The sequence below is a fragment of the Candidatus Poriferisocius sp. genome (genome assembly GCF_965204145.1).
Lineage (GTDB): Bacteria > Actinomycetota > Acidimicrobiia > Acidimicrobiales > Bin134 > Poriferisocius.
Genome location: NZ_OZ241977.1, coordinates 2,907,687 through 2,964,190 on the forward strand (window position 1 = coordinate 2,907,687; position 56,504 = coordinate 2,964,190).

The window sequence follows — 56,504 nt, forward strand, 5'->3', positions numbered from 1 at the left end:
GGCCTCCAACAGGGCGGCGGTACTCATGTGGTGCTCCAGCGATCGAGCCAGAGCACCAGGCCGAAGAACGGCGCTCCAACAATGGCGGTCAGAATCCCCACCGCCAACTCATCCGGAGCCAGCAGAGTGCGGGCCCCTATGTCGACGAACGCCAGAAACGCTGCCCCCATCAACGCGGCGAGAGGCACGATCACCCGGTAGCTGTGGCTGACCAGCAAGCGGACGACGTGGGGGACGACCAAGCCCACAAAGGCAATCAACCCGCTCACCGATACTGCGGCCGCGGTCAGCAGCGAGGCGGCCGCGATCACCGTCAGGCGCGAGCGCACCGGATCGAGGCCCAGCGATCGGGCCTCATCATCGCCCACCCGCAGCACGTCGAGGTGGCGCCGGTGGACGAAGAGCACCGCCCCGCACACTGCGACATACGGCAGCAAGAGCCAGATCTCCTTCCAGCCGCTGGTGTTGAGCTGCCCGAACAGCCACGACAGCACCTCACGGGCCCGATTCTCGTCGAGTTGCTGGATGGCATAGGTCTGCGCTGCGGAGAAGAGAGCGGCCATGGCCACCCCGCCGAGCAGCAGCGTGGCCGGCGACGCTCCCCCGCCTCGCGCAATGGCCATCGACGCCAGCACCGCCACCAGCGCCCCTAGGAAGGCCGCAGCCGGCACGGTGTCAAATGGACCCCAACCCAGGTCGAGTCCGAATCCCAACGCCAGCACTGCTCCGAAGCCGGCTCCGGCCGAGACGCCGAGCAGGTAGGGGTCGGCCAGCGGGTTCCGGAACACTCCCTGATAGGCCGCTCCGGCCATGCTGAGCGACCCTCCCACCAGCATGCCCAGCACCAGTCGGGGGAGCCGAATCTGGAACAGGATGCTCTCTTGTTGGTCTGACAGCGTCGAGTCGAACCCAAGCAGCGGAACCCAGTCGAACAGAGCGGCGAACACCCCGCTCACCGGCAACCCGGCCGCCCCGCTGGTGGCGCTGAGCAGCCCCACGGCAATCAGAACCGCCAACCCGATCAGGGTGGCCGTGACCGACAGTCCAAAGGCGCGCCGCACTGCCGGATGAGCGGCATCGCCATCCGCCAGGGCGGTAGTCGGGAAGGATGCTTCAGCCATTGCCGCACCTAGGAAACCGGTGCCACCACCGATTGCAGAGCCTCGGCTACCGCTTCGACGAATTGGGGAAATCTTGGTCCCCATCGAGAGGCGATGTCAGCGTTGACCACCACGATGTTGCCGTTGCGCACTGCGGCCACTTCGCCCCAACCGGGCCTGGCGGCCACATCTTCGGGGGTGTAGCCCACCAGATCGGTGATGACGATCAACTCGGGATCGGCTTCAACCACGTACTCCTCGGTGAGCTGGGGATACCCGTAGCCGTCGGTGTCGGCCTCATCGGCAATGTTGATCGTCCCCATGGCGGCATAGACCGCGCCGATGAAGCTGTTGGAGCTGACCGAGAAGTACGTGTTGTCCAGTTCGTGATAAATCCGCACCGGCACATCCGGAGCGGCGGCCAAGGCGTCATTGATCTGGGCTTGCAAGTCGGCGACCAGGGCCTGGGCCTCATCGATACGACCGACCGCGGCCCCCAATTCGATGGCGGAGACGTACCCGCGCCCTAAATCATTCGGGGCCATGCTCAAGTGCACTTCGACGCCCACCGCCTCCAATCCGGCCACCAAGTCGTTGGCGTCGTTGGCGATCACCACCAAATCGGGCTCATAGGAGAGCACTGCTTCTACGTTGGGATCCCATCCCGACAAGTCGGTTACCGGGGCCTCCGGCGGGTAGTTGGAGAACTCGTCTACCGCCACCACCTGCTCGCCTGCCCCAATGGCAAACAAGACTTCGGTAGCCATCGGCGACAGTGAGACGATCCGCTGGGGTCGCTCTGGCTCCGCTGGTGTGGGTGCCGGCGAGGGAGCAGCTTCAGTGGGCGGCGGGGCTGCCTCCTCGGTGCTGACGGGCTCGGCGTCGTCGTCATCGTTGCCGCAGGCAGTCACCACTAGGGCGAGGGCGAGCAGCATCACAGTCAGTAGACGGAATTTACGTTGGGGCACTGGCACCTCCTGTAGATCGAGGAACGGAAGCTCGATCGGCAGGTGCTCTGCCCTCGAGCCAACCCAACCCTCGGGGCTTATGGCTCGTTTCGGCGCAAAACTCGACCGGACTTACTGGCTCAGGGCCAGTTCACCGTTGCGGGACAGTGCCGGAATCTAACCGGACTTCGCCTCCACGCCGCCCCGCAGCATAGTGGCTCAGCGGAGAGATGATTAGATCAAACCCAGATCGGCCACGGTGTCGCGCTCTTCGACCAACTCGGCCACGGTGGCATCCAGGCGGGATTGGGAGAATTCGTTGAGCTCTAGGCCGCCAACGATGGACCACTGGCCGTTTGCGGTGGTGCAGGGAAACGATGAGATGAGGCCCTCGGGCACGCCATAGGAGCCGTCGGAGGGCACGGCCATGCTCACCCAGTCGCCTGGAGCGGTGCCGTGGACCCAGTCGTGGACGTGGTCGATGGCCGCGTTGGCGGCAGAGGCCGCGCTGGACAGGCCCCGGGCCTCGATGATGGCCGCTCCCCGTTGCTGCACCGCGGGGATGAACTCATCGGCGATCCACGCCTGATCGCCCACCGCGTCGGCGGCCGACCGGCCTCCTACTTGGCAATTGAACAGGTCGGGGTACTGAGTGGCTGAGTGGTTGCCCCAAATGGTCATCCGACTTACCTGGCCCACTGTCACCCCAAGCTTGGCCGAGAGCTGGGCCACCGCCCGGTTATGGTCGAGCCGGGTCATGGCGGTGAACCGCTCAGCGGGAATGCCCTCCGCGTTGTTCATGGCAATGAGACAGTTGGTGTTGGCCGGGTTGCCCACCACCAGCACCCGCACATCGGATACCGCACCGGCGGCCAGCGCCTTGCCCTGGGTGGTGAAGATGGCACCGTTGGCCTCCAGGAGGTCGCGGCGCTCCATCCCCTTGCTCCGGGGTCGCGACCCCACCAGAAGGGCGTAGTCAACCCCGTCGAACGCCTCGTTGGGATCGTCGGTGCAAACAGTGCCGGCCACTAGCGGGAAAGCGCAGTCGTCCAGTTCCATGGCCACTCCACCCAGAGCGTCCATGGCCGGAGGAATCTCCAGCATCTGGAGCACCACGGGCACGTCGGGGCCGAGCATCTGCCCGCTGGCGATGCGGAACAGCAGGCTGTAGCCGATCTGGCCGGCCGCGCCGGTTACCGCCACTCGTTTGGGATCGCTCACCGACAGGTCTCCTTTGGTCTGAGTGCGGCGCTGAGACGTGAGGTTGTGTTCAGGCGGCTAGAGCCGGTCGACGATGGCCGACGCGAACTCCGAGCACTTCACCTCGGTGGCCCCGTCCATCAGGCGGGCGAAGTCGTAGGTCACGATCTTCTCGCCGATGGTGGCCTCCACAGCGTTGATGATGTCGTCGGCGGCGTCGTCCCAGCCCAGGTGCTCGAACATCAAAACGCCCGATAGCAGCACCGACGACGGGTTCACCTTGTCCTGGCCGGCGTACTTGGGGGCGGTGCCGTGGGTGGCCTCAAACACGCCGTGGCCGGTCACGTAGTTGATGTTGGCCCCCGGGGCGATGCCGATGCCCCCCACCTGGGCGGCCAGGGCGTCGGACAGGTAGTCGCCGTTGAGGTTCATGGTGGCGATCACGTCGAACTCGGCCGGACGGGTGAGCACCTGCTGGAGGGCGATGTCGGCGATGGCGTCTTGCACCAGGATCTTGTCACCCGCGTCGCCGCCGCAGTCGTCCCAGCCCACGGCTACGTCGGAGAACTCCTCGCGGACCAGGTCATAGCCCCATCCGCGAAACGCCCCCTCGGTGAACTTCATGATGTTGCCCTTGTGTACCCAGTGGACCCGCTTGCGGTTCCGCCGCACGGCGTAGTTCAGCGCGGCCCGCTGGAGGCGCTGCGAACCGGTCTTGGACACCGGCTTGACGCCGATGCCGGCGTCGTCGGCGATGTTCCATCCCAAAGCGTCGTGGAGCAGGTCGCGCAGCTTGGCCGCCTCAGGCGTGAATGCCTCCACCTCAAGACCGGCATAGATATCCTCGGTGTTCTCACGAAAGATCACCATGTCCACCAGATGGGGGCTCTTCACCGGCGAGGGCACATTGGTAAACCAGCGCACCGGGCGCAGGCACACGTAGAGGTCCATGATCTGGCGGATCGACACGTTGAGGCTGCGGAAACCGCCCCCCACCGGAGTGGTCAGGGGGCCCTTGATGCCGATGAGGTACTCGGTGAACTTCTCGATGGTGTCCTGGGGGAGCCAATCGCCGGTCTCGTTGAACGCCTTCTCCCCGGCCAGCACCTCGATCCACTCGATCTTGCGCCCGTGTTTGCCTGCGGCAGCGTCCAAAACGTGCTTGGCCGCCGGCCAGATGTCCACCCCAGTTCCGTCGCCCTCGATGAACGGGATGATTGGATTGTCAGTTACGTTGAGCTTCCCGCCAGCTCCGATTGTGATCTTGTCGCCCATGTCAGGCGAGCATACCGACGGGCCTTTGCCCTCAACGAAGCCAGGAATTAAGTCCCTGCAAGGACTGGTGGGGCAGCGGGAAACGATGCCGATTTGAGGGGAACCGGGCCATACGCTGCCCTTTGATGACCCGGATTGTCGACCTCTTGGGCGATCAGCCAACGCTATCGTTCGAGTTCTTTCCCCCCGCCGACGAGGTTGCTGCCAAGCAGCTGGATGAGACCCTGAACGAACTCACTGGGCTAGCCCCCTCGTTCGTGTCGGTGACCTGCGGGGTCGGGGGCGACGGCCATGACCGCACCCGCGACATCGTGACCGACATCTGCCGGGATCGGCCCTTCCCGGCCATGGCCCACCTGACCTGCGTCGGCCACACCCGACAGGGGGTGACCGACTTGTTGGACGACTACGCCGCCGCTGGGGTGGTCAACATCTTGGCCCTGGCCGGCGACCCGCCCGACGGATCAGCCATCAGCGGCGACTTCCGCTACGCCTCCGAGTTGGTGGAGGTGGTGCGGGCCCACCCCGCCGAGTTCAGCGTGGGAGTGGCCGCCCACCCCGAAGTCCACCCCCGCTCGGAGAATCGCACAACCGACCGGCGGCATTTGGCCGCCAAGCTGAACGAGGCCGACTTCGCCATCACCCAGTTCTTCTTCGACCCCGCCGACTACACCCGGCTCTGCAACGAACTGGCCGACTTGGGGTGCCATCAGCCCGTGGTCCCCGGCGTCATGCCCGTGATCTGGCCCAAAAGCATCCGCCGCTACGCCAAAATGAACGGCTCCACGGTGCCCGAGGCCCTGTTTGCCCGGCTCGAGTCCTTACCTGGCCCCGACCGCATAAAGGCCGCCGCCGAAGCCGCAACGGAACTGTCCCAGACTCTGCTAGATGCCAGCGCCCCCGGCATCCACCTCTACACGCTTAATCGCCCAGAAGCCTCAACCCTGATAGCCGAGTTGCTCAGCCACTAGTGGCGGAAGTGGCGCTCGCTAGTGAACACCATTGACATGCCGTGCTCGTTGGCGGCGTCGATGACCTCTTGGTCGCGCACTGAGCCGCCGGGTTGGATGACGGTGGCGCAGTCGGCTTCGGCGGCGGCGTCGAGGCCGTCGCGGAAGGGGAAGAAGGCGTCGCTGGCGCAGGCCCCGCCGGCGGCCCGGCCGGCGGCCTTCTCGGCCGCGATGCGCCCGGCGTCGCGGCGGTTCTGCTGGCCAGCGCCGATGCCCACCGCCTGGCGGTCTTTGGCCAACACGATGCAGTTGGAGCCCACCCGGGCCGCCACCCGCCAGGCCAGCTCCAAGTCGGCCCACTGGTCGTCGGTGGGCACCCGCTCGGTGACCACCTGCCAGGTTGAGCGGTCCATGGTCACGGTGTCCGGGGTTTGAACCAGGGCAGCGCCGCCGAGGGTCCGGACTTCTAGCTCCGCGGCCTCGGGTGGCGGGGCGTGGAGTACCCGCAAGTTCTTCTTCTTGCCCAGCAGGGCCAGCGCGGCCTCCTCGTATTCGGGGCCGATGAGCACCTCGGTGAACACGTCGGCCATGGCCTCGGCCATCTCGGCGGTGACCGGGCGGTTCACGGCCACGATCCCCCCGAAGGCGGAAACCGGGTCGCACTCGTGGGCTCGCCGGTAGGCGGTGGCGATGTCGTCGGCCACGGCCGCCCCGCACGGGTTGGCATGCTTTATCACCGCGGCGGCCGGGTCGTCGCCCAGCGAGTGGGCCAAACGCCAGGCGGCATCGGCGTCGAACACGTTGAGGTACGACATGGCTTTGCCCTGAAGCTGGGTTGCCTCATCCCACCAGCTCGACTGGCCGGCGATCCGATACCGGGCCCCGGTTTGGTGGGGGTTCTCGCCGTAGCGCAGCACCTCTTGACGCTCCAGGGTCAGCGACACGGTCGGCGGAAGCGGCTCGTCATCGGCGTCGGTCAGCCAGTCGGTTATGGCCGCGTCATAGGCACTGGTGTGAGTGAACGCGATGCGGGCCAGCCGCCGTCGGGTCGCATCAGAGAGCGTGCCGTTAGTCTCCAATTCGTCGAGCACTGCCAGGTAGTCGTCGGGTCGTACCACTACGCCGACCCGCTCGTGGTTCTTGGCTGCGGCCCGGACCATGGCCGGTCCTCCGATGTCGATCTGCTCAATCGAGGGGTCGGAGCGGAAGGGGTAGAGGTTGCTCACCACGAGATTTATGGGGACAATCCCCCGATTATCCATGTCCTCAACGTGACCGGGATTCGTCATGTCGGCCAACAGGCCCCCGTGGATCGCGGGATGGACGGTCTTGACCCGTCCGTCCATCATCTCGGGAGCCCCGGTCACTTCCTCCACCGGGATGACCGGGATCCCGGCGTCAGCCAGCGCTCGCGCGGTTCCACCGCTGGAGATGATCTCCCACCCCAGGGCCACCAGCCGCTGGGCCAGATCGATCACCCCGGTCTTGTCGTACACCGACACCAGCGCCCTCGGCGAGCGGTCAGCTCCCTGGCTCATAAGACGTGCCCTCGGTCGAGTATTTCTCGGATAGTGCGAATGTACAGGTCGCGTTCCACCGTTTTGATGCGCTCATGCAGCGTGTCCACCGTGTCGTCGGGCTCCACAGCAACGGGTTGCTGGGCCAGGATCGGCCCGGCATCCACCTCCAGGGTGGCCACGTGTACCGTGCAGCCGGTGACCTTCACCCCGTACTCAAGGGCGTCCTCCACCGCGTGCCAACCCGGAAAGGCAGGCAGTAACGACGGATGAGTATTGAGTATGCGCCCCCCATAGGCGTCCTGCATCGGCTGATCCAACACCGTCCCAAACCCCGCCATGGCCACCAACTCGATCCCCTCGGCCTGGAGCCGCTCGGTCACCTGCCGGGTGTACCCCACCCGGTCGAAATCAGGCCCAAAGCTCTCCCGCTCCACCAACACACACATCAGTCCATGATCGGCGGCCACCTTCTCCGCCCCACAAGCCCGATCCACCATCACCAACGAGATTGGCAGCCCCCTGCGGGCCATGGCGTCAAGGATCGTCCCACTGCCCGATGCCAGCACCGCTAGTCGCATCGAGCCGAACCTACCACCCGCCTCGCGGGCTGCTCGGGATGCCTTTTGGCCACTCGTTTCGCCCCCTCGGTCAGAGGGCGGCGACCACCTCGTCCATGATGTCGCCGGCCTCGCTGGGGCTCTGGCCGATGCGGACTCCGGCGGCGGCCAAGGCGTCCATTTTGGCCTGGGCGGTGCCTTTGCCGCCCGACACGATGGCGCCGGCGTGGCCCATCTTCTTGCCCGGCGGAGCGGTGAGACCGGCGATGTAGGCCACCACCGGCTTGGACACGTTGGCCGCGATGAACTCGGCGGCCTCCTCCTCGGCCGAGCCGCCGATCTCGCCGATCATCATGACCGCCTCGGTCTCGGGATCCTCCTCGAAGGCGGCCAGGCAGTCGATGAATGAGGTGCCCGGCACCGGGTCGCCGCCGATGCCCACGCAGGTGGTGCAGCCGATGTCCTTCTGCTTCAGCTCATACAGGGCCTGGTAGGTGAGGGTGCCCGAGCGGCTCACTATCCCCACCGGGCCGCCCTCTTTGGCAATGTGGCCGGCGGTGATGCCGATGTTGGCCTTGCCAGGGCTGATGAGGCCGGGACAGTTGGGGCCGAGCAGCCGCACGCCTGGATAGTCGGTCTTGAGTTTGTTGAAGAAGAAGGCCTCGTCGTGCATGGGCACGCCCTCAGTGATGACCACGATCAGCTCCACCCCGCCCTCGGCGGCCTCGAGTACCGCGCTGCGCACCCCGGCGGCGGGGATGAACACGCACGATACGTTGGCCCCGGTGGCTTCCACGGCGTCGGCCACAGAGGCGAAGATGGGCACGCCCTCCACGTCGGTGCCCGCCTTCTTGGGGTTGGTTCCGGCCACCACCTGGGTGCCGTAGTCCCGGTTCAGCATGCCGTAGTACCGGCCCTGGCTCCCGGTGAGGCCCTGGTACACCACCTTGGTGTTCTCGTCGACGAAGATGCTCACGCCAAGCCTGCTTTCTCATTGACGAAGATGCTCACGATGCGGATCCTTCCGCGAGGGCGACGGCTTCTCGGGCCGCCTCCAGCATGGTGGGCGCCATCATGAGCCGGTCGCTCAGATGGGGCTCCAACAGCGCTCGGCCCTCGTCAGCGTTGGTGCCGTCGAGGCGGATGACGATGGGCGAGGCGATATTCACCCGGTTCATGGCCTCGATGATGCCGTTGGCCACTTCCTCGCCCCGGGTGATGCCCCCGAAGATGTTGATGAAGATGGACTGAACGTCGGGGTCGTTGTTGATCACTTCCAGCGCCCCGGCCATCACATCGGCGTTGGCGCCGCCCCCGATATCCAAGAAGTTGGCCGGTTTGCCCCCCACCTGGTTCACCACGTCCACAGTGCTCATGGCCAGTCCGGCGCCGTTGGCGATCACGCCCACCGAACCCTCTAGGCCCACATATTGCAGCCCTTTGGCGTGGGCCGCGGCCTCCCGCTCGTCGCGGGGCTGGGTGGCGTCGAAGGGGGCCAGGTCGTGGCGGAATCCGGCGTTGCCGTCGAGGGTTACCTTGGCGTCGAGCACATGCACCTTGCCCTCGGGAGTCACGATCAGCGGGTTGATCTCCACCAAGTCGGCGTCGCCAGAGGTGTAGGCCTCGTACAGCTTCAACAGAAGCTCCACCGTTTGGTCGGTGACGTCGGGGTTGAGGTTGGCGGCCAGCACCCACTGGCGGCACTGGTCCTCGGTGAGGCCGTCCACGGGGTCGACCCAGATCTTGGCGATGGCGTCGGGGGTCTCCTCGGCCACGGTCTCGATCTCCACCCCGCCCTCGGCCGACAGCATCCCCAGGTGCTTTTTGGCCGACCGGTCGAGGGTGAAGCTCACGTAGTACTCCTCGGCGATGTCAGACGCCTTCTCGATCCACAGGTTCTCGACGATGTGGCCCCGGATGTCGAGGCCCAAGATGTTCGACGCATGGGTGCGGACGGCATCGATGTCTGCGGCAAACTTCACACCCCCGGCCTTGCCCCGACCGCCGGTGTGTACCTGGGCCTTCACCATCACCGGCGTTCCCAACCGCTCCGAAGCAGCCACCGCGTCGTGAACAGTGGTGACCGCCTCACCGGGCGACACCGGCATGCCGTATGACGCGAAGAACTGTTTTCCCTGATATTCGAATAGATCCACGGGCTCCCCAATGCAGCGCGATGGCCAAGTTTGCGGTGTGATTCGACGATGGTTCGTACCGCCGTTGCTTCGCCGCGATACTAGGAGCAACACCGTCTGTGGGAGCGAACCGAGGAAGGACTCGTGCCTGTCGCATCTGGACCAAAAATCACTCCGCTGCGAGCGATTGTCTACACCGTGGTCAGCATCGGGCTAGGCGTGGGCCTGGTGTTCGCGGTGGTGTCGCTGGCCGGCTCCGATCAGATCGAGGTGAGGCTGGGCGACGACGATTTCAACGCCGGCGACGCCGAGAACCTGGCCGCCGAGATCGCCGAGCGGGGCCCGGTGCCGTGGGCCCCGTTGAGCCGAGGGCGCAGCATCTGGATCAACCACATAGGCGACGACCCCGAGAAGGGATGGTTCGCCTTCGACGTGCAGTCTCCTGGCGCAATCGGCGACTGCGTGGTGGATTGGGACGCCGACCGGAAGCTGTTCATCGACACCTGCGATCCGGGGCTGGTGTACTCAGCCACCGGCGAGGGCTTGACCCAGTTCGGGGTGTGGGTGGACGACGGCGACCTCATCGTGGACGTGAACGCCAACGACGGGCCTTAGCGAGTCTCAACGAAGGCCGCAACTACACCCTGACCTCCACTCTGTCAAGTGTCAAAACATGACAAATACTCGTCATGTTTTGACAGTGATATTCATTGATAGGGGTGTGCATCCATCTTATGGTTATACGCAGATAAAAGCATGAAATCAGTATACGACTCATCAAACCCAACAACACTGAAGCCGGCCAATCGCCGGATTCACCTCCGTCTGCTTCGCGGTCTTGCACTCATCATCGCATCTCTGATCGCGGTTGCCTGTGGTTCCAGTGCCGAGTCCGAGGAGGCATCTCCCTATACCTATGACTCATACTTCCAGTCGTTCCATTTTGACTATAACCCGGCTGCCACCGTCCAGGATCTGGCCGAGCGCTCAACAATCGTCGTTGAAGCCACGCTGATCGATGTAGAAAATGGGCGTTTCTTCGGCGCTTCTGAGGATAAACCCGAAGGTGTAACCCTCAATCTCGTGTTTGAAGACGACGACAGGACAAGATATTACGTTCAGATACCCAGACCAATGGACTCGGATGTCATGCAATTGCGCTCTGTGCTACCCATCGGCGCCCAAAGCGTCATCTATCTACAGCCAAACAACGATCCCCTCGAAGGCGTCTGGTACAATACTCGCAGCGACGGCAACGAATGGTATTTCACTACGCCACAAGGATGGATTCTCGACCATCCACAACGAGGAATCATATTCGCACTCTTGGGCAACGAATTCGAACTGCCATTTCCTGGTGCTCCAACCGCAGTCAACGAAGACCTTGACGACTGGCTGATTGTCGAGAAGAAGGCCTGAACTGGCCCTCAAACTGAGCAAGAAATCCTGACCCGGGACACGTTAACACCAACGACGAATCCTGGCCGAGGCGGGGGTTCAGACCTTTTCGAGGCGGGCGTAAGAGGCGAGCAGCACCTTGGAACCGGCGGTGGTGAAGTTGACGGTGATCTCGGCGTCGCCACCTGCCCCTTTCACGTCGGTTACCACGCCGAGGCCGAACTTGGCGTGATTCACGTCGTCGCCCACCACCAACTGCACCGGGTTGGGGTCGGCCTCCACCGGGGTTCGGGCGGATTGGGCGGCGTCCACCATGCGATCCCGTCCGGGGAAGGAGCCAGCGTCGCGAAGAGCACTCCGGGATGAGCGGGTTCGGCTGCTGCCACGGTCGTCAACCAGTTCCTCGGGGATCTCCTCCAAGAACCTGGACGGCGCGTTGTACATCGAGGCGCCGTGGACGTTTCGAGTCCAGGCATGGGTCAGATACAGGCGCTGCTGGGCCCGAGTGATGCCCACATAGGCCAGTCGGCGCTCTTCCTCTAGCTCGTCGGGCTCGGTAATCGAGCGGATGTGGGGGAATATGCCCTCCTCCATGCCGATCAAGAACACCACGGGATACTCGAGGCCCTTGGCCGAGTGCAGGGTCATCAGGGTCAGCATGGAATCGTCGGTCATCTCATCGGTGTCGGACACCAGGCTTACCAGCTCCAAGAAGTCGCTAACGTTCTCGCTCTCGGCGGCAGCGCTGATCAACTCGTCGAGGTTCTCCAACCGGCCCTGGGCCTGCACGCTGACCTCCGTGTTCCCCGTGGTCTCGCTGGCCGCCTCGGCCTCCAACTGGTCGAGATAGCCGCTTTTCTCCAGCAGGTGCTCCAGCACCGCAGCCGGCTCTCCATCGAGGCGTTCCCGGGCGTTGGCGATCACATTCAAGAACGTCTGAATGCCGCTCAGCGCCCGACCTTTGATCCCGGCCTCGGCGGCGTGTCCCAAGGCATCCATCAGCGTCAGGCCGTGGGATTCTGCCCACGCCTCCAGCTTGGCCACCGACCCGTCGCCCACCCCCCGCTTGGGGGTGTTCAGCACCCGGCGCAGGCTCACTGCGTCGCCGGGGTTGACCGTCACCCGCAGATAGGCCAACGCATCCTTTACCTCCCGGCGGTCGTAGAACCGGGTGCCGCCGATGAGCTGGTAGGGCACCCCGGCCTCCATGAGCAGTTCCTCCACCACCCGGCTCTGGGCGTTGGTGCGGTAGAAGACGGCCATCTCATCCCAGCGATGCTGCTCGTCGTCGTGGAGCCGGAACGCCTCTCGCACCACCCAGCGGGCCTCCTCGTACTCGTCGGAAGCGCAGAAGCGGACGATGCGCTCGCCGTCGGATTGGTCGGACCACAGGTTCTTGGGCTTGCGAGCCAGGTTGTTGGCGATCACCGCGTTGGCCGCGCTGAGGATGCGCTGGGTGGAGCGGTAGTTCTGCTCCAGCAGAACCACGGTGGCGTCTTCGAAGGCCCGCTCGAACTCCAGAATGTTGCGGATGTCGGCTCCCCGGAAGCGGTACACCGACTGGTCGGCGTCGCCCACCACGAACACGTTGCGGTGCTCTCTGCCCAAGAGCAGCACGAGCTGATTCTGCACGCTGTTGGTGTCCTGATATTCGTCCACCAGCACGTGCTCGAAGCGGCGGCGGTAGCGATCGAGCACATCGGGCTGTTGGCGGAACAGGTTCACGGTGGTGCCCAGGAGGTCGTCGAAGTCCATGGCCCCGGCCCGGCGGAGGCGCTGCTGGTATTCGTCGTAGATCTCGCCGATGCGGCGCTCGAACACGTTGGCCGCCCGGTCTTTGTACTGGGCCACGCCAATCATCTCGTTCTTGGCCGCGCTGACGGCGGCGTGAATCGACCGGGGGGGCATCTGCCTGGGGTCGAAGCCGAAATCGTTGAGGATGTAGCGGGTGAGCCGTACCGAGTCGGCCTGGTCGTAAATGGTGAAGCTGGAGGGGAAGTCGATGGCCTCGTGCTCGTAGCGCAGGATGCGGGCGCAAGCCGAGTGGAACGTGCTCACCCACATCTTGTCGGCCACCGGTCCGACGAGGGCGCCCACCCGGTGCTTCATCTCCTGGGCTGCCTTGTTGGTGAAGGTGATGGCCAGGAGGGCAAACGGGGAAATGCCCAGTTCATCGATGAGGTAGGCGATGCGGTGGGTGAGGACGCGGGTCTTGCCCGACCCGGCCCCGGCGACCACCAGGATGGGGCCGCCAGGATGAGTGACCGCGTCGATCTGGGCCGGGTTCAGCCCCTCAGTGAGCGCGGTCGACGGCATTGACTCACACTACTGATGGGTATGTCAGTTTGACGGGTAGTGTCGCCTGGGTGGGCAGGTTTCGGTTTGGGGTGCAGGCTCGGGGGTTTACTGACGCTGAGGGGTGGCGGGAGATGGCTCGACGGGCAGAGGGGCTGGGGTACGACGTCTTCTGCATGCCCGACCATTTCGACCAGGGACCAGCGCCGATGGTGGCGCTGGCCTTCGCCGCGGAAGCCACCACCACGCTGCGGTTGGGCACCATGGTGCTGGCCAACGATTTCCGCCACCCCGCGGCGCTGGCGAAGGAGGCGGCCACGCTGGATGTGCTGTCCGGCGGGCGGTTCGAGTTGGGCATCGGAGCCGGGTGGCAGAACAGCGATTACCACAGCACCGGCATTGCCATGAACCGGCCCGGCGTGCGAATCGAGCGCCTGGGCGAGGCGGTGGCCATCATCAAGGGACTGCTCGCCGGTGAGACGGTCACGTTCTCGGGCCAGCACTACTCCATCGAAGAGCTTGAGGGGCTGCCCGAACCGGTGCGGCCGGGAGGCCCGCCGCTCTTCGTGGCCGGCGGCTCAGAACGGGTACTGCGATTGGCGGCCCGAACGGCTGACATCGTGGGGGTGAACCCCAATATGGCTGCCGGGGTCATCGACAACCGAGTGGGATCGTCGGCCACCGCCGAAGCCACCGCCGCCAAGATCGACTGGATCCGTGAGAGCGCCGGAGAGCGGTTCGAGGGCCTGGAACTGCACTCCCGGGTCCATGTGGCCAGAGTTACCGACGACAAGCAGAGCTTTGCCGGAGCCTTGGCCCCGGCGCTTGGATTGGACACCGACCAGGCGCTGGCGTCGCCTCACAGCATGATCGGAACAGTGGACGAGGTGGTGGACAAGCTGGTTCACCAGCGAGAAGAGCTGGGCATCAGCTACATCGGCCTGTCGATCGAATCCATGGAGGAGATGGCCCCAGTGGTGGCCCGCTTAGCCGGAACCTGACCTTCCCTTGTCGGTATTCCGATCAAGGCCATTAGTGTTAATTCCCCTATGTCTGAGGTAGAAGCGACTGCCGAAGAACAAGAACCCGAACCTGAAGGTGCGGAGGAGCCGAAGCCAGAGGCGCCGCCGGGGGAGGCGGCTTCGCCCACGGTGGATGGGTTGACGGGGGGGACCATCGTGTCAGGGACGGTGAAGACCAAGGCTGCCCATGAAATAGAGCTCGATCTGGGCGGCGGGCGCATCGGGGTCATCAGCCAGCGCTACTGGGGCGATGATCCGGCGGCCGACCTGACCCAGCAGTGCGTGCTGGGCGAGGTGGTCAACGCCGCCGTGCTGGTGCGAGAAGACCACAAGGGGCGCATCGTGCTGTCCCGGCTGTGGGCCATGCAGCAGATTGCCTGGGTGGATATCGCCCGGTCCGCCGCCGCCAACGAGGCCGTTACCGGCACCATCACCGCAGTGGTCAAGGGTGGGCTGTCATGCGACGTGGGGGTGCGGGGGTTCATCCCGTCGTCGCTGATCGACGTGGAGCCGGTGGAGAACCTCCAGGCGCTGGTCGGGCGGGAAGTGCAGTGCAAGGTGGTGGAGGCCGACCAGGTGTCAGGCCGCCTGGTGCTGTCGCGCAAAGCAGTGGTCCGGGCCGAGCAGCGCAAGGCGGCCAAGGCCTTCATGGAGACCATGTCGGCAGGCGACGAGTACACCGGCAAGGTGGTGGATATCCAGGATTTCGGAGCATTTGTCGACATCAACGGCGTGCGGGGCCTGGTCCACACCACTGAATTGGCCTGGAAGCGGGTGCAGCACCCCAACGAGGTGGTGAGCGTGGGCGACGAGGTGCAGGTGAAGGTCAAGTCGATCCAAAAGCCCAAGCAGCGGGTGAACCTCACCATGAAGCTCACCCCCGACCCTCTGACCGAACTCGAGGTCGGCGGTCTGATGACCGGCCGAGTGACCCGATTGGCCGACTTCGGCGCCTTCGTGGCCGTCGGTGACGACATCGAGGGGCTAGTCCACATCACCGAGATGGCCGAGTACCGGGTCTACCACCCCGAAGAGATCGTCCTCCCCGGCGAAGAAGTCTGGGTCAAAGTCCTAGCCGTAGACCGCAAACGCCGCCGAGTAGACCTCTCCATCTCCCAAGCCATCGCCGGCTAAAACCCCAGGGTGATCGGCGAATCGAAAAGATTTCGTTTTTTCGCATAACTTTTGGAGTATCCTGCCGACGCTGGCCACCTAGGGAGGACACCAAACATGTCGGGAGCAGTCGGAGTGCGCCACTGGTCGCATGTGATCATCCATCCGGTGGATGTGGATGCCTCGCTGGAGTTCTACACCAAGCTGTTGGGCTACGAGGTTCTGTCTGACGAGAGGATTTCCGGACCGGGGCTGGATGCCATCGTGGGCCGGGAGGGAGTCCAGGGGCGGGTAGTGGTCGGCCTGGTCGGGGGCCAGAAGGTGGAGTTCGTGTATCTGGGCGACCCAGACCTGGGTGACCCCCAGAACAATGAGCGGGGCTTGCGGGGCTTCACCGTCCGGGTTGCCGATATCAATGAGGCGGCGGAGGCCTGCACCGCTCATGGTGTTCCGATCCTCAGCGGCCCGTCGGAGATCAAGGGATTCTGGCAGTTCATGATCATGGACCCCGACGGCGTTGCGATTGAGATCTCCCAGCCCCCGGATGGTGTTGAACTCTCCGGACCGCTGTCATGAGCGGGCAACAGTCCAGCCCCACAGCATTAGTTACCGGCGCCAGCCGGGGAATCGGCCGAGCCAGCGCTCTCGCCCTGGCCGAATCGGGATTCGACGTGGCCATCACGGCCCGAACGGTGCGGGAAGGTGAGGGAACAGTCGCCCAGCCGACCACGGATGCCGGCGGCGATGTGGCCGTATCTGGAAGCTTGGAAACGACCGCCGCGGAGATTGCCGAGCGAGGACAGCGGGTCCTGCCCATCACCATGGACCTGCTGTCGGCAGATTCAGTACGGGCCGCGGCTGAAACGGCACTCAACGAATGGGGCCGGGTCGACGTGTTGGTCAACAACGCCATCTGGAGCGGCCCGGGCCTCCTCGACCCGGTAGGGGTACTCGATCTCGAAGCCCTGGACACCGCCTTCACTGCCAATGTGCTGCGCCAGGTTCTTCTCACCCAGCTCATCCTGCCCTCGATGATCGAGCGAGGATCGGGCCTCATCTTGAACCTCACTTCGTCGGCAGGCCAGGTTGACGATCCCCCCTATCAGGTGGTCGAGCTGAAGATGCTCGGCTACGCCCACTGCGCCTCCAAGGGGGCGTTCCACCGCATGGCGCCGCTGTTGCAGGCCGAGCACGAGTCCGACGGGATCACCGCCATCAACATCGACCCCGGCTTCACTTGGACCGAGGCCATGGCCGCCCTCGACCTGCACAATTTCGGCGGCGCACCCCCCGAGGCCACCGGAACAGTGGTTGCCTGGCTGGCCGAAGACATTGAACGAACAGTCGAATGGCGGGGCCGCACCTTGAATTCTCTGGAATTGTGTGCCCAACTCGGCTTGGTGCAAGGGTGGCCACCCGCTGATGGATGATTCTCCTCAAGCACCGGAAATCCCCCCCACCGTCCACCTTCGAAGTCTGCTGCCGAGCTTGACGCCGAAGCTGGCCGTGGTAGCCGAAGAGATATTGGCCGACCCTGCGGAGGTGGTCCGGATCTCGGTGGCCGACCTCGCTCAGCGCACCGGAACCTCGATGTCGACCATCGTGCGCCTGTGCCAAGAACTCGGGCTGCGCGGCTTCCAAGACTTGAAGCTCCGCCTGGTCGCCGAGGAAACGGCCACCGGGTTCGACGGCCCGGTGGATGTCGACGACCGGGAATCGGTGCTCTCCAAGGTCCTGTCCTCCACCGTGGATGCCATCAGCCACACCCAGCACACGCTGGACACAGCCAGCTTCAACCAAGTCGCCGAGCTTGTCTTCGACGCCCGCACAATCATCTTTGTGGGCGCGGGGGCCAGCGCAGCGGTGGCCTTCGACGCCGCCTTCCGATTGCGGACGCTTGGCCATCGAGCCGAATTCCACTCCGACTCGCACATGCAGCTCACCGCCGCCCGGTTCCTCCGTCCGGGAGACATCGTGGTGGCCATCAGCCACTCAGGGTCCACCCGCGAAACGCTCACCGCGGTGGAGGCGGCATCCAGCGCGGGGGCGCACACCGCGGCCATAACCACGTTCGCCCGATCTCCTTTGGCCCAGTCGGTTGACCACGCCTTGCTGGCGGGGGGAACTGAATCGGAGTTCCGAATTGCGGCAGTGTCCAGCCGAATCGCCCATCTTGCGGTCGTTGATGCGCTGTTCGTCGCCATCGCCAGCCTGCGGCCGGAACGGGCCCGGGCCGCTCAAGAACTGTGGAGCGACATGATCGACGAGCATCGGCTCAGCCCTCCATGGGCAACTCGGCGCGACGCGAACGATTGACCTAGCCGTCTAACAAGAGCGCCCTCAGCTCATCAATCTCGTCTTGGGTCAACATGAGCTGATTCCGGGCGTAGTCGTCGATCCCCCCGAAATCACGGTCGATGATGTCGAGTGACCGCTCGATGAACGCGGTCTTGGCCAATCCCAATGCCAAGAGCACGTGGCGCGACTCCTCGGGATACTCCGCAAGCCGGAGCTGAAAAGTGCTGGACTGATCGGTCAGCCGATCGTTGGTGAGCATGTAGTCGTCGATAACCTGGTCGCGGTCAACCCCGAGGATCGACAAGATCACTGCCGCGGCCACGCCGGTTCGGTCTTTGCCGCCCGCGCAGTGGAAGAGAACGGGAGGGCGGTTGATGATCGAGCGGATCAATTCGGCCATCACCGGGCCACCGGTTTCGGTGACATGCCGGTAGGAGTCGAGAAGGATCTCGTGGGCAATATCGGTGGTTAGTTCGCCGCCGACCAGAAGCTCCATCACCTCTGCCGCCGTCTTGTCTCCGGGGGGGAACGGCGTGGACACGACCTCGGCACCGCGGGGCAGCCGCGACGGTCGGGCTTCAGCCTCCTCGGGGTTGCGGAAGTCCACCACCGTTCTCACCGAGCGCTCTTCGAGCTCGGCCAAGTCCACCACGCTGAGATCGGCGAGGTCGTCAGAGCGGTAGGCAATGCCATAACGCACCTGCTGGCCTGCTGCCGTGGTAACACCACCCAGATCTCGCACATTGAGGGCACCATCGAAGTGAAGAGTTCGCCGAAAATGAAGGGCGTTGTCATCTGTTGCGGCATCGGTGTTGGCGTGTGCTGGCTGCATAATCCTCGTGATTGCTGTCTCTAGAGGTCGGATCGACCAATTGCCCGTTCATCAGTGCCCAGATAGCTGGCGATGACGAGCGGATCGGCCCGCACCTGCTCGGGGCTTCCTTCAGCGATGACCTGCCCGGCTTCCAAGCAGTAGACGTGATCGCTCACGCTCATGATCAGCGGCATGTCGTGCTCGATTATCAGCATCGACGACTGGAGCTCGCGGTTGATGCTCACCAGCAGCGGACCGAACGCCTCGGCCTCGCGCTGGGCGACACCCGCGGTGGGCTCGTCGAGACACATCAGGTGGGCGTCGAGGGCGAGCAGGCCCCCGACCTCGACGATGCGCCGCGTTCCGGTCGACAGATCGCCCACGTAGGAGTCGCCGTATCGGCCCAAGCCGAGGAAGTCGATGATCTCGTCAGCTGCTGCTCTCTGAGCCCGGGAGATCCTGGTGGAAGGCGGCAACCCCGTCGCAGTTGCCAGCAGTGGCGTGCGCTCCCGGGCTTCAAGGGCAACTTGCACTGTCTCGCGCACGGTGAGCTCGGGAAACAGCGTCGCCCCCTGGAAAGTGCGACCCAAGCCGAGCATGGCCCGGCGGTGGGGAGCAAGGCGGCTGATCTCCGTTCCATTGAGCTGCACCCCACCGCCAGCCGGGACGAACCCCCCGACCGCGTTCATGAACGTCGACTTGCCCGCGCCGTTGGTGCCGATTAGTCCGACGATGCGATTGTGGGGAACCGAGAGCGACGCACCGCTCAAGGCCTGGTTTCCGCCGAACGCCACCGACAGGTCGTTAGTCACAAGAACAGGATGGCCGGCCCCGGCCGGGGGTCTATGCGGCTCAGGCAGCCGCACCGAGCCCTGGACCCCCTTCGGCGGTACCGTCAACCCGTAGTGGTTCTCCGCCCATCTCAGCGCTGATGATCTCCACGAGTACAGAACCTGCACGAAACCGCCGGGGAAGTACATCACCACCAGGAGAAGCCCGATGCTGGAAGCGAATAGGGCTACCACGCTGCTGTCGTTGAACAGGGCGGGAAGGCCCTCGATCCAGATGGCGCCGAGCACCGGTCCGATGATCGTGCCCAGGCCTCCGATCACCACGATGCCGACCAGCCTGATTGAGTCGTCGACGGTGAAGAACTGCTCGGAAAGCGGGATGCTTTGGACCAGTCCGGCGAGCACCGCCCCGCCGAGACCCACGATGCCTCCTGCCATTGCGAACGCCGACAGCTTCATGCGAGTGGAGCTGACGGTGTAGGCCGACGCGGAGTCGACGTTGTCTCGAATGGCAATGGCCCCCCGGCCGACGCCGGACCGGCGAAGCCTGGCCAGCACGAACAGGACGACAGTGAGCAGTACCAGGCAGAAGTAGTAGTAGTTGCGCTGGCTGGCCAGGTCGATGCCGAACAGGTCGCCCCGCAAGAACGGGACGGTGCGAGCGTTGCCGTCGGTAAAAATCGGTCGCCGGAATATGTAGAGCGACGCGGCCAAGGCCAGCACCAGGGTGGTGACGGCCAGCATGAGTCCTTGCACCCGAAGAGCGCCCACTCCCACCACCGCGGCCAGCAAAGCAATGACCAGGGGCGCGATGAACACGGCTAGGGCAAACGGAATGGGGGCGGCGTTGAAATCGATGAACCAGAAGTCCATCTCAAGGCCGCGGGTCAATGCCGCGGCAGTCAGCGCGCCGATACCGGCAAAGCTCATCTGGGCCAGCGAGACCTGGCCCGACCATCCGGTGATGACGGTGAGCGAACTGGCGCACAGCGCAAAGGCCAGAACCGATGCGTAGGCCAGATTCCGGCTCGGCTGGGTGATGATTAGCGGCAGCACAATCAACGCCAAGAGCCCGACTCCGAACCCGATCCGACTCATGTGGCGTATCCACCAGATTTGGCGGAGGTGGTCGGGTATAGGGGGGATCTTTGGGGTGAACGAAAACGATTCGGTGGACACCCGCTGGTGTCGTTGCATGGCCACCGCGCCCAACACGGCCAGCAGCAGCAGGAAATCGAACAACCCCGGCTGCTCAAGGAAGTTGAACCCAATCGTGAACTCGATGATGCCCAGATAAATGCCGGCCGCCATGGCCCGGGGAAACGAGGTCATCCCTGCGATCGCGGCGGCAACCAGGGCCCGAGCCAGAGTGGAGGGGCCAAGCCCCCCGAAGCCAGACACGCTGCCGCTCTGCCCCGACAGCAGAACGATGGCAATCGTGGAGATGAGTCCGGCCATCACCCACACGAACGTTGAGACCACTTTCGGGTTGACGCCCGCGAGCCGGGAAAGGTCGGAGTCTTCGGCCGCGGCGGCCACGTTCTTGCCGAACCATGTGCGGTTGAGCACCAAATAGAGGCCGAGCGCCACAAGCGGGACCGCAACGAGGATGGTGAGCTGGGTACCGGAAACACGGATCCCCTTGGGCTCGCCCCCACCCGATACCAGCGCGAGCACCCCAAAGGTCACCGCCAACCCGACGACCCATGTACTCAGCCAAGTGTTTCGCCGGCTCGAGCGGTCTTTGTGGGTACGGAGTGCCAGTAGCCCCCAGCCGACTGCGGTAATCACCGCCGGGGCAGCAAGCACCGTCCAGAGCTGGACCTCGCTCACCCCCAGCGCTTCGAAGGGCCGCCAATCGGCCGAAGTCACCACTGGATAGCGCCGAATTCCCTTGACGTCGAGCTCGGGGTACGTGAGGGGGATCACCTGGCAGAGCTGGGCGACCCCCACCGTGGCCACCAGCAAGATGACCCTGGGCGATCGGAACAGCCGCCGGATGACGGTGAGCTCGACGATGCCCCCGAACACCGCGCCCATCACCAGAACCAGGGCGACGGCCACCCAGAACGGGAAGTTGTACTGGAGCACGAGCAGCGGCAACAGCACGCCGCCGATCAGGCCCATGTTCCCTACTGCGAAGTTGATCACCTTCGTCGATCGAAACGTGAGCACGATCCCCATCGCCAACAGGCCGATGACGATGCCCGTGACCGCGCCGTTGAACATCACCTGGGGGTTGATTCGGCTGGCGGCGAGAACGGCCGAGAACATCGCTAGCCGCCCTCTTCTCCCAGGAACACCGCCCGGGCAATGTCGTCGCGCTCGGCCAATTCGGCGGTTCGCCCCTCGAACCGCACCTCGCCCTTCTCCAAGAAGACAGCCCGCTCGGCAATGGACAGGGCCACGTTCAAAGACTGCTCGACGATGATCATGGTCTGGCCCGTCTCCTTCAATGTCTCGACCAGCTCGAGAAGCTCAGCCACCACCCCCGGCGCCAGCCCGAGCGACAGCTCGTCGATGAGCAGGATCTCGGGCTGGTGGAGCATCACCCGGGCCAGGGCCAGCATCTGCTGCTGGCCGCCCGACAGGTCGCCGGCCAACTCCTGTTGCCGGTTCTTCAGCATGGGGAACAGCTCGTACACGTAGTCGAGCCTCTGCTCCAGGGCAGCCCGATCATGGCGGTAGTGGCCAGCGCCCACCAGGATGTTGTCGGCGATCGTCATCGACCGAAACACCCCGCCCCCGCCGGGGAGCATCTGGATGCCCATGGCCACTCGCTGCTCTGGAGTGGCGAAGGTGATGGTGCGGCCGTTGAAGCGGACGATGCCCCTCTCCGGCGTGTTCAATCCGGTGACCACCCTGAGAGCGGTCGACTTGCCCGCCCCGTTCGTTCCCAAAAGGGCCAGGGTCTCGCCCTGTTGCACCTCGAAGCTGAGGTCGAACAGCACTTGCACTTGGCCATAGCTGAAGTCGACGTTGTGGAGTTGCAGCGCGGGTATGGTGGCGCCCGGCTCGGCCCGGCGCTGCTGTTCTTCCTCTTCTTCTTTGAGCTCGGACACCACCAGCGACAGGTCGCGCCGCATCCGGCTCGCCCCACGCATGATGTAGAAGGCGCCGAGGGGCATGGCGATCACCGTGATCGTGATGATCGTGGGCCGCTCCCCGATCTCGTCTTGCAAAAGGGAGGCGAGGAGACCACCGCCCACCGCGCCGATGGCGAACATGAAGAACAAGATGATGGCCATCCCCATGCCGCGGAGGCGATAGGGAAGCACCGTTTGCACGGCGGGTCCGATCATCGAGAACGACGCCCCCAGAAGCGTCCCGTTCACCACCGCCCAAGCCACGAACAGATAGACGTTGGGCATGAAGTACTGGATGGGCACCGTTACCGTCAGCGGGAACAGCAGCGAGCCGAGAATGCGCAGAGCCCGGTTGGGATCGCGTTTGAAAGTCTGGTCGAACCGCTTGCCGATGAACGGCAGGAACAGCAGCAGGCCAAAGGCGGTCGGAGATATGGCCAACCCCCGCTCAAAGGCGTCCAAGCCGAACTCCTCCTCCAAGAAGAAGCTCTCAATGGAACTGGCCGGAAAGAGCGCGAAGCCCAGCGCTGCCAGCGCGACGGTCATGTACCGGATGGTGTCGATACGCCAGATCCGGGCGAATGCGGCTTCCACGGATATCTCGATGTCGTCGTCGGTGTCGAGGCCCTTGCCGAGAACCTCGCGTTTTTCCCATTGGCCCCGCTCGGGCTCGGGTAGGCGCAGGGCATAGAACCCCATCACTGCTATGGGGATGCTGAGAACCAGATAGGCCCAGCGCCATCCCTCATCGCCCCCGGCAACAGTGGCTATCGCGCCCACCAAGACTGGGCTGATCGTTCCGGCGACGCGGGAAATGCTCCTTTCCAAGGCGTACATGCGGCCCCGGATGGCAATCGGGTAGGCATCGGCCAGCAACGTAGGGTGGATGGTGAGGCTGTTGGCCTTGGCGATGCCGGCGCCGAAGCGCAGCCAGAACAGCATGAATGCGCTCACCGCCAGCCCGGTGGCGAAGGAGAAGAACGAGAACACGATGGTGGCGATGGCCACGATGGGGGTTCGCCGCATGCGGTCGGCCAGCCAGCCCATGGGGGCGGCGCCGAGCATCAAGAAGGCAGCCGCCGCCACCGAGATGAAGGTGATGGTGCCGTCGGAGACGTCGAATGTCTCGGCAATGTCGGGGCCCAGAACGCTGAGCGCGGCACCCTCCAGTTCGTCGAAGGCTTCGATGGCGGCCAGGGTGCCGAACGTGATCATCCCGCCCCGGCGGAGGCCGTCCCGCAGGCCCATCTCCTCAACGCCAACGCCGGGCAGCGCGGCGTCGTCGTAAATCACATCACGCTTGGCCGACTGCGCGGCGTACAGCCGAGCCTCTTCGTTGTCAAGGATGGTGGAGCTCAGAAGGGAGGCGGCATCCTGATTCGGGTTGTCGGGGGCATTCCCTTCGACGGCCACGACAGATGGTTAGCACCTAAATCCGCATCGCGAAAGACAGACTTTCGATTTTTGTCTACACTCATCGAAAATATTGCGAAATTCGGGTGGACCACAACGAGGAGTCGCCGTTCTTCGCTACGTTGTGACCACCGCTGTGACTTTGGAGGCTCAAATGTCCAAACGGCTTCTTGGAGTGCTCGTCGCTCTTTCGCTCATATTCACCGCCTGTGGCGGCGACTCAGATTCCGACTCTTCCGACGACACTCCGGCCGCGCCGGCAACTAGCGCGCCCGAACCCGACGACGACGAGCCGGCCCCCGCGCCTGAGCCCGACGACGAGGAACCAGCCCCCGAACCCGACGACGACGAGCCGGCCCCCGCGCCTGAGCCCGACGACGAGGAACCAGCCCCCGAACCCGAGCCCGAGGCGACTCCAGTGCCGCTGACCGCCTCATTCCGAGGGGTGACCGAAACAGAGATCCGCATCGGCATGACCTCCCTCGATGCCGAGATGTTCGGATTCGACCAGGGCGACCTGGCCTCCAAGTGGCAGGTGGCTGTGGACGCGGTGAACGCCGCCGGCGGAATCAACGGCCGGATGCTCGTTCCCTTCATTGATGTCCTCAACGTCATCGGAACAGTGGAGGCCGACGCCACCTGCGTGAAGTTCGTGGAAGACAAGATGGTCTTCGCCTTCGTCGGTTGGCTTCGCGAGGACAACGAGCTCTGCTACACCGAGCGCAACAACACCATCGCCGTCAACGGCAACGATGTGACACCGGAGGCCATCAACCGCTCCAACGGCCTGCTCTTCGCCACCGAGGCCACCAAGTTGGGAATCCAGCTTAACTTGATCGCCGCCGCCGCGGCCGACGGGCTCATCGATGGCAAGAGGGTCCACTTCAGCATCTTGGCCAGCGAAGACTCTCTCACCGACCCCCTCGTCGAAGCGCTGGAGGCTCACGGCGCCACCATCACCTCGGTGAGCAGGGTGACCGCGGTTGACGACGTGCAGGCCGCCGAGGCCAACCACGACGTGATCGTCCAGCGGATCGCCGATGAGGATCCTGATTTGGTGTATTCGCTGGAGCCTGCGCTCATGTCTGGGGCCATGATCAGGGCGGGGATCGACATCCCGCAGATCACCAGCGAGTCTGACGAAGACATCTACCTGAACTTGGGCGTCGATCCCACCGCCATCCAGCTTCACGTGTACGCACCGGAGCAGATTAAGACGTACTGGGACCGGGGGGACGATCCCCTGATCATTGAGTGCGTGGACAATTACAACAACGCTCAGATCACAGACGAGGACGGGAATGTCGAACAGGTCAACGTGACCGAAGATCCCAGCCAGCCCATCAATCTCAGTCTGGTGGTCAGGGCCTGTCAGACGGTCTGGCTGTTCGCCGCCATTGCCACCGCCGCTGGCCCCAACCTCACCAACGAGACATTCCTGGAGGCGGCGGCCAACCTCGGGTCGATCGACCTGCCGGGCATGTCTGCGGCTTCAATGAGCGAGGGCAAGATAGGCGCCGACGACTCCCCGCTGGTCAAAGTGATCTGGGATCCAGAAAAAGAGGAGTTCGTGTCGGCCGGCTGATGGGCATCGACGTCTTCAAACAGCTCGTTCCCGTTGGGGGCACCAAAAACCTGCGCGACCTCGGTGGCCTGCGAACCGCCGAGGGCCGCGTGGTTCGCAGCGGAGTCCTCTTCCGCTCCGACACCCTCCACGAAGCCGATAGCGACGACCTGGCCCAGCTCGGCTTGGCCTGCGTGGTCGATTTCCGCAGCGAGGCGGAGGTGGAGCGCCGTCCCGACCGACTCGATGGCCTCGCCGTGCGCTGGGTGAATCTGCCCATCGACAACCCCCGAAGCTCGACTGCGCTTCTTGGGGGCCGAGAGGAGCAACAGGATCTGTCCCAGTTCAGGGCGGACATCATCCATCACTGGCTCAACCAGGACTTCGACGCAGTGCTCAAGCTGACCGGCGAGTTGGGCCTCGACATCGCCGGCGACCGGGTGAAGCGGTATGTGAGCTTCGCCGTTGACTTCGCTCCGGTGTTCGCGGGGTTTTTCACTGAGTTGGTGGCGATTGCCGGACGGCCCCTGCTCTTCCACTGCGAGGGCGGCACCGACCGCACCGGCGCGGCCACCGCGATGCTGCTCGGCGTTCTGGGCGTGGACCGAGACACAGTGGTTGCGGACTACCTGGCCACCAACACTGTGGTGGCCGACGAACTGGAGGAGCAGCGCCAGCTGGCCCCCGAATCACTTTGGCCGATAATGGGCGCCCACGAATCGCAGATCCACGCGTTTCTCGATCACATCGAGAGTGAGCTCGGTGGTATTGATAGCTACGCCCGCTCCCACCTCAATCTCACCGACGAGACCATCGCCCAGCTCAGATCGACTTATCTCAGCCCCGTATAGCTCCCCAGTGCGTCTCAGCGCGCTTGGAGGGACTCGAACCCCCGGCCTTCTGATCCGTAGTCAGACGCTCTAATCCAACTGAGCTACAAGCGCGAGCAGCAGCCAGTGTACCCGGCCCCTTGGGCCTGGTTGCCAGTGGTTTGGCGGGTTTACGCCTCGCGAATCGAGCGGGTCAGCATGATCCCGCCCACCAGGGCCACCAACGGCCCAGAACCGAATATGAACAGCCCAAGCATCACCATGCCCGCGACGTTGGCGCCGGCAATAACCGTGATGGCGATTCCGGCCGTCCGGCAAATTGCCAAGAGCACCTGCCGCCTGCCCTCGAAAACCATGCGAGGCACGGTGACGAGTTCGACGATAAGCACTAGGGCGATCCCCCCCAAAATGAGGATGGGAACACCAAACAGCACATCGGGGTCGAGGCCATTGAGCGGACCTTCTTCATCAAGCCCATACCAGAGGTACGAGCCAAAACTGAGCATCCAGTCGATCCAGAACGAGGCGACAACCGCCAAGGCAGCGCCCAGTGCTGCCGGCATGGGAACGAACTCCAATTCCGGCCGATCACTTGATTCGAAGGCCAGTAGCAGTGCTCCCAGCACGGCAACTGCGGTGCCCGCTAAGCCAATCCAGGCGCCAATGCCGAGAGCGTCGTTGTCGGTTCCGGACACAACGATGAAGATCAAGGTAATGGCGAAAGCACCCAACGCCATGCCCAAGGTGGCCGCCACCGATTTGGACCGCAACAGAAACGACAAACCCACCAAGAAAACCACAAGTCCAACGCCAATCGTCGACGTGCCAACGCCGGCGATGTTGGGGAAACTGTCTGAGCCCAGCTCTACCCAACTGAACAGGGTGGACAGGGCCATGACCGCCCCGCCCAGTCCGACCAGCATCCGGCTTGTCGAAGGGATCTCGATGGGACCCAGCATCCCATTGCCGCCCCCATTGCCGCCATCCTCATCGGCGGCCTCGGGGGAGCCTTGGGCCATGGGTTCTTCGGGCTCCTCGGCTGCGGTGTCCTCCGACATCGGTTGATCCGATTCAGTGGTGAAAGCGTCGTCGCTCATAGCCGTCCCCTTCCCGATTGACAACGACCCCAGACTACTCCCGCTGCTCCGAACCGGGGTCTCGGATCGATCAGGTCGAAGGCCGACCTGATCGGCTAGTCAATGGCGTTCACCTGGTGGAGGGGAACCACCCTGGAATGGGCCTCGGGGATGGGGGCGGTGGAGCGGAACCAGCGGAGGCTCAGCGATCCCGTGGGGTGGCCGGCGGTGTCTAGCCAGTTGGGCAGTCCGGGGTCTTCGTGGGCCACCACCAGCCGCACGGTGCCGTCGTCGCGGCGCACCGCGGTGTCGCCGTTTATGACCGCGGTTCGGGTTCGCCAGTCCACCGTCTCGCCCCAGTAGGTGAGCAGCACCCATCCCCAATAGTCGGCCCCGCCCGACGGGTCGAAATCCACAACCAGCGCCTCGTCGGGGCCGAGTTCCCAGTCGCCGAAGAGGTAACGCACGTTGTCAGGGGTGAGCAAGTCGCCATCGTCGGGCATCGGTTGAATGGTGTTGACGAGCTCTTCGATCGGCGGCGGCTTCCTCTGCTGCACCCACCAGCCGAACGAACCGGTGGTAAAGAGCACGGCCTGCTCCAGTGCCCGGCGCAGCTGATCAAGAGTGAGCGCGGGGGCAGGCCCTGCCGACGGGATGGCCTCGATGGAGGGCCGGGGATGGGCCAACCTCACGTCCCGATCGGTGAAATAGGTGCGAAGGATGACGGAGCTGGCGTCGGGCTCTAGGCGCAGCTGATTGGGATTGTCGGGTTGGGGGTCGGGCGTGAGCAGCAGCTCATAGGTGCCGTCGGGGTCCACCCGCAGCGTGGTGTCCTCCACCGCGTCGACCAGCCGGCGGCCGCCGTCGCTCCGGTAGTCCCCGGCGTACACCCCTACCTCTATCGCCACCGCCCCAGCCATCGTGGCGTTGATCCGGTACGACCGGTCGCCCCGGATAACGGAGGAGAAATAGGTCTGGTCGGGGTTGTCTCCCATGTATTTTCGGATGGTGGTCTGGTACTCCACGAAGTCTGGTCGCTCCGGATCGGCCCGCTCCACGAAATTCTCCAGCGCAAAGGTCGCGTAGCGGCTCAGAGCGCGGATTCCCTCAGCCCGCAGATCGGGATCATCCGGCGTCCCCGCGGCCAGCACCAACTCCCCGGCATCGGCCATGGCCTGGCAGTACGCCCGCCAGACCTCTACTGAAGGATCCACGGGTCCAAGTGCGTCGCCCATGATCGGATACTACTTCCGCAGGGAGCCAGTCATCTGAGAAGCTTGACTCATCGAAGATCGACTGACGGAGCGGGACTTCGACGTCGTCATCATAGGCGCCGGTGCCGCGGGGCTGTACGCCCTTCACCGGGTGCGCGGGCTCGGTTTGTCGGCCAAAGTCTTCGAGAAGGGCGACGGGGTGGGCGGCACCTGGTATTGGAACCGCTATCCCGGCGCCCGGTGCGACGTGGAGAGCTGGGACTACTGCTACACGTTCTCGGAGGAGCTCGAGCGGGAGTGGGAGTGGACCGAGCGGTTTCCCGCCCAGCCAGAGCTCGAGCGCTACTTCAACTACGTCGCCGACCGCTTCGACCTGCGCCGAGACATCGAGTTCAACACGCGGATAGACCAAGCCCGCTACGACGACGAGCAGAACCGGTGGCTGATCAGCATGTCGAGCGGCGAGACGGTCTCGACCCGGTTCCTCATATCGGCCGCGGGGTGCCTGTCGGAGGTGAACACGCCGCACTTCGAGGGGGTCGACACGTTTGCCGGCCAGCAGATCCACACCGCTCGCTGGCCAAAAGGCGGTCTCGACGTGACCGGCATGAGGGTGGGCGTGATCGGCACCGGGTCCACCGGCACGCAAGTGATTCCCCAGCTGGCGAAACAGGCCGACCACATGTTCGTCTTCCAGCGCACCGCGCAGTTCGCCATACCGGCCCGCAACCGACCGCTCGACGACGACACTCTTGAGGAGCTGAAGCACAACTACCACGAGAGGTGGGAGCTCAAGCGGTCGAGCTCAACCGGCATGGGGCGGCGTCCCACCGAGGCCTCATCGGCCCTCGAAGTGGACGAGGCCACCCGCAACAGGGCCTTTGAGGATTCGTGGGCGCGCGGCGGGCCGGGCTTCGCGCGAGCCTTCTCGGACGTGATGACCAACCCCGAGTCGAACCAGATCGCGTCTGAGTTTGTGCGGGAGAAGATCCGCGAAAAGGTCGACGACCCCGACGTGGCCGACACACTCGTGGGCATCGACCATCCCCTCGGCGCCCGGCGCCTGATCGTGGAGATCGACTACTTCGAGACCTACAACCGGCCCAACGTGACCCTGGTTGACGCGGCAGCCAACCCGATTGAAGAGATCACCCCCCAAGGCCTGCGGACCACCGAAGGCTCCTACGACCTCGACCTGATCGTGTACGCCACTGGATTCGACGGCATGACCGGTGCCCTATTGGCCATGGACATCCAGGGAGTCGGCGGCCGGGCCCTTCGCGACAAATGGGCCGACGGGGCCGGCGCCTATCTCGGCCTGGTGGCGTCGGGGTTCCCCAACCTGTTCATGATCACCGGCCCCGGCAGCCCCGCGGTGTACAGCAACGTGATCTTCTCCATCGAACAACACGTGGAATGGATCACCGACTGCCTCGCCCACATGCTCGAAAACGGCCTCGACCGCATCGACTCCGACCCCGAGGCCGAAGCGGAATGGACCCGGGGCGTCCACGACATCGCCAACGCCAGCATCATCGGCAAGACCGATTCCTGGTGGACCGGATCCAATATCGAGGGCAAATCCAAAGGCGTCACCTTCTACCTAGGCGGCACCAACATCTACCGCGAAATCTGCGAAGAAATCGCCGCCAACAACTACAAGGGCTTCATCTTCCAGCCAGGCTAGGCATGAATATTTCATGCTATTGTCATGCTATGGCTAATCTTCAGGTTCGGAACATGCCTGATGTTCTTCACGAGCGGTTGCGCCAGCACGCTCTTGAGCGGAATTGCACCATGAGCGCGGCGGTGCTGGATGCGATCGAAAGGGAGCTCGCCCGGTGGGAGTGGAGCAAGCACCTTGCCACTCGTCCGACCACCGACCTGGGGATTGAAGTTGCCTCCCTGATTGCCGAGGTGCGGGCATCTCGCGACGCAGAGCTTGAATGACCGGCTATGTGATCGACGCCTCAGTGGCGGTCGAGTACCTATTGCGAACCCCGCTGGGGATCACGCTTGCCGACACGGTCGAAAGCGCATCACTGGCCGCCCCCGAGCTGCTCGACCCAGAAGTGATGTCGGCACTGCGCCGAGCCGTGCTTACCGGACGCCTAGAGGAAGACAGGGCCGTGATGGCCCTGGGCGATCTCGCCATCTGGCCAATCGACCGCATCTCGCATCGAGCGCTCGCCTTGTCGGCCTGGGAGTACTACAGCAATGTCAGCGCCTATGACGCCTTCTACATCGCAGCCGCCCGCGCCACGGGAGTCCCGCTGTTGACCGCCGACGGCCGACTGGCCAGATCAACCGGCCTCGACATCACCGTCCACCACATTCGAATGAGCTAAATCCCGGTAACTGACCGGTGAGATGGCGATGCTCATGTCGCCACTTAGGTGTGGGCTTCCCGGTATTCCTCGATGGCGATGAACGGGTCTTCGGCGTTGCGCCAGTGGCCCAATGCCGGGCCGGCGCGCTGGTAGCCGATGAACCGGATGAGGTCATCGTCCCAGTCGGCCACGACGTGGGGCGGGAACTCGAGAAGGAGACACTCGGTCTGGTTGAGCCAACCCACCGTGTGCTGCGCGTTGACCGCTAGCCGGACATCGTCGCCGACATTGGCGCCGCCTCCGTGGAAGAGGAGACCCGTGTACAAGAGCACCGAGCCCTTGGGCATAACCGCGGCAACGTCTTCGCCCGGTTCGGGTCGGCGGTCGTCGTCCCATGCTTGGCTTCCGGGCACGACACGGGTCGCTCCATTCTCCACCGTAAACTCGGTTACCGCCCACAGGGCGTTGAGATCAACCTCATAGGGAAACGGAGGCGCGCCGTACTTCCAGGTGTCGCGGTGGAGGAGCTGGTCGGCCTCACCCGAAAACAGCTCAAAATAGTGGGCAAACGAGAGGCTCCAGGTGGGCGCGTGCCCCAAAGTGTGGTCGCCGGCGGTGAGGATTATCGGGTGGCGGGCCAAGTGCGACCGAAACGTCGGCGAGCGACCGACCACCAAACCCGTCCGTCGTGTTCCAGCTCCGGCGAAGTCGGTATCGCCCCGCGGCGTGTCCTCCACGAAAGGCGCCATCTCGTTCGCCACCGCGTCCATGAGCCCTTCACCGACCGCGCCCTCGACAACACAACAGCCGTAGTCGCTTAGCGCTGAACACAGTTCTTCGGAGTCACAGCCCGCTGAGAGCCGCGGAATCTCGGTCATGGTCCCGGTCAAACCGCCCGGTGGAAGCGTCGGGATCCGCCTTGTACCAAGGGCATGGCGTCCTTGACGAAGACGGTCCATTGCGGGTCGGCGATGGTTTTGGCCCGGAGATCGCTGTAGGCGGCTAGGGAGTCGATCTGCCAGGTGGAGTGGACCTCGGCCTCTAGGTAGCCCTGATCGACGGTGCGCCAGCGCTCTAGAAGGGCGGTGCCGTTGTCGGCCATGAACGGGTCGTAGCAGCGTTCGAGTAGCTCCACGTAGGCGTCTGCGTCGGCCGCGGCAGTGCGAGCGGTGATGGTGTACAGCACGGGAGCAGTGTCCGGCGGCGTCTCGGGCGGCGACTGGTGCTCAGCGGGTGAGAGCTGGAACGGGCAGGTGAAGATCTTCAGCGAACCCAGGCCGATGCCCAGGCTCGCGAAACCCTCGACACTGGAACAGGCGGTGCCATCGCCCGTGCCGAGGTAGCGCTCCAACTGGGCCATGTCGGTAAAGGCCTGCTCCCAGACATGGGTCCAGGCCCGGCCCTTGGCCGAAACCCATCCCACATCGTCGGCGCCGAACACCGACGCCGCCTTTTCCTGGGGCTGCGCGGCGAGGGCCTCAATCGCCGACGCGTCGGCCCCAGTGCTCGTGTTCAACAGCAGCACCCGGCGGATTCCGCCTCGCACCTCCTGGGTGGCGTCGGGCGTGGTGTAGCGAGTGGCGTAAGTGTTGTCGGTGATGCACTCAGGGCTGTCGGGCATGACGTAGTTGTCGATGGCCCCAATGTGGTACGGGTGCACCATGTAAGGCCCGGAGTAGCTGGCCTCGTCGACGAAGGTGTTCTCCCAGATCACCGTGCGCGAATCGAAATCGACGCCGGCCGAGGAATCCAACAGCCCCGGTATGAACCGATCGGCAGCACTCAGCACCGCGATCATCTCCTGCACGTTGGCGTCGGGCACGCCGGGATTCAAAGGAAGGATGTAAAACCGCCGGATCATGCTCGTCACGATCCCCAAACATAAGGGATTTGCGGGCGGTGTGGTGTCGTAGCGAAGGCCTGGTGGGAATCGGCGTTCTTGGCATGGAGTATTCGTGCCAAGATCAACCAACCATGAGCCTGCGGCGACTTCTCAAGAGCCATTTGGCCCCTCATCGTCGGGCCATTGTGCTGGTGTTGATCCTCCAGGCGGGCCAGACCACCACGGGGCTGCTGCTGCCGGGGCTGAATGCCACCTTGATCGACGACGGCGTGCTGCTGGGCGACCAGTCGGTGATCTGGCGGATGGGCGGCATCATGCTGTTGGTATCGTTCATCCAGGTGGTGCTGCTCACTGTGGCGGTCTGGTACGGGTCGGAGGTGGCCATGGCGTTTGGCCGCGACATCCGGCGCGACGTGTTCGACCAGGTCACCCGCTACTCCACCCGCGAGATCGGCCGATTCGGCACCCCCTCGCTCATCACCCGCATCACCAACGACACCCACCAGATTCAGACGCTGACCGCGCTGTTCACGATCATGATGATCACCGCCCCGCTCACCATGATCGCCGGCACGGTTCTGGCCATTCGCGAGGACGCCGGCTTGTCGGTGCTGCTGTTCGTGGTGGTGCCCCTCGAAATCGTGGTGACGGGGGCGATCATCGCCGCCATGTCCCCGGCGTTCCAGCAGATGCAGGAGCGCATCGACCGGATCAACGCCGTGCTGCGCGAGCAGATCACCGGCGTGCGAGTGGTGCGGGCCTTCACCCGGGAGCCAACCGAGAGCGCCCGGTTCGCCGAGGCCAATCACCGCCTCACTGAATCCTCATTGCGGGCGGCGCGGCTCATGGCCGCGGTCTTCCCCGCGGTCACGCTGCTGGTGAACCTGTCCAGCGTGGCGCTTTTGTGGATTGGGGCCGACCGGATCGAAGACGGCTCCACCCAGATCGGCTCGCTGGTGGCCTATCTCACCTATTTGCTCCAGATACTCCTCGCGGTGACCATGGCCGCGTTCATGGTGTCGATGATCCCCCGGGCGGCGGTGGCCGCCGAGCGCATCGTGGAGGTGCTCGACACCGAGTCGTCGGTGGAGCCCCCGTCCACCCCGATCCGCGACTTCACTCGGCCGGGGATGGTGGAGTTCCAAGAGGTTGGCTTCCGCTATCCCGGCGCTGAGCACCCTGTTCTCGAAGGCGTGTCGTTCACTGCCGTCCCCGGGCAGACCACCGCCATCATCGGATCGACCGGCGCGGGCAAGACCACGCTGTTGACGCTGGCCGCCCGCCTGGCCGACGCCAGCTCCGGGCGGGTCTCGGTGGGCGGCATCGATGTCCGCCGTCTCGACCAGGCCCTGCTGTGGGGCGCCATCGGCTACGTTCCCCAGCGGGCCTACCTGTTCAGCGGAACGGTGGCCTCCAATCTCCGCTACGGACGTCCCGACGCCGCCGACGATGAGCTGTGGGAGGCTCTGGAAATCGCCCAGGCCTCGGGGTTTGTGCAGTCGATGCCCGACGGGCTCAGCAGCCGCATCGCCCAGGGGGGCACCAACGTGTCGGGCGGCCAGCGCCAACGGCTGTCCATTGCCCGGGCCCTGGTGGCCCAACCGGCGGTCTACCTGTTCGACGACTCCTTCTCCGCCCTCGACCTGGCCACCGAGGCCCGACTGCGCGAGGCCCTTGAACCCCGCACCCGCGACGCCGCCGTGCTGGTGGTGGCCCAGCGGATCTCCACCATCGAGACCGCCGATCAGATCATCGTGCTCGAAGGCGGCATCGTGGTGGGCCAAGGGCGCCACGACGAGCTGGTGGATACCTGCCCCACCTACGCCGAGATCGTCTCCTCCCAGAGAGGAGGTGAGACGGCATGAACCAGCGCAACCCGGGCGACGACCAGCCGGAGGACCCCCAGTCGAAGGATCCCCAGCCGGACGACGAGATCCCGAGCCACGACGGCCACGACGAAGAAGACCAAGAGGCCCTACAGACCTACGGCCGGGAGGCTCTGCGCTTCTCGGGCCGCATGAGCGCGCCGCTGCCGGTGGAGACCAGCCGCAATTTCCGGGGCACCGTTCGCCAGCTGGCCAAGATCACCGGCCGGGAGACTCCGATTCTGCTCCTGGTGATGGTGCTGGCCGCGATGAGCGTGAGCCTGACGGTGATCGGCCCCTGGCTGTTGGGCGGCGCCACCGACATCATCGTGAACGGCGTGCGCCAAGGCGGCATAGACACCGGCCGGCTCCGGGACCGGCTCCTGTTCATCGGCGGGGTGTTCGCACTGGCGTGGGCGCTGGGCCACATCCAGAACTACCTGCTCAGCGGGGCGCTCCAGCGATCCATGTTCCGACTGCGGGAGACCATCGAGGCCAAGCTCCACCGCCTTCCCCTCTCCTACGTCGACCAGCACGCCCGGGGCGACCTGCTCAGCCGGGTGACCAACGACATCGACAACCTCTCCCAAAGCCTCCAGCAGACCATCAACCAGATGCTCACCGCGGTGTTGACCCTCGTGGGGGTGACGGTGATGATGCTCACCGTGTCGCCCCTGCTGGCGCTGGTGGCCTTTGTGACCGTTCCCCTCTCGGTGGTGGCCACCCGGATCTTCGCCACTCGGGCCCGACCCCGGTTCCTGCGGCAGTGGCGCACCACCGGCACGCTCAACGCCCAGGCCGAGGACGTGGTGAGCGGGCACGCCATCGTCACCGCCTTCGGCCGCCAGCACCAAGAGCGCGAGCGGTTCGCCGATGAGAACGCCAAGCTCTACGAGTCGAGCCGCGCCGCCCAGTTCCTGTCGTCGGCCATGCAGCCGGTGATGATGCTGATGGGAAACCTCCAGTTCGTGTCCGTGGCCGTGGTCGGCGGGCTGCGCATCTCCAGCGGAGCCATCACCATCGGCGACATGCAGGCCATGATCCAGTACACCCGGCAATTCGCCATGCCCGTCCAGCAGGTGGCCTCGATGGCCGCCACCTTCCAATCGGGCATCGCCTCGTTGGAGCGGGTGGTAGAGCTGCTCGACGTCGACGAGATCAGCGCCAATCCCGAACCGGTGCCCGACCCGCCGCCCACCCGGGGACGGGTGGTGTTCGACCACGTCCACTTCTCCTATGAGCCCGACAAACCCCTCATCACCGGGCTCGACCTCACCGCCGAGCCGGGCCAGACGGTGGCCATCGTCGGACCCACCGGCGCGGGCAAGACCACGCTGGTGAACCTGCTTCTGCGCTTCTACGAGCTCGACGGCGGGCGCATCACCCTCGACGGACGCGACATCACCGCCCTGCCCCGCCACGAGCTGCGGTCGAAATTCGGGATGGTGCTCCAGGACACCTGGCTGTTCGGCGACACCATCTGGGAGAACCTCCGCTACGGCAACCCCGATGCCACCGACGCCCAGATCCTCGAGGCCGCCCGGGTCACCTATGTCGACCGCTTCGTCCCCTCCCTGCCCGACGGCTACGACACCGTGATCAACGACGAGGGCGACAACATCTCCGCCGGCCAGAAGCAGCTCCTCACCATTGCCCGGGCGTTTTTGGCCGACCCGGCGATCCTGATTCTCGACGAGGCCACCTCGTCGGTGGACACCCGGACCGAGGTGCTGATCCAAGAGGCCATGAACGCCCTGCGGGCCGACCGCACCAGCTTCGTGATCGCCCACCGCCTGTCCACCATCCGCGGCGCCGACACCATCGTGGTGATGGACGGCGGCCACATCGCCGAACAGGGCTCCCACGACGAGCTCTTGGCCCGCGGCGGCCCCTACGCCGACCTCCACGCCGCCCAATTCGCCGGCCAAGCCACCTGACGCCGACATCGCCCCAGAGACGGTGGCCGACAGGGCGCGGTGAAACTGGCGGAAGGTATGGGATTCGAACCCATGGTGACCCGAAGGCCACAACGGCTTTCGAGGCCGCCCCATTCGTCCGCTCTGGCAACCTTCCGCTCTTCAGGATAGTGACCGGGGGCAGCAGCCTCCCAGCCCATATCCTGACCCTGTGATCGATGACCGCATCCTCATGGAGCTGGCCTTGGCCCAGGCCCGGCAGGCGGCTGAACAGGGCGAGGTTCCCATCGGCGCGGTGGTGGCCATCGACGGGGAGGTGGTGGCCGCTCGCCACAACGAGCGGCTGAGCACCAACGATCCCACCGCCCACGCCGAGATCTTGGCCCTGCGGGACGCGGCCGCAGCTCAGGGCTCGTCCCGGCTCGACGGGGCGGTGCTGGCCACCACGCTGGAGCCGTGTCCGATGTGCGCCGGCGCGGCGGTGATGGCCAGGGTTGCCCGGGTGGTGTTCGCCGCCGAGGACCCCAAGGCGGGGGCGTGCGGCACCCTCTACAACCTGGGGGCCGACCCCCGGCTCAACCACAACTTCGAGGTGGTCGCCGGCATCGGCCGAGACGAGTCAGCCGCCCTGCTCAAAGACTTCTTCGCCGAACTCCGCTGAGCTAGCGGCGCTCCATCTCCACCCGGTCGACCATTCCGCCCACCGCTTGACCGAGGTCCGGGGCCGATCGGCGCATTTCGGCATGGGCGGCGGCGGTGTCGCTGAACACGGCCAAGAGCGAGAGCAGCAGCGCCAGCACGATGGCGATCGCCACCACCAGCGCCACTGCTTTTCGGGTCCGAACCCGCATACCGTAACCCTATGACCCTACAAACCACCCATGATCACTGGGCGGGATTGCAGTGTGGAAATCTCATATCCATTTTCTGGCAACGCTACTTCCGGCCTGTTAGCGTCGCCACGAGAATCATCAGTCGGTGAGTCTTCAGGGGGAGTCTCATGAGTCGCACCAAATTGCATACCTTCACTTTCGCGTTCGTTGCCCTCATTGCACTGCTTGCGGCATCGTGCAGCAGTTCAGGGGACTCCGACGAACCCCAGGTTGTCGAGCCAGCGCCCACTAGCGCGCCCGAGCCGGCCGACGAGCCGGCCCCCGAACCCGCAGATGAGCCGGCCGACGAGCCGGCCCCCGAACCCGCAGATGAGCCGGCCGACGAGCCGGCCCCCGAACCCGCAGATGAGCCGGCCGACGAGCCTGCCGACGAGCCGGCCCCCGAACCCGAGCCCACAGCCGCTCCTACTCCGATCCCAGTGCCCGAGGGTTCCACCGTTGGCATCACCGATGACACCATTAAGGTCGCCATCTTGCGCAGCGACTCCAAGTCGCTCGAAGAGGCAGGCATCCTCCCCGACACCGGCGACATCCCGCGCAACTATGTGGTCTTCGCCGAGGAAGTCAACGACCGAGGAGGCGCGGGAGGGCGCAACATCGAGATCGTGTTCCACGCCTATCCTCCGGGGGCGTCGGCCACCGACCAGCAGGCGGCCTGCATCGCCGCCACCGAGGACGACCAGGTGGCCATCGTCCACTACGTGGGCGGTGTAGCGGCCGAAACTGTGCTGTGCGCCACCGAGGGCCATGAGCGGATCGCCTACATGCTGTCGGGCATCCTGCCCCAGGAGATTTACGACCGCTCCAACGGGCGGCTGTTCTCCCAGTCGATGACCACCGAGCGGCTTATGGGGGCCTGGCCAACCCTGGCCGACGCCCAGGGCTTGCTCGAGGGCCGCACGCTCGGGCTGATGCGGGGCGACATCGGCGAGCACGAAGTGGCTGCTGGTGTGCTCAGGGAGGCGCTGGCCGAACTCGGCTACGAGCTCGCTGACGAGGTGGCCCTGCCCTGCGAGGGCACCTCCTGCTCCCAACTCGACATTGGCATAGAGCGCATGCAGGTGGCCAACGTGGACACGGTCTTCAACCTCCTGCCCCCCTCGCCGTTCGGGATCACGGTGTTCCTGTCGGCCCGGGGTGGCTGGGAGCCGCAGTGGCTGGTCAGCGATATCGAGAACCTGGTGTACGCCTCGGTAGCCCAGGCGGTGTATCAGCGGAACGCCGACCCCACGCTCTTCTACGGCCTGTACGGCCTGTCATACGGTCTCGACCGGCTGAGCCCCGACGAGCACACCATCGAGTGCAATGCCGTGTTCACCGAGGTCACCGGCATCGAGTACGACATCGTCGAGAACGAGGACGCTTGGAGCGCGGTGGGCAGCACCTGTCTGTTCATCAAGAACCTGGAGGCGGCGGCCAATTGGTCTCAAGAGACCTACGGCACCGTGAACCAGACCACGCTCATCCAGGGCTTCGAGTCGCTCACCGACTACCGGCTCGGAGACATCACCGGCTCGTGGAGTCCCACCAAGCACGACGCCCCCGACGTGATCACCCTCAAGGAGTACCAAGCCGATTGCGCCTGCTGGGTCGAGATCGAAGGCGCACGGACGATGCTCGACCAATAGCCGAGCCTCATCGGTCTGATGGCGTTAATGGTTCATCGTAAGGGATGACCGAATCCCCGCGGTCGGAGACCCCGGCGGACCTGGTCGCCAGGGTCTTCGACGAAGAGGAGCGCCGCCAAGAAGAGATCGCCGCCGCTGAGGCCGCCCAACGCGGCCCGGAGGGCAGCTTCGACGCCGAACAACTCACCTTGCGCCAAGGCCTGCGCCGGGGCGGGAAGGGGCTGATCGGGTTCATCGGCCTGCTCGGATTCGTGGAGACGCTGGAGACGTCGGCATTCGCGGTGATCGCCCCCGACATCCAGAAGTCGCTCGACGTTTCCGACGGCACCATCGGCGCCATCGGGGGCGCCTTCGGCATCTTGTTCCTGCTGGGCTCCATCCCGCTGAGCTCGCTGGCCGACCGCATGCCCCGCAAGCTGGTGGTGGGGGCGGCGATGTCGCTGTGGTCGGTGGTGGTCATGGTGACCAGCGCCATCTCCAACGCGTTCTTGCTGTTCATCGCCCGCATGGGCGCGGGGCTGGGGCAGTCGTATTACATCCCGGTGGCCGGGCCCATGCTGATGGACGGCTACCCGATCGGGGCCCGAGCCAAGGTCTTCGCCCTGAACGGCTGGTTCCAGATGGCCGGCCAAGCTCTGGGCCCGCTGGTGGCCGGCTTGGTCGTGTTGATCGCCACCGGCGACGAGGGCTGGCGATGGGTGTTCCTCACCATGGGGATCATGGGCGTTCCCCTGGCCATCAGCGCCTTTTTTGTGCGCGAGCCCCGGCGAGGAAGCCACGAGATGCAGGCCGTGCTCGGAGCGGAGCTGGAGGAGTCCGAAGACGAACTGCCCATCTCTTTGTCGGTGGCGTTCGAGCGGCTCAAGAAGATCAAGTCGTTCTACTACTACCTCACCGGCATGGCGGCCATCGGCTTCGCCATCTTCACCACCATCATCTTCATCAACCTCCATCTCGAGGAGCACTTCGAGCTGAGCGCGTTCGAGCGAGGTGTCTTCGGATCTCTGACCGTTCTGCCCGGCTTCGTGGGGGCCGCGGTGTCGGGCAAGCGGGCCGACGCCCTGTTCAAAGAGCACCCTTCCCGGGCCATGGTCTTCATCGGCGTCCTGGTCGTCACCTTCGGCGCCATCCAAGTAGTGGGCATTTGGATGCCCACGGTGTTGCTGCTCGGGATATTCCTGGGCGTCTCCAACGCCTTCGCCCGGGCCGCCTTCGCCATCCTGCCCGGGGTGATCGCCTCGGTCATCCCCTACCGGCTCAGGTCCCGGGGCACCGCGCTGGTGGGCATCTACATGTTCTTATTCGGGGCATTTCTGGGCGCGGTGATCACCGGGATGCTCAGCGATGTTCACGGCGAGCAGACCGCGCTCACCGTCGTTATCTTGCCCGCCACCCTGGTGGGGGGATCGCTCATGGCCTATGGCTCCCGGTTCATCGAGGGCGACATCGCCTTGGTGATCGAGGAATTGCAGGAAGAGCAGGACGAGGCCGAGCGCCTGAAGGCCGCCGACGCCGCCGACATCCCCGTGCTCCAAGTGCGCAACCTGGACTTCTCCTACGGCAAGGTGCAGGTGCTGTTCGACATCGGCTTTGAAGTGCGCCAAGGGGAGTCGCTGGCCCTGCTGGGCACCAACGGCGCGGGCAAATCCACGGTGCTGCGGGTGATCAGCGGGCTGGGGGTGCCCCAGCGAGGAGTGGTGCGGCTCAACGGGCGCACCATCACTTACGCCGACCCCGGGATGCGGGCCAAGATCGGGATAGTGCAGCTGGCCGGGGGCAAGGCGATCTTCCCCGGCTTGTCGGTAGAGGAGAACCTGCGCATGGCCGGGTTTCGATACGGCCACGCCGAACTCGAACCGCGCTTGGAGCGGGCCTACGACCTGTTCCCGGTTGTCGCCGAGCGCCGGTCGGCGGTGGCCGGCGAGCTCTCCGGCGGGCAGCAGCAGATGCTGTCGCTGGCCATGGCGCTGATGCACGACCCAGAGATTCTGATGATCGACGAACTGTCGCTGGGCTTGGCTCCCGTCACCGTACAGTCGTTGTTGGAAGTGGTGGGGCGGCTCCGCGACGACGGGCAGACCATGATCATCGTGGAGCAGTCGCTGAACGTGGCCCTGTCTGTGGCCGACCGGGCCATCTTCTTGGAGAAGGGACAGGTCTGCTTTGAGGGTCCGACCCAAGAGCTGGCCGAGCGCGACGACCTGGCCCGAGCCGTCTTCCTCGGACAGTCGGGATCGGGCGGCTGAGCGTGCTGGCAGCCATGCACGCTGTGCTGGGCACCGTCGACGGTGTGCTGGCCTTTGCATTCAACCGCCAGATCGTTTTCAACGGACTGGTCACCGGCATCACCTACGGGGTGATGGCCGTTGGTCTGGTGCTGATCTTCCGATCCTCGCGGGTGATCAACATCGCCCACGCCGAGGTCGGGGCGTTCGGCGGGGCGCTACTGGGCCTGCTGGTAGCCAAGTACGGCGTGCCCTACCCGATAGCGCTCGTCGCCGGGCTGGCCGCGGGGGCCGCGTTCGGCGGGATCATCGAGCTCACCGTGGTGCGGCGCCTGGCCAAGGCCCCCAAGGTGATCTTGTTCGTGGCCACCATGGGCGCGGCGCAGGTGGTGTTCTTGGCCGGATTCTGGCTGCCCAACTACACCGCCATCGCCAGCTTCCCCACCCCGTTCGACGCACGCTGGGAGCCATTCGGCCTAAAAATTCACAGCGCACAGCTTTTGGTACTGATCGTGGTGCCGGTGCTCGTCGCCATGCTGGCTTTCTTCTTGGAGCGAACAAAGTACGGCACAGCCATCCGGGCCTCGGCCGAGAACCCCGACGCCGCCCGGCTTTCGGCCATCAGCACCAAGGCCATGTCCACCGCAGTGTGGACCATTGCCGGGCTGTTGTCGGCCATCACCGCGGTGCTGGTCGCCCCGCTCAAAGGCCAAGGCACGGTGATCGAGGCGGCCACGCTGGGGCCAGGGCTGCTGCTGCGGTCGCTTGCCGCCGCGCTGATCGCCCGAATGCACTCGCTGCCGATGGCGCTGTTGGCCGGTGCAGTGATCGGCGGAGTCGAGGCGACGGTGCTGTTCAACTACCTCGATGAGCCGGGGTTGATCGACGCGGGGCTCTTTGTGGCCATGCTGATCTCGGTGCTGTCGTACCACCGGCGACAGCGAGGCAGCGAAGGGGCCCAGTCGATGTCGTTCGCCCCGCGGGTGCGACCGGTCCCCCGCCAGCTGCAACAGCTCTGGTGGGTGCGCTATCTGCCTCAAATCACCGTCGCGGTTGCCCTGGCGGTGGCCATCGTGCTACCGCTGATCGTGACCCGCCCGTCGCGCCACTTCCTCTACTCCCTCATGCTGTTGCTTGCCATCGTGGGCATGTCGCTCACCCTGCTCACCGGGTGGGCCGGTCAGCTCTCGCTGGGGCAGTTCGCCTTCGCCGGGCTCGGGGCCATGCTCACCACCGCCATGGTGCGGGGCGTGAACTTCTCCATCGGCGACCGCGAGTTCGATCTGCCGGTGGTCCCGTTCGAGGGGGCGGTGTTCCTGGCCGCCTTCGCCTGCCTGGTGACCGCAGTGGTGGTGGGGTTGCCCGCGCTACGCGTCCGCGGGCTGTTTCTGGCCGTCATCACGCTGGCCTTCGCGGTTATGGCCCAGAACTGGCTGCTCAGGCGCGACGTGCTCACCGGGGGCGACTTGGTGGTGCGCCTGCCCCGAGCCCGGTGGGGCGACACCTTCGATCTCAAGTCGCAGCGCACCTACTACTACGTGTGCCTGGGAGTGCTGTGCTTGTGCGCCATCTTGGTGAGCCGCATCCGCCGCAGCGGGGTGGGCCGGTCGCTCATCGCAGTGCGCGACAACGAGCAGAGCGCGGCGGCGTTCACCGTGTCGCCCACCCGAATGAAGCTGGTGGCCTTCGCCATCTCCGGGGCGCTGGCCGGGCTGGCCGGCGGGCTCATCGCCGGGCTGCGAGTGCAATTCGGGCCCACCGCGTTCTCCCCCGACGAATCGCTGCGGGTGGTGGCCATTGCCGTCATCGGCGGACTCTCGTCGATCTGGGGGGTGATCCTGGGCGCGCTGTGGGTGGTGGGCATCCCGTCGTTCTTCGCCCAGTCCGAACAGGTGCGGCTGCTCACATCGGGCGCCGGCGTTTTGATCTTGCTGATGTACCTCCCCGGCGGGCTGATCCAGGTGGCCTATTCGATCCGCGACGCCATCTTCGCCGCGGCGGCCAAGCGGATCCCCGACACCACCGTGGAGCGGGCGCCCGCCCCCATCCCGGCCCGGGCGGTTTCGGCCGCGGTGGCCGATCGAAAAACCCCGGCCGGGGTGCCCGCCCTGGCGACAACCGGGGTGTCGGTGCAATTCGGCGGGGTCCACGCGGTGGAAGACGTCGATCTCAATGTGCAGCCGGGCGAGGTGGTCGGGCTCATCGGCACCAACGGCGCAGGCAAGACCACGCTGATGAACGCGGTGGGCGGCTTCGTGCCGTCGGTGGGCCAGGTGGAGATATTCGGCACCAACGTGACCCGCTCCTCCCCCAGCCATCGGGCCAGCCTGGGCCTGGGCCGCACTTTCCAGCAGGCCGATCTGTTCCCCGACCTCACTGTTCGGGAGACCATCCAGGTGGCGCTGGAGGCTCGGGGTCGCTCCCAGGTCATCCCCACGCTTTTGGGGCTGCCCAGCGCCCGGCGTCGAGAGCGCACCCGACAGGCCGAGGGCGACGAGCTCATCAGCTTCTTCGGGCTGGGCCGCTATGCCAGCTCGTTCATCAGCGAGCTGTCCACCGGCACCCGCCGCATCGTGGAGCTGTCGTGCCTGATCGCGTTGGAGGCCCGGGTGCTGTGCCTCGATGAGCCCACCGCCGGGGTGGCCCAGCGGGAGACCGAGGCTTTCGCCCCCCTGGTACTGCGCATCCGCGAGGAGCTGGGCGCGTCGCTGCTGGTGATCGAGCACGACATGCCGTTCATCATGGGCATCAGCGACCGGGTGTACTGCCTGGAAGCCGGGGCCATCATCGCCGAGGGCACCCCCGAGGAAGTGCGCAACGACCCGTTGGTGATCGCCAGCTACTTGGGCACCGACGAGCGGGCCATCGCCCGCAGCGGCGAGGCCGCGCCCCGTGACAGACTCGATTCCCAACAGGAGACGGGCCATGACTGACTTGGAAAGCCGTAACTTCTTCACCGACCCCGAACTGGTGGCCGACCCCTACGGGTACTTCGACCACCTGCGGGTCCAGTGCCCGGTGCATCCCGAACCCCACCACAACGTGATGATGATCACCGGCTACCGCGAGGCCATCGAGATCTACAACGACAACGACGGCTTCTCGGCCTGCAATGCGGTGTCGGGGCCCTTCCCCGGATTCCCGGTATCGCTGGAGGGCGACGACGTCAGCGATCTCATCGCCGAGCACCGCCACAAGCTGCCCATGTCCGACCAGCTCCCCACCATGGACCCGCCAGCCCACACCGCCCACCGGGCCCTCCTCATGCGGCTCATCACCCCCAAGCGCCTGGGCGAGAACGAGGAATTCATGTGGCACCTCGCTGATCGCCAGATCGACACCTTCATCGAGCAGGGCCAATGCGAATTCATCCGCGATTTCGCCCAGCCGTTCGCTCTTCTGGTGGTGGCCGATCTGTTGGGTGTGCCCGACGACGACCGGGACAACTTCACCGAGCAGCTCCTGCGGCGGCCCAAGGAGCACGGCATCGGCTCAACCGACGAGCACGCAATGGCCCACAACCCCCTCGAGTTTCTCTACAGCCAGTTCACCGCCTACATCGAAGACCGTCGGGCCAATCCCCGAGACGACGTCCTCACCGGGCTGGCCACCGCCACGTTCCCCGACGGATCCACTCCCGAGGTGATCGACGCGGTGCGGATCGCAGCGAACCTGTTCGCCGCCGGCACTGAGACCACCGTGCGACTGCTGAGCACCATGCTCTATTTCGTGGCCGAGGACCCCGGGCTCCAAGACCGCATCCGCCATGACCGCTCCCTGATCCCCAATTTTGTGGAGGAGTCGCTGCGCATCGAGAGCCCGATAAAGGGCGACTTCCGGCTCGCCCGCCGTCCAGTGACCGTGGGTGGGGTGGATCTGGGGGCGGGCACGACAGTGATGGTGCTCAACGGGGCGGCCAACCGCGACCCCGCGCAGTTTCCCGATCCCCACACGCTCGACGTCGAGCGGGACAACGCCCGCTCTCATTTGGCCTTCGGGCGGGGAGTGCATACCTGTCCCGGAGCACCTTTGGCCCGCGCCGAGGCCCGGGTGAGCCTCAACCGCATCCTCGACCGCATGGCTGACATCCGCGTCTCCGAGGCCGTCCACGGGCCGCCCAGTGACCGGCAGTTCTCCTATGTGCCTACGCATATTCTGCGAGGACTGGCCTACATCGGCCTCGAGTTCACTCCGGTGGCCGCGCAACAGACATGAGGGTGTCAGTAGACGACGATGTGTGCGCCGGCCACGGCGTGTGCACGATGCTGTGCCCGGAGATCTTCGTGCTCGACGACGCAGGTTTCGCCCGGGCAGTGGTAGAAGAGGTCGCCCCTGAACTCGAAGCCATAGCCCGAGAGGCGTCATTGCGGTGCCCGACCCAGGCCATCCGCGTTGATTGAGAAGCGCGGCGGATAAAGCAAGCGCATTGCCACCGCTGGCAGAATTGGACATGCCCTCTCCCACTTGGTCCCTGCCCCGAGTTGCCATCGTGACCGGGGGTGGTGCCGGCATCGGTGCGGCGGTAAGCCTGCGGTTGGCCGCCGACGGTGCCGCCGTGGCTGTTTTGGATCTCGACGGCGATTCGGCGGCAAGAACCGCGGCAGCCATAGAGGGGGCAGGCGGCACTGCCATCTCGGTGGAATGCGATGTCGCCGATCTGACTTCGATCGAGGCTGGAGTCGCAACAACTGTCGACAAGCTCGGCCATCCGACGATTCTGATAAACAACGCTGGAATCTCTCCCTTTGAGCGGTTCCTGGAAATCTCCAGGGAATCTTTCGACCGGGTCATGGCCGTCAACCTGCGGGGCACTTTTGAGTTCTGCCAGCTCGTGATCCCGCACATGATCGAACAGGGCTGGGGCCGGATCGTCAACGTCTCCTCCTCAAGTGCTCAAACAGGGAACTTCGGGCATACCCACTACTCGGCATCGAAAGCCGCGGTGATCGGCCTGACGAAGTCACTGGCCAGGGAATTCGGCCGCAAGGGGATCACCGTCAACGCCATTGCTCCCAGCTTCATCGAGACACCGTCGCTGCACCGGGCTGCCGACGGGGGCCACCTTGGCGGAGGGATCGAGGAGCACATCCCCACTACGCCCGTGCGCCGGGTCGGCCAACCCGAAGACATCGCTGCGGCCTGCGCCTTCTTGTGTCGAGACGACGCCGATTACTTCACCGGCCAATTGCTCGGCGTGAACGGCGGGCGCGTCATCGTTTGACCTCGAAAGTCGGCAAGGCAATCCCACAAACCGCCGATTGTCACTGGATGGGCGTATCGTGCAGTTTGTGCATGCGATGGGCGGCGCCCACGGCGCCATCGGCCACGATCCAACAGGGGTAAAGGGCAAGCAGATAGCCGGGCAGACGATCCGCCGGGTGGCGGGTTTCGCGCGTCCCTACCGGGCCATGCTCATCGGATTCGTGGTGGTGTTGCTGCTGGGAGCGCTGCTGTCGCTGGTGCCGCCTCTTTTGTTCCGCCAGATCATCGACGATGCCATCGAGAACCGCGACCGGGGCCAAGTGCATCTTCTAGCCGGGATCATCGTGCTGGCCGCGTTCGGCGAGGCGGCCCTTGCCTTCATCGAGCGCTACTGGTCGGCCCGCATCGGCGAGGGGCTGATTTACGACCTGCGGGTGAAGCTATACGACCACGTGCAGCGGATGCCGATGGCGTTCTTCACCCGGGTGCAAACTGGGTCGCTCATCAGCCGCATGAACAACGACGTGATCGGTGCCCAGCGGGCATTCACCGGCACACTGGGGTCGGTGGTGTCCAACACCATCGTTTTGGCCACCACGCTGGTGGCCATGTTCTTGCTGGAGTGGCGGCTCACGCTGATGGCGCTGGCCCTGCTGCCGGTGTTCATCCTGCCCACCAAGCGGGTGGGCCGAAAGCTCCAAGCCCTCACCCGGGAGTCGATGGAGCACAACGCCTCCATGAACACGGTGATGACCGAGCGGCTGAACGTGTCGGGGGCGCTGCTGGTGAAGCTGTTCGGACGCCACAACCAAGAGCGCGACGGGTTCGGGTCCACCGCCGGACGGGTGCGCGACATCGGAGTGCGCAGCGCCATGTACGGGCGGACGTTCTTCATCGCCCTGAGCCTGGTGGGGGCGGTGGGCGCGGCGGTTCTGTACTGGGTTGGGGCCCAGCTGGTGATCTCCGGGGCGATCACAGTGGGGACTCTGGCCGCCATGGGGCTCATGGTGGTGCGGATCTACACCCCGCTCACCAGCCTGACCAACGCCCGGGTGGACGTGATGACCGCCTTGGTGTCGTTCGAGCGGGTGTTCGAGGTGCTGGACACCCCCAATCCCATTGCCGACCGTCCCGATGCGGTCACGCTGCAACAGCCCAAAGGGCGAATCGAGCTGGCCGAGGTGACCTTCACCTATCCGCCCAGCGACGACCGGCTGGCTTCGCTGCAAACCGAAACCGCCGCCCCGGAGGCCACCGGCAAACCGGTGCTGCGCCATGTGTCAGCGGTGATCGAGCCGGGGCAGTTGGTGGCGCTGGTGGGGCCATCGGGGGCGGGTAAAACCACACTGGCCGCGCTGTTGACCCGGCTCTACGACGTGGACACCGGGGCGGTGCTGATCGACGGCACCGACGTGCGGGATGTCGCCCAGGAGTCGCTGCGGGCCTCGATGGGGGTGGTGCCCCAGGATCCCCACCTGTTCCACGAGACCGTGGCCGACAACTTGCGCTACGCCCGCCCCGGCGCAACCGACGCGGAGATGGAGGCGGCCTGTCGCTCGGCCCACATCCACAACCTCATCGCCTCGCTGTCCGAGGGCTACAACACCGTGGTGGGCGAGCGGGGCTACCGCCTGTCGGGGGGTGAGAAGCAGCGGCTGGCCATTGCCCGGGTGCTGCTCAAAGACCCGGCAATCGTGGTGCTGGACGAGGCCACCAGCCACCTCGACAGCGAGAACGAGGCGCTGGTGCAGCAGGCGCTCGGGATCGCCCTCCAGGGACGCACCGCGGTGGTGATTGCCCATCGCCTGTCCACGGTCACCAACGCCGATCTAATCCTGGTGCTCGACCAAGGGCAGCTGGTGGAATCGGGCCGCCATCAGGATCTGCTGGCCGCCGACGGACTATACGCCGAGCTGTACCGAACGCTGGTTCGCAACGAGCAACGGTCTCCCGCGGAGAGCGCGGTATGAGCCTTTTCGACTCGACCGACCCGGGGGCCGCCGCCGGTCCGGCCACGTTCACCGTTGCCGAGCTGACCGACCGCATCAAGCAGGTGCTGAGCGACGCTTTCGGCGATGAGTTGTGGGTGGAGGGCGAGATCCGCAACCTGAGCCGGGCCCGCAGCGGGCACATGTACTTCGATCTGGTGGAGCCCGACCCGGACAACGGCGCCGGCAAACAGCCCGAGGCGTCAGTTTCGGTGGCGCTTTTTCGGTTCAACCGCGAGCGAGTAGAGGACACGCTGCGCCGCCATGGCGGGATGGCCATGGAAGACGGCATGAAGATCCGCATCCAGGGCAAGCTGGACTTCTGGCCGCCAGGGGGCCGGCTCCAGATCTACATGTCCGGCATCGATCCCAACTTCACGCTGGGCGAATTGGAGGCCGAGCGGATGCGCCTGCTGGAGATGCTGCGCGACGAGGGGCTGTTGGCCAAGAACCATGCCGTATCCTTCCCGGTCGCCCCGTTGCGCATCGGACTGGTCACCTCCAACGGGAGCGCGGCCCACCACGACTTTCACAATGAGTTGGAGAGCAGCGGATTGGCCTGGGAGGTGGTGGTGGCCGACACCCCGGTTCAGGGGGTGGACGCTCCCCCGCTCATCGCCGCGGCCATTGGGGCAGTGGGCCGAGCCGGGGTGGACGTGATTGCGGTGGTGAGAGGGGGCGGGGCTCGCACTGACCTGGTGGCCTTCGACAGCGAGGTGGTGGCCCGAGCGGTCGCTGATGCTCCCGTGCCGGTGGTGACCGGGGTGGGCCATGAGATCGACCGGACCATCATTGACGAGGTGGCCCACGAAGCCCAGAAAACGCCTACGGCCTGTGCCGTGTTCATCGTTGGCGCTGCCCGGGCCCACTTGGAGGCAACGGAACTGGCCTGGGAGGCAATTGCCGAGTGGGCCCAGCGGCTTGCGTATGACGCCGACCGTCGACTTATGACGGTGAGCCAGACCACCGTCCGAGCCGCCGAGGGCCATCTGCATCGCGCCAGCAGCCGGTTGGAAGGCCGGGCGGGGCGGGTCCGAGAGCTGGCCGAGACCCGGACCCGAAGCGAAACCCGCAAAGTGGACGACTGTGCGGGAACCATGCGACACCGGGCCGCCGCGGCCATTGTCGAAGGTCGGCGCACGGTGGAGCAGAAGAAGTCGGGAGTGGCTGCCCAGGCCCTGCGGATGCCGAGAACCGCGTCCAGGGAACTGGTCAACCTAGAGGGCCGGGTGCGACTGCTAGACCCTCGAAAAATCTTGGCCCGTGGTTGGTCGATCACCCGCCATAGCGGCAAAGTTGTGCGCGACCCGGCGGCAGTTGCCACCGGCGATGAGCTGGTAACCATCGTGGCCGAAGGCGAACTGCACAGCACCGTGTCTGAGAAGCAATGAGGAGAACGAGAAGATGAGCACACAAGAGATCGGCTACGCCGATGCTCTGAGCGAGCTGCAACAAATCTTGGGCGAGCTGGAGGCTGAGGACATCGACATCGACGTGCTGGCGGTGAAGGTCGAGCGGGCCGCCGAGCTCATCCGGGTGTGCCGGGGACGGATCAACGACGCCGAGGTGCGGGTCAAAGAGATCGTGGCCGGAATGGACCGCGAAGAGGGCGAGTCGTCCGAATAATGCCCATAGAGAAACTCGATACGGTCGACGCCTTCATCGTGTTCGATTTGGCCGACGCGCCCGAGTCGGTGGGCGTGGTCCGGTCGGCCCGCAAGATCCTGCCCAGTGGGGCCACCGATCTGGCTCGTTCGATGACCTACGCATTCGCCACGTTTGAGATGCGCCGTAGCGGAGCCTCAGCAGGAATCAATGCCGTCGATGACGACCGAGCCGATGCGGTGGCCAAGTTCGCCGCCGAGATCGCCCCGATGGTTACCTCCGGACGCTTCATGCCTGAACCGGGCACCCGAGTGCCCCGGACCGCCCTGGCACCATTGGCCGGCGTTGATCCCCGCGCCGCGGTAGGCGATCTGGCCGACCAAGCAACTGTCGCCGGAGCAGTGGCCGCTGCCGCGCAGGCCAGCGGCGGGTTGGACGGTCGCACCGTGGCCATCGAGGGCTCGGAACCGATTTGCGATGCCCTGGCAATCGCCGTGGAGGAGCAGGGCGGCACGATGGTGGAAATGAACGGCCAAGCCGACGTGCTGTTCGCCGGCTCCAAGATGGGTGCCATCGACCACACCGTGGCTGAGCAGATCAACGTAAACACCCTGGTCCCCTACAGTCCCATCCCGGTTACCGCCCGGGCTCTGGCCATTCTCGGTCGCGCCGGCACCACAGTGGTCCCCGACTTCATCGCCACCGCCGGCCCCCTGTTCGCCTGGTGGCCCAGCGGGGACCCCACCCCTGAGGCCATCACCGCTGACGCCGCCGCCAAAATCACCGCTTCTCTCGAAGAGATCGCCGACCACCCCGACGGCCTTTTCCTGGCTGCCGCCTACCGAGCCGAGTCCTTCCTCGCCACTTGGCAGGACTCGCTCCCCTTCGGCCGCCCCCTAGCGTCATAGGGAACGCGGCCTGACCCCAGCCTCTATATGCCTGGGGTCAACGAGGCCAGGAATTCCCGGGTGCGCTGGCTAGAGGCGATCAGCTCATCACGACCGTCGCCGACGGGCAGTACCCGCACCGAAATATCGGTGACACCAGCGTCGGCGAACGATCGCAGACGGGCCAAGACGGCGGCCTCGTCGCCGACTGCCATGATGTCCGACACCCCTTGGGCATCGCCCCGATCCAACAGCCGCTGGTAGTTGGGGGAAACCTCTGCCTCGGCCAATAGCCGCTCGGCCCGGCCTTTGGCCGCGTCCACCTCACCGGGAGCGCAAAGGCACACTGGCACCCCGGCCACGATCCGAGGCGGGGGCCGACCGGCTTCGACAGCGGCTCTGTTGATCCGGGGAGCGATGAACTCGCCAATGGCCCGCTCGTCGGCCAGCCACAACACGGTGCCATCGGTGCGGGCCCCGGCCAGCCGCAGCATGACCGGCCCCAACGCGGCCAGCAGCACCGGGGTGGCAGCCTGGTCGGTAATGTCGAGCGGGTTGTTGATGTGGAAGTGCTCGTTTTCGACCAGAACCGGTCCCGGACCGGCCAGCGCCCGGTCCAACACATCCAGATACGACCGGACTAGGGCTGCGGGCCGGTCATAGGTCAGCCCCAGCATGTCCTCCACGATCCAGTGGTGCGACGGGCCCAGACCGAGGGTGAACCTCCCCTCACAAGCCAATTGCACCGACAGCAGTTGCTGGCACAGGGCGATGGGGTGGCGGGTTTGAGCCACTACCACCGCGGTACCCACTTCAACCGACGAGGTGGCCGACCCGATCAGCGCCGCCGAAGTCATGGCGTCGAACTCGTCGGGGATCTGGGGAATCCACACAGAAGCGAACCCGCCAGCCTCGGCCTCCTTAGCGGCTTCGATCATCCGAGCCGTCTTGGTGGCGTACCGGCGCCGTTCGGGTCCGACCATCAGTCCTATGCGCACAACAACTCCTCACCGTCTGACGCAGTCCCGTTCATATCAGACATCAGCCGGCAAACGATGGCTGACGCTGGTCTTTGCTTCTCAAAGGTCGGTTACCATCCCGGAAGAAGGCCAAGGAGGATCGGGTGAGCAGCTCGACCGAAAAACCTGACAACCCGACCATGAGGCCTCGCATTGCACCGTTGGAGTTGTCGGAGTGGACGCCCGAGGCTTTTGCCGCGATGGAGCCCATGCGCCCCCCAGCCGGCTCCACCTACGACAAGCGCAAATCCGACCGCAAACAACAGAGCCGCCGGCCGAACAACGCTTTGTCGGTGATGGCTCGCTATCCCGAACTGGCCAAGGCGTTCTTGGAGTTCAACCGTCATCTTCTCTATCTCAACACCCTTCCAGAGCGGACAATTGAGCTAGTTGTGCTGCGGGTGGCCTGGCAGCGCCGAAGCGAATATGAGTGGGTCCAACATTCGGCTTCCGCCCTTGAAGTGGGCCTTGCCGACGAAGAGATCGCCCGCACCGCTGTCGATTCAGTTGACGGTTGGGCGCCCGATGACGCCTTGGTGCTGCGGGCAGTAGACGAGCTTCACCACAACGACGGATGGTCGGACGACACATGGAATGAGCTGGCCGAGGCATTCGACACTCGACAGATCATGGACCTGCTGTTCACTGTGGGGGCCTACGACACCCTGGCGGTAGCGTTCAACTGCTTCGACCTGCCCCTCGACCCCGAACTCGAAGGCAAGGGCTTCCCCACCGGAACCGGGCGCTAGAGACTGGCCAACAGCTCCTCTTTCATAACCTTGCCGGTGGCGTTGAGGGGCAGGGTTTCCCGCAGCACCACTGATCGGGGCACCTTGTAGTTGGCCATGCGCACCCGGCACCAGGCAATCAACTCTTCAGGGTCGAGGGCCGCGCCGGCCTGGGGCACGATGAACGCCCGCCCCACTTCTCCCAGCCGCTCGTCAGGCACGCCGACCACCGCGGCCTGGGCCACATCGGGATGTCCCAAAAGCGAGTTTTCGATCTCAGCGGGGTAAACGTTGAATCCGCCGACGATGAACATGTCTTTGATCCGTCCGGCGATTTTCAGATTTCCCTGGGCATCCATCGCCCCCAAGTCGCCGGTGTGGAGCCATCCGTCGGCGTTGATGGCTTCGGCGGTGGCCTTGGGATCGTCGAAATAGCCGGCCATCACGCTGAAGCCTCGCACTAGCACTTCCCCGGTGTCCCCCGGGGCTGCCTCCCGGTCGCCGTCAACCACCCGGACTTCCACGTCGGGCATGGCTCGCCCCACGGTGGTGGCGATGGTCTCGGGGTCGTCGCCGGGTCGCGTTCCGGTGCAGGTTCCCGCTTCGGTGAGGCCATAGCCGGTGCAAATGCGCTGAAACGGCATCTCCTCGTGCATTCGGCGAATCAATTCCACCGGGATGTCGGCCGCCCCGGTGACCGCCACCCGCAGGCTGGACAGGTCACGATCGGTGCGAGCGGGATGATCCAGAACAGCCTGGTAAATCGTGGGCGGACCAGGGAGCACGGTGATCTGCTCGGCCTCAACCAGCTCCAGCACCCGGTCGACGTCGAATACCGGCACCGGGTACACCGTTGCTCCCCGTAGCAGACAGGCCAGCCAGCCAGCCTTGTAGCCGAACATGTGGAAGAAGGGGTTGATGATCAGATACCGGTCGCCTTGGCGCAGATCGGCGAAGTCGCACCAGTCGGAGAACTGCCTCAGGGTCTGGCCGTGGTTCATCATCACCCCCTTGGGTGCTCCAGTAGTGCCCGACGTGAACAAGATGTCGCTGATCTGGTCGGCGTCGACTGCCTGCCGCCGGGTTTGGACTGCGTCAGGCCCTGCCGACTCGGCCGCGGCCAGAAAATCTGCCCACGACACTCCGATGGACAGGTTCTCGTCTGGCACGGCCGGCGAGAGCACCACGACTTGTTCCAAATCAGGCAGATCTTCGTTGGGCTGATGGAACAGTCCTGCGGGATCAATGCCCGCGAACCCGGCTTCGGCCACCAGCAGCCGGGCCCCGCTCCGGGCCAGAATGTAGGCGGTTTCGGCTGGTTTGAACCGGGTGTTCACCGGCACCAGCACGGCACCCGCGGTTTGAAGCCCCAGCGCGGCGATGATCCACTCCGAGCGGTTGGAGGCCCAGATCGCCACCCGGTCGCCAGCCTGCACCCCGGCAGCCAGCATGGCCGCAGCCGCCTGGTCGACTCGGTCCCCGAGTTCCGCGTAGGTGAGCACCGTGTCGCCCTCCACCACCGCAGGGGCGTCGCCGAAGCGGGCGGCAGCGCTTTGGGCCATGTGCGGAATGCTGGCCCACTCCCCCGATTCAGTCATGGCGACCTGAGCTTGCCGCCTACGCGGCCGGTTCAGCCAGGGTCTTGATCTCGAGGAACTCCTCGAATCCGGCCACGCCCATCTCCCGGCCGATGCCCGATTGCTTGTAGCCGCCGAAGGGCGCGTCGGCGGCGTAGTACATGCCGCCGTTCACGCTGATCGTGCCCGAGCGGATTTGGCGAGCCACGGCCCGAGCCCGCTCCGGGTCAGCGCTGTTCACCGAGCCCGAAAGGCCGTAGATGGAGTTGTTGGCGATCCGCACGGCCTCGTCGTCGCCCCCCTCATAACCGATGATGGCCAGCACCGGTCCGAACACCTCCTCTTGGGCCACCAAGTCGTTTTCGCCCACTCCGGCCAGCAGGGTGGGCTCGTAGTAGTAGCCCACCGGCAGGTGTTCGGGCCGCTTTCCGCCGGTTACCAGCTTCGCCCCCTGGTTGATGGCGTCGGTCACAAACTTGTGGACCTTGTCGCGCTGGCGGGAGTTGATGAGGGGTCCCATCATCATGGAGGGGTCGGTGGGATCGCCGTAGGGGATGTTGGCCAGCGTGGCCGCCACCACCTCGGCCGCGGTGTCGGCCATAGCCGCGGGAACCAGCATTCGGGTGTTGATGGCGCACCCCTGCCCGGCGTGGGTGCAGATCATGAACGAGTTCATGGCGGCGGCTGCTTCCACATCGGCGTCGTCGAGCACCACGTAGGCGCTCTTGCCCCCCAACTCCAGGAAGGTCTTCTTCACCGTGGCGCTGGCCGCGGCCATGATCTTGCGCCCGGTGGCGGTGGAGCCGGTGAAGGTAACCATGTCCACGTCGGGGTGGGTGGTGAGCACCTCGCCCACCGAGTTTTCCGCTGAGGTCAAGATGTTGACCACGCCGGGGGGGATGTCGGTTTCATTGGCGATCAGATAGCCCAGTGCCAGCGCCGACCACGGGGTGTCGGGCGCCCCCTTCAACACCACCGTGTTGCCAGCGGCCAGGGCGGGACCCAGCTTGGCCAGGTTGAGCTGGACGGGGAAGTTATAGGCGGTGATGGCGGCCACCACACCCACCGCCTCCCGCTCGATCCACCGCCGGTGGTGGCCCCCGTAAGACTCGACCACGCCCAGGTCTTCGGACCACCGGTAGCCGTCCATCATGTCGGCCACCCACTTGACCGACCCCACCGGGGCCTCGAGCTGCGGGCCTCCGTAGGTGAGCATCACCGGGGAGCCCACCTCGGCCACAGTCAGCTCCCGCATGTCCTCCAGATGGTTCTCCAGCGCGGCATGGAACTGGCGCAGGCACTTAGCCCGAAAGTCGTGGTCAGTGGCCCAGTCGGTGGTGTCGAATGCCCGGCGAGCAGCGGTCACTGCGGCCACTGCATCGGTATCGGTGGCATTGGCGGCCACCCCGAGCACCTCCTCGGTGGCGGGGTTCACCGTTTCGAACACGCCGCCCCCCTCGGCGGCCCTCAGCTCACCGTCGATCAACACCTGTTCCTCATGCCACATGGTGGAATTCTCCCTGATTTCGCAAGAGATGGGCTAGCGGGGCACATCCCCCTCGAAGGTGATGCGGTGCATAACCCGGAGTTGGCCGTGGTAGTCGTTGATGGGGTTGTGCATGGCGCAGCGGTTGTCCCACAGGGCCAGCGAGCCCGGCGCCCAGCGGAATCGGCAGGTGAACTCCGACCGGGTCTGGTGGGCGAACAGGAACCGCAGCAGGGGCTGGCTCTCTTCGTCGGTCATTCTCTCGAACCGGGCGGTGTGGGCCACGTTGACATAGAGGGACAGCCGACCGGTCTCGGGGTGGGTGCGGACCACCGGATGGACCGCTTCATAGCTCTCGGCTGATGTGTGGCCTGCCCCGGTGGCGTCGGCAATGCGGTCTTCTCGCGTTTTGGACACGTCGGCCATTGCCGAGCTGTTCACCGCCCGCAGCCCCCGCAGGAACTCCTTCAGGCCGTCGGACAGCGCGTCGTATGCGGCGTACATGTTGGCGAACTCGGTGTCGCCGCCCGCGGCGGGCACCTCCCGGGCCAACAGCATCGACGCCATAGGCGGCCGCTCCAGGTAGGCGGTGTCGGTGTGCCAGATGCCGCCGAAGTTGACGGTTTCGTGGGGCAGTTTCTTGACTTCGATGATCTCGGGGTGTTCGGGCAGGCCGGGCACAAACGGATAGCGGCCGGGGGTACCGATGCGGCG

At 65.2% G+C, this 56,504-nt stretch carries 49 protein-coding genes, 2 tRNA genes and 1 riboswitch (2 of these 52 cut by a window edge); of the genes, 27 read left to right on the forward strand and 24 right to left on the reverse strand.

What is annotated here, in order from left to right:
* From ACOGI7_RS13500 to icd, 5 genes are all read right to left on the reverse strand, one after another.
* Positions 1–27, reverse strand: partial view of an ABC transporter ATP-binding protein gene (locus ACOGI7_RS13500; protein ID WP_419849279.1) — the 5' portion only. Its footprint begins 792 nt before the window's first position; the window shows 27 of its 819 coding nt (coding positions 1–27); it begins with the start codon at positions 25–27; its stop codon lies off the left edge, out of view.
* Positions 24–1,121, reverse strand: coding sequence for a FecCD family ABC transporter permease (locus tag ACOGI7_RS13505; protein WP_419849280.1), 1,098 nt, complete (start codon positions 1,119–1,121; stop codon positions 24–26). Before ACOGI7_RS13505 ends, ACOGI7_RS13500 begins: the two co-directional genes overlap by 4 nt.
* 8 nt (positions 1,122–1,129) lie before the next feature.
* The gene (locus ACOGI7_RS13510) at positions 1,130–2,035 is read right to left on the reverse strand and encodes an ABC transporter substrate-binding protein (protein ID WP_419849281.1); all 906 of its coding nucleotides are present in this window, start codon (positions 2,033–2,035) and stop codon (positions 1,130–1,132) included.
* Positions 2,036–2,120: 85 nt separating this feature from the next.
* Positions 2,121–2,262: riboswitch (adenosylcobalamin (AdoCbl) riboswitch) on the reverse strand.
* Between the two features lie 19 nt (positions 2,263–2,281).
* On the reverse strand, positions 2,282–3,268 hold the full coding sequence (locus ACOGI7_RS13515) for a malate dehydrogenase (RefSeq protein ID WP_419849282.1): 987 nt from the start codon (positions 3,266–3,268) through the stop codon (positions 2,282–2,284).
* A gap of 57 nt (positions 3,269–3,325) precedes the next feature.
* Complete coding sequence (gene icd, locus ACOGI7_RS13520) at positions 3,326–4,522, reverse strand: NADP-dependent isocitrate dehydrogenase (protein ID WP_419849283.1); 1,197 nt, start codon at positions 4,520–4,522, stop codon at positions 3,326–3,328.
* 125 nt (positions 4,523–4,647) lie between these two features.
* Between icd and ACOGI7_RS13525 the strand changes: the two genes are divergently transcribed.
* The gene (locus ACOGI7_RS13525) at positions 4,648–5,493 is read left to right on the forward strand and encodes a methylenetetrahydrofolate reductase (protein WP_419849284.1); all 846 of its coding nucleotides are present in this window, start codon (positions 4,648–4,650) and stop codon (positions 5,491–5,493) included.
* Here the strand turns inward: ACOGI7_RS13525 and purH are convergent.
* The 4 genes from purH to sucC form a co-directional block, all read right to left on the reverse strand.
* Positions 5,490–7,010: a bifunctional phosphoribosylaminoimidazolecarboxamide formyltransferase/IMP cyclohydrolase gene (gene purH, locus ACOGI7_RS13530; RefSeq protein ID WP_419849285.1), complete on the reverse strand. Its 1,521-nt coding sequence runs from the start codon at positions 7,008–7,010 to the stop codon at positions 5,490–5,492. The two genes, ACOGI7_RS13525 and purH, sit on opposite strands and share 4 nt — an antisense overlap.
* Positions 7,007–7,570 (reverse strand): phosphoribosylglycinamide formyltransferase, encoded by a 564-nt coding sequence (gene purN, locus ACOGI7_RS13535; protein ID WP_419849286.1) that lies wholly within the window; start codon positions 7,568–7,570, stop codon positions 7,007–7,009. Before purN ends, purH begins: the two co-directional genes overlap by 4 nt.
* 70 nt (positions 7,571–7,640) lie before the next feature.
* Positions 7,641–8,525, reverse strand: coding sequence for a succinate--CoA ligase subunit alpha (sucD, locus tag ACOGI7_RS13540; RefSeq protein ID WP_419849287.1), 885 nt, complete (start codon positions 8,523–8,525; stop codon positions 7,641–7,643).
* Positions 8,526–8,556: 31 nt separating this feature from the next.
* Complete coding sequence (sucC, locus tag ACOGI7_RS13545; protein WP_419849288.1) at positions 8,557–9,705, reverse strand: ADP-forming succinate--CoA ligase subunit beta; 1,149 nt, start codon at positions 9,703–9,705, stop codon at positions 8,557–8,559.
* Between the two features lie 123 nt (positions 9,706–9,828).
* Between sucC and ACOGI7_RS13550 the strand changes: the two genes are divergently transcribed.
* Positions 9,829–10,299 (forward strand): hypothetical protein, encoded by a 471-nt coding sequence (locus ACOGI7_RS13550; protein WP_419849289.1) that lies wholly within the window; start codon positions 9,829–9,831, stop codon positions 10,297–10,299.
* 141 nt (positions 10,300–10,440) lie between these two features.
* Positions 10,441–11,103, forward strand: coding sequence for a hypothetical protein (locus ACOGI7_RS13555; protein ID WP_419849290.1), 663 nt, complete (start codon positions 10,441–10,443; stop codon positions 11,101–11,103).
* A gap of 78 nt (positions 11,104–11,181) precedes the next feature.
* Here the strand turns inward: ACOGI7_RS13555 and pcrA are convergent, their stop codons facing one another.
* Entirely contained in the window at positions 11,182–13,398 is a 2,217-nt protein-coding gene (gene pcrA, locus ACOGI7_RS13560) for a DNA helicase PcrA (RefSeq protein WP_419849291.1), read from the reverse strand.
* Positions 13,399–13,448: 50 nt separating this feature from the next.
* On the opposite strand from pcrA, the gene ACOGI7_RS13565 reads away from it, so the two are divergent.
* The 5 genes from ACOGI7_RS13565 to ACOGI7_RS13585 all read left to right on the forward strand — a co-directional run bounded on the left by ACOGI7_RS13565 (position 13,449) and on the right by ACOGI7_RS13585 (position 17,828).
* Positions 13,449–14,378, forward strand: coding sequence for a TIGR03621 family F420-dependent LLM class oxidoreductase (locus ACOGI7_RS13565; RefSeq protein ID WP_419849292.1), 930 nt, complete (start codon positions 13,449–13,451; stop codon positions 14,376–14,378).
* Between the two features lie 48 nt (positions 14,379–14,426).
* A complete protein-coding gene (locus ACOGI7_RS13570; RefSeq protein WP_419849293.1) occupies positions 14,427–15,533 on the forward strand; it encodes a 30S ribosomal protein S1 in 1,107 nt (368 codons plus the stop codon).
* Positions 15,534–15,629: 96 nt separating this feature from the next.
* Positions 15,630–16,088, forward strand: a complete 459-nt coding sequence (locus tag ACOGI7_RS13575; protein ID WP_419849294.1) for a VOC family protein — start codon at positions 15,630–15,632, stop codon at positions 16,086–16,088.
* The gene (locus ACOGI7_RS13580; RefSeq protein ID WP_419849295.1) at positions 16,085–16,942 is read left to right on the forward strand and encodes an SDR family NAD(P)-dependent oxidoreductase; all 858 of its coding nucleotides are present in this window, start codon (positions 16,085–16,087) and stop codon (positions 16,940–16,942) included. The genes ACOGI7_RS13575 and ACOGI7_RS13580 overlap by 4 nt, the downstream gene beginning before the upstream one ends.
* The gene (locus tag ACOGI7_RS13585) at positions 16,935–17,828 is read left to right on the forward strand and encodes a MurR/RpiR family transcriptional regulator (RefSeq protein ID WP_419849296.1); all 894 of its coding nucleotides are present in this window, start codon (positions 16,935–16,937) and stop codon (positions 17,826–17,828) included. The genes ACOGI7_RS13580 and ACOGI7_RS13585 overlap by 8 nt, the downstream gene beginning before the upstream one ends.
* Before the next feature lies 1 nt (position 17,829).
* Here ACOGI7_RS13585 and ACOGI7_RS13590 read toward each other — a convergent pair whose 3' ends face one another.
* Genes ACOGI7_RS13590 through ACOGI7_RS13600 form a run of 3 tightly spaced genes read right to left on the reverse strand, consistent with a single transcriptional unit; the run spans position 17,830 to position 23,914 of the window.
* On the reverse strand, positions 17,830–18,642 hold the full coding sequence (locus ACOGI7_RS13590) for a tyrosine-protein phosphatase (RefSeq protein WP_419849297.1): 813 nt from the start codon (positions 18,640–18,642) through the stop codon (positions 17,830–17,832).
* 20 nt (positions 18,643–18,662) lie between these two features.
* Positions 18,663–21,689: an ABC transporter permease subunit gene (locus ACOGI7_RS13595; protein ID WP_419849298.1), complete on the reverse strand. Its 3,027-nt coding sequence runs from the start codon at positions 21,687–21,689 to the stop codon at positions 18,663–18,665.
* Positions 21,690–21,691: 2 nt separating this feature from the next.
* Positions 21,692–23,914, reverse strand: coding sequence for an MFS transporter (locus ACOGI7_RS13600; protein ID WP_419849299.1), 2,223 nt, complete (start codon positions 23,912–23,914; stop codon positions 21,692–21,694).
* 154 nt (positions 23,915–24,068) lie between these two features.
* Between ACOGI7_RS13600 and ACOGI7_RS13605 the strand changes: the two genes are divergently transcribed.
* Both ACOGI7_RS13605 and ACOGI7_RS13610 read left to right on the forward strand, forming a co-directional pair.
* Positions 24,069–25,499, forward strand: coding sequence for a hypothetical protein (locus ACOGI7_RS13605; RefSeq protein ID WP_419849300.1), 1,431 nt, complete (start codon positions 24,069–24,071; stop codon positions 25,497–25,499).
* On the forward strand, positions 25,499–26,329 hold the full coding sequence (locus ACOGI7_RS13610) for a tyrosine-protein phosphatase (RefSeq protein ID WP_419849301.1): 831 nt from the start codon (positions 25,499–25,501) through the stop codon (positions 26,327–26,329). The genes ACOGI7_RS13605 and ACOGI7_RS13610 overlap by 1 nt, the downstream gene beginning before the upstream one ends.
* Before the next feature lie 18 nt (positions 26,330–26,347).
* Here ACOGI7_RS13610 and ACOGI7_RS13615 read toward each other — a convergent pair.
* From ACOGI7_RS13615 to ACOGI7_RS13625, 3 genes are all read right to left on the reverse strand, one after another.
* Positions 26,348–26,422 (reverse strand) — tRNA-Arg (locus tag ACOGI7_RS13615).
* A gap of 56 nt (positions 26,423–26,478) precedes the next feature.
* Positions 26,479–27,405, reverse strand: coding sequence for a hypothetical protein (locus ACOGI7_RS13620; protein ID WP_419849302.1), 927 nt, complete (start codon positions 27,403–27,405; stop codon positions 26,479–26,481).
* Positions 27,406–27,500: 95 nt separating this feature from the next.
* Entirely contained in the window at positions 27,501–28,619 is a 1,119-nt protein-coding gene (locus ACOGI7_RS13625) for a hypothetical protein (RefSeq protein WP_419849303.1), read from the reverse strand.
* Between the two features lie 88 nt (positions 28,620–28,707).
* On the opposite strand from ACOGI7_RS13625, the gene ACOGI7_RS13630 reads away from it, so the two are divergent.
* Genes ACOGI7_RS13630 through ACOGI7_RS13640 form a run of 3 tightly spaced genes read left to right on the forward strand, consistent with a single transcriptional unit; the run spans position 28,708 to position 30,946 of the window.
* Complete coding sequence (locus tag ACOGI7_RS13630; RefSeq protein ID WP_419851513.1) at positions 28,708–30,285, forward strand: flavin-containing monooxygenase; 1,578 nt, start codon at positions 28,708–28,710, stop codon at positions 30,283–30,285.
* Between the two features lie 53 nt (positions 30,286–30,338).
* Complete coding sequence (locus ACOGI7_RS13635) at positions 30,339–30,548, forward strand: hypothetical protein (RefSeq protein WP_419849304.1); 210 nt, start codon at positions 30,339–30,341, stop codon at positions 30,546–30,548.
* Positions 30,545–30,946 carry a type II toxin-antitoxin system VapC family toxin gene (locus tag ACOGI7_RS13640; RefSeq protein ID WP_419849305.1) on the forward strand — a complete coding sequence of 134 codons (402 nt, stop codon included), beginning with the start codon at positions 30,545–30,547 and terminating at the stop codon, positions 30,944–30,946. The genes ACOGI7_RS13635 and ACOGI7_RS13640 overlap by 4 nt, the downstream gene beginning before the upstream one ends.
* A gap of 44 nt (positions 30,947–30,990) precedes the next feature.
* Here the strand turns inward: ACOGI7_RS13640 and ACOGI7_RS13645 are convergent, their stop codons facing one another.
* Together ACOGI7_RS13645 and ACOGI7_RS13650 are read right to left on the reverse strand one after the other, a co-directional pair.
* Positions 30,991–31,806, reverse strand: a complete 816-nt coding sequence (locus tag ACOGI7_RS13645; protein ID WP_419849306.1) for a phytanoyl-CoA dioxygenase family protein — start codon at positions 31,804–31,806, stop codon at positions 30,991–30,993.
* Positions 31,807–31,814: 8 nt separating this feature from the next.
* A complete protein-coding gene (locus tag ACOGI7_RS13650; protein WP_419849307.1) occupies positions 31,815–32,789 on the reverse strand; it encodes an NIPSNAP family protein in 975 nt (324 codons plus the stop codon).
* 113 nt (positions 32,790–32,902) lie between these two features.
* On the opposite strand from ACOGI7_RS13650, the gene ACOGI7_RS13655 reads away from it, so the two are divergent.
* Both ACOGI7_RS13655 and ACOGI7_RS13660 read left to right on the forward strand, forming a co-directional pair.
* The gene (locus ACOGI7_RS13655) at positions 32,903–34,636 is read left to right on the forward strand and encodes an ABC transporter ATP-binding protein (protein ID WP_419849308.1); all 1,734 of its coding nucleotides are present in this window, start codon (positions 32,903–32,905) and stop codon (positions 34,634–34,636) included.
* On the forward strand, positions 34,633–36,573 hold the full coding sequence (locus ACOGI7_RS13660; RefSeq protein WP_419849309.1) for an ABC transporter ATP-binding protein: 1,941 nt from the start codon (positions 34,633–34,635) through the stop codon (positions 36,571–36,573). The genes ACOGI7_RS13655 and ACOGI7_RS13660 overlap by 4 nt, the downstream gene beginning before the upstream one ends.
* Positions 36,574–36,619: 46 nt before the next feature.
* Here ACOGI7_RS13660 and ACOGI7_RS13665 read toward each other — a convergent pair.
* Positions 36,620–36,709: transfer RNA gene (locus ACOGI7_RS13665), tRNA-Ser, on the reverse strand.
* A 54-nt stretch (positions 36,710–36,763) separates the two neighbouring features.
* On the opposite strand from ACOGI7_RS13665, the gene ACOGI7_RS13670 reads away from it, so the two are divergent.
* A complete protein-coding gene (locus ACOGI7_RS13670) occupies positions 36,764–37,213 on the forward strand; it encodes a nucleoside deaminase (protein ID WP_419849310.1) in 450 nt (149 codons plus the stop codon).
* A gap of 1 nt (position 37,214) precedes the next feature.
* On the opposite strand, the gene ACOGI7_RS13675 is transcribed toward ACOGI7_RS13670, so the two are convergent.
* A complete protein-coding gene (locus ACOGI7_RS13675) occupies positions 37,215–37,403 on the reverse strand; it encodes a hypothetical protein (protein ID WP_419849311.1) in 189 nt (62 codons plus the stop codon).
* A 149-nt stretch (positions 37,404–37,552) separates the two neighbouring features.
* Here ACOGI7_RS13675 and ACOGI7_RS13680 point away from each other — a divergent pair, with 149 nt between their 5' ends.
* Genes ACOGI7_RS13680 through ACOGI7_RS13725 form a run of 10 tightly spaced genes read left to right on the forward strand, consistent with a single transcriptional unit; the run spans position 37,553 to position 51,001 of the window.
* Positions 37,553–39,073 (forward strand): hypothetical protein, encoded by a 1,521-nt coding sequence (locus tag ACOGI7_RS13680; RefSeq protein WP_419849312.1) that lies wholly within the window; start codon positions 37,553–37,555, stop codon positions 39,071–39,073.
* Positions 39,074–39,117: 44 nt separating this feature from the next.
* Positions 39,118–41,319 carry an ATP-binding protein gene (locus ACOGI7_RS13685; protein WP_419849313.1) on the forward strand — a complete coding sequence of 734 codons (2,202 nt, stop codon included), beginning with the start codon at positions 39,118–39,120 and terminating at the stop codon, positions 41,317–41,319.
* Positions 41,320–41,321: 2 nt separating this feature from the next.
* A complete protein-coding gene (locus tag ACOGI7_RS13690; RefSeq protein ID WP_419849314.1) occupies positions 41,322–44,231 on the forward strand; it encodes an ABC transporter permease subunit in 2,910 nt (969 codons plus the stop codon).
* Positions 44,224–45,513, forward strand: coding sequence for a cytochrome P450 (locus ACOGI7_RS13695; RefSeq protein WP_419849315.1), 1,290 nt, complete (start codon positions 44,224–44,226; stop codon positions 45,511–45,513). Before ACOGI7_RS13690 ends, ACOGI7_RS13695 begins: the two co-directional genes overlap by 8 nt.
* Positions 45,510–45,698, forward strand: coding sequence for a ferredoxin (locus ACOGI7_RS13700; RefSeq protein ID WP_419849316.1), 189 nt, complete (start codon positions 45,510–45,512; stop codon positions 45,696–45,698). The genes ACOGI7_RS13695 and ACOGI7_RS13700 overlap by 4 nt, the downstream gene beginning before the upstream one ends.
* Positions 45,699–45,748: 50 nt before the next feature.
* Complete coding sequence (locus ACOGI7_RS13705; RefSeq protein WP_419849317.1) at positions 45,749–46,519, forward strand: SDR family NAD(P)-dependent oxidoreductase; 771 nt, start codon at positions 45,749–45,751, stop codon at positions 46,517–46,519.
* Between the two features lie 58 nt (positions 46,520–46,577).
* The gene (locus ACOGI7_RS13710; RefSeq protein ID WP_419849318.1) at positions 46,578–48,470 is read left to right on the forward strand and encodes an ABC transporter ATP-binding protein; all 1,893 of its coding nucleotides are present in this window, start codon (positions 46,578–46,580) and stop codon (positions 48,468–48,470) included.
* Positions 48,467–49,879 (forward strand): exodeoxyribonuclease VII large subunit, encoded by a 1,413-nt coding sequence (gene xseA / locus ACOGI7_RS13715; RefSeq protein WP_419849319.1) that lies wholly within the window; start codon positions 48,467–48,469, stop codon positions 49,877–49,879. The genes ACOGI7_RS13710 and xseA overlap by 4 nt, the downstream gene beginning before the upstream one ends.
* Positions 49,880–49,892: 13 nt before the next feature.
* Positions 49,893–50,114: an exodeoxyribonuclease VII small subunit gene (gene xseB / locus ACOGI7_RS13720; protein ID WP_419849320.1), complete on the forward strand. Its 222-nt coding sequence runs from the start codon at positions 49,893–49,895 to the stop codon at positions 50,112–50,114.
* Positions 50,114–51,001: a hypothetical protein gene (locus tag ACOGI7_RS13725; RefSeq protein WP_419849321.1), complete on the forward strand. Its 888-nt coding sequence runs from the start codon at positions 50,114–50,116 to the stop codon at positions 50,999–51,001. The genes xseB and ACOGI7_RS13725 overlap by 1 nt, the downstream gene beginning before the upstream one ends.
* 23 nt (positions 51,002–51,024) lie before the next feature.
* On the opposite strand, the gene ACOGI7_RS13730 is transcribed toward ACOGI7_RS13725, so the two are convergent.
* Positions 51,025–51,978 (reverse strand): TIGR03564 family F420-dependent LLM class oxidoreductase, encoded by a 954-nt coding sequence (locus ACOGI7_RS13730; RefSeq protein WP_419849322.1) that lies wholly within the window; start codon positions 51,976–51,978, stop codon positions 51,025–51,027.
* Positions 51,979–52,103: 125 nt separating this feature from the next.
* Here ACOGI7_RS13730 and ACOGI7_RS13735 point away from each other — a divergent pair, with 125 nt between their 5' ends.
* Positions 52,104–52,748, forward strand: coding sequence for a carboxymuconolactone decarboxylase family protein (locus tag ACOGI7_RS13735; protein ID WP_419849323.1), 645 nt, complete (start codon positions 52,104–52,106; stop codon positions 52,746–52,748).
* On the opposite strand, the gene ACOGI7_RS13740 is transcribed toward ACOGI7_RS13735, so the two are convergent.
* The 3 genes in view from ACOGI7_RS13740 to ACOGI7_RS13750 are tightly spaced (at most 33 nt apart) and all read right to left on the reverse strand, a layout consistent with a single transcriptional unit that may run on beyond the window.
* On the reverse strand, positions 52,745–54,325 hold the full coding sequence (locus ACOGI7_RS13740) for a FadD3 family acyl-CoA ligase (RefSeq protein WP_419849324.1): 1,581 nt from the start codon (positions 54,323–54,325) through the stop codon (positions 52,745–52,747). The two genes, ACOGI7_RS13735 and ACOGI7_RS13740, sit on opposite strands and share 4 nt — an antisense overlap.
* 19 nt (positions 54,326–54,344) lie before the next feature.
* Positions 54,345–55,811 carry an aldehyde dehydrogenase family protein gene (locus ACOGI7_RS13745; protein WP_419849325.1) on the reverse strand — a complete coding sequence of 489 codons (1,467 nt, stop codon included), beginning with the start codon at positions 55,809–55,811 and terminating at the stop codon, positions 54,345–54,347.
* Positions 55,812–55,844: 33 nt separating this feature from the next.
* On the reverse strand, positions 55,845–56,504 hold the 3' portion of the coding sequence (locus ACOGI7_RS13750) for a TauD/TfdA dioxygenase family protein (protein WP_419849326.1). Its footprint extends 189 nt past the window's final position; the window shows 660 of its 849 coding nt (coding positions 190–849); its start codon lies beyond the right edge, outside the window; its stop codon occupies positions 55,845–55,847.

Excerpts from the sequence above, each read along its gene's own strand:
- ACOGI7_RS13650 (WP_419849307.1), bottom strand. The coding sequence starts at position 32,789 with ATGATCCGGCGGTTTTACATCCTTCCTTTGAATCCCGGCGTGCCCGAC.
- ACOGI7_RS13740 (WP_419849324.1), bottom strand. The coding sequence starts at position 54,325 with ATGACTGAATCGGGGGAGTGGGCCAGCATTCCGCACATGGCCCAAAGC.
- ACOGI7_RS13705 (WP_419849317.1), top strand. The coding sequence starts at position 45,749 with ATGCCCTCTCCCACTTGGTCCCTGCCCCGAGTTGCCATCGTGACCGGG.
- ACOGI7_RS13505 (WP_419849280.1), bottom strand. The coding sequence starts at position 1,121 with ATGGCTGAAGCATCCTTCCCGACTACCGCCCTGGCGGATGGCGATGCC.
- xseA (WP_419849319.1), top strand. The coding sequence starts at position 48,467 with ATGAGCCTTTTCGACTCGACCGACCCGGGGGCCGCCGCCGGTCCGGCC.
- ACOGI7_RS13580 (WP_419849295.1), top strand. The coding sequence starts at position 16,085 with ATGAGCGGGCAACAGTCCAGCCCCACAGCATTAGTTACCGGCGCCAGC.
- ACOGI7_RS13700 (WP_419849316.1), top strand. The coding sequence starts at position 45,510 with ATGAGGGTGTCAGTAGACGACGATGTGTGCGCCGGCCACGGCGTGTGC.
- purH (WP_419849285.1), bottom strand. The coding sequence starts at position 7,010 with ATGAGCCAGGGAGCTGACCGCTCGCCGAGGGCGCTGGTGTCGGTGTAC.
- ACOGI7_RS13725 (WP_419849321.1), top strand. The coding sequence starts at position 50,114 with ATGCCCATAGAGAAACTCGATACGGTCGACGCCTTCATCGTGTTCGAT.
- ACOGI7_RS13575 (WP_419849294.1), top strand. The coding sequence starts at position 15,630 with ATGTCGGGAGCAGTCGGAGTGCGCCACTGGTCGCATGTGATCATCCAT.
- ACOGI7_RS13590 (WP_419849297.1), bottom strand. The coding sequence starts at position 18,642 with ATGCAGCCAGCACACGCCAACACCGATGCCGCAACAGATGACAACGCC.
- purN (WP_419849286.1), bottom strand. The coding sequence starts at position 7,570 with ATGCGACTAGCGGTGCTGGCATCGGGCAGTGGGACGATCCTTGACGCC.
- icd (WP_419849283.1), bottom strand. The coding sequence starts at position 4,522 with ATGGGCGACAAGATCACAATCGGAGCTGGCGGGAAGCTCAACGTAACT.
- pcrA (WP_419849291.1), bottom strand. The coding sequence starts at position 13,398 with ATGCCGTCGACCGCGCTCACTGAGGGGCTGAACCCGGCCCAGATCGAC.
- ACOGI7_RS13605 (WP_419849300.1), top strand. The coding sequence starts at position 24,069 with ATGTCCAAACGGCTTCTTGGAGTGCTCGTCGCTCTTTCGCTCATATTC.
- ACOGI7_RS13660 (WP_419849309.1), top strand. The coding sequence starts at position 34,633 with ATGAACCAGCGCAACCCGGGCGACGACCAGCCGGAGGACCCCCAGTCG.
- ACOGI7_RS13745 (WP_419849325.1), bottom strand. The coding sequence starts at position 55,811 with ATGTGGCATGAGGAACAGGTGTTGATCGACGGTGAGCTGAGGGCCGCC.
- ACOGI7_RS13610 (WP_419849301.1), top strand. The coding sequence starts at position 25,499 with ATGGGCATCGACGTCTTCAAACAGCTCGTTCCCGTTGGGGGCACCAAA.
- ACOGI7_RS13680 (WP_419849312.1), top strand. The coding sequence starts at position 37,553 with ATGAGTCGCACCAAATTGCATACCTTCACTTTCGCGTTCGTTGCCCTC.
- ACOGI7_RS13510 (WP_419849281.1), bottom strand. The coding sequence starts at position 2,035 with ATGCTGCTCGCCCTCGCCCTAGTGGTGACTGCCTGCGGCAACGATGAC.
- ACOGI7_RS13655 (WP_419849308.1), top strand. The coding sequence starts at position 32,903 with ATGAGCCTGCGGCGACTTCTCAAGAGCCATTTGGCCCCTCATCGTCGG.
- ACOGI7_RS13625 (WP_419849303.1), bottom strand. The coding sequence starts at position 28,619 with ATGGGCGACGCACTTGGACCCGTGGATCCTTCAGTAGAGGTCTGGCGG.
- ACOGI7_RS13555 (WP_419849290.1), top strand. The coding sequence starts at position 10,441 with ATGAAATCAGTATACGACTCATCAAACCCAACAACACTGAAGCCGGCC.
- ACOGI7_RS13620 (WP_419849302.1), bottom strand. The coding sequence starts at position 27,405 with ATGAGCGACGACGCTTTCACCACTGAATCGGATCAACCGATGTCGGAG.
- ACOGI7_RS13685 (WP_419849313.1), top strand. The coding sequence starts at position 39,118 with ATGACCGAATCCCCGCGGTCGGAGACCCCGGCGGACCTGGTCGCCAGG.
- ACOGI7_RS13585 (WP_419849296.1), top strand. The coding sequence starts at position 16,935 with ATGGATGATTCTCCTCAAGCACCGGAAATCCCCCCCACCGTCCACCTT.
- ACOGI7_RS13595 (WP_419849298.1), bottom strand. The coding sequence starts at position 21,689 with ATGTTCTCGGCCGTTCTCGCCGCCAGCCGAATCAACCCCCAGGTGATG.
- ACOGI7_RS13640 (WP_419849305.1), top strand. The coding sequence starts at position 30,545 with ATGACCGGCTATGTGATCGACGCCTCAGTGGCGGTCGAGTACCTATTG.
- ACOGI7_RS13695 (WP_419849315.1), top strand. The coding sequence starts at position 44,224 with ATGACTGACTTGGAAAGCCGTAACTTCTTCACCGACCCCGAACTGGTG.
- ACOGI7_RS13570 (WP_419849293.1), top strand. The coding sequence starts at position 14,427 with ATGTCTGAGGTAGAAGCGACTGCCGAAGAACAAGAACCCGAACCTGAA.
- xseB (WP_419849320.1), top strand. The coding sequence starts at position 49,893 with ATGAGCACACAAGAGATCGGCTACGCCGATGCTCTGAGCGAGCTGCAA.
- ACOGI7_RS13525 (WP_419849284.1), top strand. The coding sequence starts at position 4,648 with ATGACCCGGATTGTCGACCTCTTGGGCGATCAGCCAACGCTATCGTTC.
- ACOGI7_RS13635 (WP_419849304.1), top strand. The coding sequence starts at position 30,339 with ATGCCTGATGTTCTTCACGAGCGGTTGCGCCAGCACGCTCTTGAGCGG.
- ACOGI7_RS13645 (WP_419849306.1), bottom strand. The coding sequence starts at position 31,806 with ATGACCGAGATTCCGCGGCTCTCAGCGGGCTGTGACTCCGAAGAACTG.
- ACOGI7_RS13675 (WP_419849311.1), bottom strand. The coding sequence starts at position 37,403 with ATGCGGGTTCGGACCCGAAAAGCAGTGGCGCTGGTGGTGGCGATCGCC.